This is a genomic window from Mycobacterium sp. NGS33 (assembly GCF_059812885.1).
This window is the reverse complement of record NZ_JCALDN010000016.1, coordinates 1-54,777: the sequence shown is the minus strand read 5'-3', so window position 1 is coordinate 54,777 and position 54,777 is coordinate 1. Positions and strand designations below refer to the sequence as shown.

Below are 54,777 nucleotides of genomic sequence, written 5' to 3'. Positions count from 1 at the left end.
GATCCGCCTGCGCCTGAGTGTTGTTCAGGGAGGTCTGGTGGTTGATGTAGTCCAGCGAGATGTACCAGAGGCTGCCCAGCTGGAAGCCGAGATAGGGCGCGTCGGTGACCGGGATGGTGATGACCATCGCCTGATCCGGTCGCAGGTCGAAGTGCCCGACCGACGAGTACTGCGTGGCCAGTCCGCCCGGAGTCAGCCGCGGCGGCACCATGGTGTTGACCGGCAGGTCGAGATAAAACCACTGCGGGAATTGCAGCCAGGTCTTCACTCGCTGGACGAGTTGCTTTCCCGCCGTGGCGTAACGCTTTTCGATGAGCTCACGGGTCAACGGCGGCGGTGCGGTGCCCGCCGTGTCGAGCCGCGAGATCGCCAGCGTGCCGCGCTGAGCCGACCAGTCCCCGTACACCTCGCGGATCACCAATTGGCCGGGGCTGGTGGGTCGCACCCGCCACTCGAAGCTGCCGTCGGGCGCGATCTCGAGCTCGCGATCGTCGAACGCGGCCTGGCTGACGGGCACGAAGTCGTCCGTGTACTCGCCGCCGAGTAGCTGGAAACTCAGGTCGGTGGTGGTTCCGCGCCTGCCGGTGACCACGTAGTCGTGGTTGGCGTGCACCCGGGTACCGAAATAGAGGGTGTCGGGGTTGTCCAGGCCCATCTTGGTGAACGGCCCGGTACCCGACTGCAGGAAGGGATGGTCGCGGTCGTAGTCCACGGCGAGATGGATGCAGGCCGAGATGCAGCCGGCCAGATACTGCAACCCTTCCAGCAGGTCGGCTTCGGTCTCGATGAACGGTGCGTCGGCGACCAGCTGCTCGGCCTCGGCGATCGCAGCGGTGAGGGAATCAGAGAACACGCCTAGACGCTAGAACGTGTTCTACTTTTTCGTCAATGGCGAACGTTCCCGCGCGTCGACCACAGCGTTCAAAGACGACGCCGACTCACTACGGAGGGCACGAGTGGGACAGGTCGATCAGGTGCTGCCGGACGTCGGGATGCCGGTTGAGGTAATCGATGACGTTGCCGTTCCCGCCCTCCGCCTGCGACCTTTGCTGCAGCTGCTGGTGAAGATCCGGGTGCTTTTGCAGGTACGAATCGATGGATTGCCCCACGTCCTGGTTGCATTGCGCGTTGGCCGTGCCGGCCAAGGGCACGGCGATCACCGTTGCGGCGGCAGCGGTCATCAATCCCCCGGCGAGCAGGCCGTACAGCCCGCGGCGACGGGCGCCGACTGTGTTGGATGTGCTCATACGGCCAGGTTACTCGCGGTAGCTTTGCGCCGCCTGTGCGTGCGTTCGGGCGAACCGGCAGGTCAACGCGGGGCCGCGGCGCCGCTTTCCTGCTCGCGCTTGATCTCCAGCGCGATGTCGATCAGCTGGTCCTCCTGGCCGCCGATCAGCTTGCGCTGGCCCGCGCGGTGCAGCAGCTGATGGGCGGGCACACCGTAGCGCTCGGACTGGCGGATGGCGTGCTTGAGGAAGCTCGAGTACACCCCGGAGTACCCCATGATCAGGGCGTTGCGGTCGAGCAGGCACTCGGCGGGCATGGCCGGGGCGACCACCTCTTCGGCGGCGTCGGCGATGTCGAAGAAGTCGATCCCGGTCTTCACGCCGATCTTGTCGAACACCCCGATCAGCGCCTCGACGGGGGCATTGCCGGCACCGGCGCCGAAGCGGCGGCACGAGCCGTCGATCTGCTTGGCGCCCGCCCGGACGGCCTCGACGCTGTTGGCCACCCCGAGGCCGAGGTTCTCGTGGCCGTGGAAGCCGACCTGGGCATCGTCGCCGAGCTCGGCGACCAGTGCCGCGACCCGGTCACGCACGCCCTCGAGGACCAGCGCCCCGGCCGAATCGACCACATAGACGCACTGGCAGCCCGCGTCGGCCATGATGCGCGCCTGGGCGGCCAGCTTCTCCGGCGTAATGGTGTGGCTCATCATCAGGAACCCGACGGTTTCCAGACCGAGTTCGCGGGCCAGGCCGAAGTGCTGGATCGACACGTCGGCCTCGGTGCAGTGCGTGGCGATGCGGCAGATCGAGCCGCCGTTGTTCTGGGCCTCCTTGATGTCTTCCTTGGTGCCCACGCCGGGCAGCATCAGGAAGGCGATCTTGGCTTCTTTGGCGGTCTCGGCGGCGAGCTTGATCAGCTCTTGCTCGGGGGTCTTGGAGAACCCGTAGTTGAAGCTCGAGCCCCCCAGTCCGTCGCCGTGGGTGACCTCGATGACGGGCACCCCGGCGGTGTCCAGCGCGGCCACGATGGCGCCGACTTCGTCCTTGGTGAACTGGTGACGCTTGTGGTGGGAACCGTCCCGCAGCGACGTATCCGTCATCCGCACGTCCCAGATCGGGTTGAAGAAAATCTCCCGGGTGCTCATGATTGCGCTCCTCCGGCCGTCGCGCTCAGGGATTCCTTGGCGATCTCCTCGCCGACCTTGGTCGCGGCGGCCGTCATGATGTCCAGATTTCCAGCGTAAGGCGGCAGGTAGTCGCCCGCACCCTCGACTTCGACGAACGTGGTGACCAGCGCCTGGCCGCCGGAGTTGATCGACGGGTCGTCGAACTGGGGCTCGTTGAGCAGCCGGTATCCCGGCACATAGGTTTGCACCTCGGCGACCACGTCGTGGATGGACTTGGCGATCGCGTCGCGGTCGGCGTCCTCGGGGATGGCGCAGAAGATGGTGTCGCGCATGATCATCGGCGGGTCGGCCGGGTTCAAGATGATGATCGCCTTGCCGCGCGTGGCGCCCCCGATGGTCTCCACCCCCCGGCTGGTCGTCTTGGTGAACTCGTCGATGTTGGCCCGGGTCCCGGGGCCGGCCGACAGCGAGGCGACCGAGGCGACGATCTCGGCATACGGCACGCCCCCGAGGTCGGCGACGGCGCGCGACACCGCGTAGACGATCGGGATGGTGGCCTGCCCGCCGCAGGTGATCATGTTGACGTTCGGCGCGTCCAGGTGCTGGCGCAGGTTGGCCGGCGGGATCACCGCGGGTCCCACCGCCGCCGGCGTCAGGTCGATGGCCCGTATGCCGGCCGCCTCGTACTTGGGGGCGGCGTCGCGGTGCACGTAGGCGCTGGTGGCCTCGAATACCAGGTCGGGCTTCTCCGGCTGCGCCAACAGCCAGTCCACACCCTCGTGGGTGGTCTCCAGACCCAGCTTGCGGGCGCGGGCCAGGCCCTCGCTCTCCGGGTCGATACCGACCATCCAGCGCGGTTCCAGCCAGTCCGATCGCAGCAGCTTGTAGAGCAGGTCAGTGCTGATATTCCCCGACCCGACAATGGCCACAGTCGCCTTAGTCGGCATGATGCCCCTTTTCGAAGCTTTTGAGATTTAAGTTAGACGATTTAAATCGAGCCTATTCGAACGATAGACGCACCGAACCGAGGCCCGCGAAGTCGGCGACGAAGTTGTCGCCCGGGTGCGCGTCGATCGCTTTCGTGCAGGATCCGGGCAACACCACGTCACCCTTGCGCAGGCGGACACCGAAGCCGTCCACCTTGCGGGCCAGCCAGGCCACCGCGGTGACCGGGTTGCCCAGCACCGCGTCGGTACGGCCTTCGGCGACCACCTCACCGTTGCAGCGCAATACGGCGTCGATCCCCTTGACGTCGAGGTCGCGGGGCGACACGCGGGCCTCGCCGAGCACGAAACCCGCCGACGAGGCGTTGTCGGCGATGGTGTCGCACAGTTCGATCTTCCAGTCGGTGATCCGGGTATCGATCAGCTCGATCGACGGGACCAACGACTCGGTGGCCGCCAGCACGTCGTCCTCGGTGCAGCCGGCTCCGGGCAGGTCGGCGTTCAGGATGAAGCCGACCTCGACCTCGACCCGGGGGTACAGGTAGCGGTTCGCCTTGACCGGGGTGTCCTCGAACAGCTGCATCTCGTCGAGCAGGTGTCCGTAGTCCGGCTCGTCGACGCCCATCATTTGCTGGATCGCTTTCGACGAGAGCCCCACCTTGTGGCCGAGCACCCGGGCCCCCTCCGCGACCCTCTGGCGGATGTTGATCAGCTGAATCTCGTACGCGTCGACGACGTCGATGTCCGGATAGGCAGCGGTCAACGGGGCGATCGGCTCGCCGCTCCGCTCGGCCTGCGCCAAGTCGGCAGCTAGCTCGTCGCGCGTGGCAACACTGAGCATTTTTCCAAGTCTCCTCGTACGGTCGACCGGGCCAGTAGCGGCCGCCCCGGGCAATTCTATAACGTGTTCTACATGTCAGCGCAGGAGTACGACGTCGTCGTGGTCGGGAGCGGCGGAGCCGGCATGGTGGCCGCCCTTACCGCCGCTCACCGGGGCCTTTCCACCATAGTCATCGAGAAGGCCCCGCACTTCGGCGGTTCGACCGCACGCTCGGGCGGCGGTGTTTGGATCCCAAATAACGAAGTGCTCAAGCGTGACGGGGTCCGCGATACCGCCGAGGCCGCCCGCACCTATCTGCACGGGATCGTGGGCAACGTCGTCGAGCCCGAGAAGATCGACACCTACCTCGAGCGCGGCCCCGAGATGCTGTCGTTTGTGCTCAAGCACGCACCGCTGAAGATGTGCTGGGTGCCGAAGTACTCCGACTACTACCCCGAGTCGCCGGGCGGGCGCGCGGAGGGTCGATCGATCGAGCCGAAGCCGTTCAACGCCCGCAAGCTCGGCGCCGACGAAGCCGGGCTGGAGCCGGCCTACGGCAAGGTGCCGCTGAACGTCGTGGTGATGCAACAAGATTACGTGCGGCTGAACCAGCTCAAGCGTCACCCGCGCGGCGTGCTGCGCAGTGTGAAGGTCGGGGCGCGGACCATGTGGGCCAAGGCGACCGGCAAGAACCTCGTCGGCATGGGCCGGGCGTTGATCGGACCGCTGCGAATCGGGTTGCAGCGCGCCGGGGTTCCGGTGGTGCTCAACACCGCGCTCACCGACCTCTACGTCGAAGACGGTGTGGTGCGCGGGGTCTACGTGCGCGGGTCCGGCGACGCCGAATCCGGTGAGCCCAGGCTGATCCGGGCCCGACGCGGGGTGATCCTGGCCTCGGGCGGGTTCGAGCACAACGAACAGATGCGGGTGAAATACCAGCGCGCACCGATCACCACCGAGTGGACCGTCGGCGCGGTGGCGAACACCGGTGACGGAATCCTGGCCGGCGAAAAGCTGGGCGCCGCATTGGATCTGATGGAAGACGCCTGGTGGGGGCCCACCGTCCCGCTGGTGGGGGCGCCCTGGTTCGCGTTGTCCGAGCGCAATTCGCCGGGGTCGATCATCGTCAACATGTCGGGCAAGCGGTTCATGAACGAATCGATGCCCTACGTAGAGGCCTGCCACCACATGTACGGCGGTGAATACGGCCAGGGGCCCGGCCCGGGTGAGAACATTCCCGCCTGGCTGGTGTTCGACCAGCAGTACCGGGACCGGTACATCTTCGCGGGATTGCAGCCCGGACAACGCATTCCGCGCAAGTGGCTGGAGTCCGGCGTCATCATCCAGGCCGACACGCTGGCGGAGCTGGCGGCCAAGGCCGGCCTTCCGGTGAACGAATTCACCGCGACCGTGGAACGTTTCAACGGGTTCGCGCGCTCGGGCGTCGACGAGGACTACCAGCGCGGCGAGAGCGCCTACGACAGGTACTACGGCGACCCGACCAACAAGCCGAACCCCAACCTCGGCGAGATCACCCACGCGCCGTACTACGCGGCCAAGATGGTGCCTGGCGACCTGGGCACCAAGGGCGGCATCCGCACCGACATCCACGGCCGGGCGCTGCGCGACGACGGCAGTATCATCGAAGGCCTTTACGCCGCCGGCAACGTCAGCGCCCCGGTGATGGGCCACACGTACCCCGGTCCGGGCGGCACCATCGGTCCGGCCATGACCTTCGGTTACCTGGCGGCGCTGCACATTGCGGAGGAGCGCTGATATGCCCATCGACGTAGACGTCGCGTTGAACGCCGAGCTCGATCCCATCGAATTCTCTTGGGCCAGCAGCGATGTGCAGCTCTATCACCTCGGGTTGGGCGCGGGCGCCGATCCGATGGACCCGCGCGAGCTGCGCTACCTGATCGACGACACCCCGCAGGTGCTGCCGACGTTCGGCAACGTCGCCGCCACCTTCCATGTCACGAAGCCGCCGACGGTCAAGTTCCCCGGCATCGACATCGAGCTAAGCAAGGTGCTGCACGCCAGCGAGCGGGTCGAGGCGCCGGCCCCGCTGCCGCCGTCGGGGTCGGCCAAGGCCGTCACCCGGTTCACCGACATATGGGACAAGGGCAAGGCCGCGGTGATCTGGAGCGAGACGACGGTGACCGCGCCCGACGGCACGGTGTTGTGGACGCAGCGACGGTCGATCTTCGCCCGCGGTGAGGGCGGATTCGGCGGCGAGCGCGGTCCTTCAGGGGGCGGGTCGTCGGACGGGGCGCCGGACCGCGCCCCCGATCTCGAGGTCGATGTGCCGATCCTGCCGCAGCAGGCGCTGCTGTACCGGCTGTGCGGCGACCGCAACCCGCTGCACTCGGATCCCGAATTCGCCGCCGCCGCAGGGTTTTCCCAGCCCATCCTGCACGGGCTGTGCACCTACGGCATGACCTGCAAGGCGATCACCGATGCGCTGCTCGACGGCGATGCCGGCGCGGTGGCGGCCTACGGCGCGCGTTTCGCCGGGGTGGCGTTCCCCGGCGAAACGCTCAAGGTCGGCATCTGGAAGGACAACGGCCGCTTCCTGGCCAGCGTCGTCGCGCCCTCGCGCGACAACGCCGTCGTGCTGTCGGGCGTCGAACTGGTCCCGGCCTAGGGGCTTTTCGCTCGTCTCCCCGCCGAGTGTGAAGTTAGTTTCACGCTCGGCTGCGAGCGTGAAGGTAGTTTCACGCTCGGCGGGCGCGAGCCACACGCACCCGGCGGATGATGTCGGCCGGCCTGTCGCCTGCGAGCACCCTTACGACGATCCAGTCGAGCCGCTCGATGGTCTCCAATCGACGGACGTCCCAGGTGTACTGCCGCCGATCGACGCGGTGCTGCTCGCCGTCGTACTCAACAGCCACTTTGACGTCCTCCCAGCCCATGTCCAGATAAGCGATCGCGCTGCCCAATTCGTCGAGCACGGGAATCTGTGTTTGCGGTCTCGGCAGGCCGGCCTCGATCAACACAATCCGCAGCCACGACTCTTTCGGAGATTGAGCGCCACTGTCGAATAGCGCTATCGCCTTGCGCGCCTGCACGATACCTCGGCGGCGCGAGTATCGTTCCGCGAGCAGCTCGACGTCGGCCGGCTTGATCCCCGTCGCGCGGGCCAACGCGTCGATGCCGGCGACCGCCGCCATGGTCGAATACCAGCAGCCGATATCGAGAGCTGTCCTAGCTGCCGTCGTCACCGGAGTTTCTCGTATGGAGATGATTTCGTCGTCCTCGATATGGCCGCCGTGCGCCCTGATTCCAGCCTGGAAGTGGCGGTTGTCGTGGATGAGGTCCACCACCGTCAAGCCGTCGACCCATTTGCTCCCGTGTAACGCTGCGGTGGCGAACCCGGCGACAACGCCCCTGCGCCCTGACCATAACCAGCCGCCCCTCGCTCGTAGCGCGGCAGTGACGTCTGCATCCCGGCTGACGTAAACGTCGCGGAAAAGTCGCACGTACTCTGTGCTCAGCCGGCCCCTAGTCAATACACCTCGGGCCACGGCCTCACTGCCCAGGAACGGCTCACCCACGACGGCAGCGTGGCACGTGTCATCGCCGGCGTCACTTCACTCGTCGACCGTGAAGTTAGTTTCACGGTCGGGCCCGAGCGTGAAACTAACTTCACGCTCGGCGGTCGAGGGAGAAACCGCTTAGCCCAGGATCAGGCCCGACGTGGGGACGCCGGTTCCGGCCGTGACGAGGACGTGCTCGACGTCGGGCACCGGGTTCACCGAGGTGCCCCGCAGTTGACGCACGCCCTCGGCGATGCCGTTCATGCCGTGGATGTAGGCCTCGCCGAGTTGGCCACCATGGGTGTTGATCGGCAGCCGCCCGCCGATCTCGATGGCGCCGTCGGCGATGAAGTCCTTCGCCTCGCCGCGACCGCAGAATCCCAACTCTTCCAACTGAATCAGCGTGAACGGGGTGAAGTGGTCATAAAGCACGGCGGTCTGGATGTCGGTCGGCTTCAACCCCGACTGGGCCCACAGCTGCTGGCCCACCACCCCCATCTCGGGCAGACCGAGCTCGGGCCGGTAGTAGCTGACCATCGTGTACTGGTCGGGGCTAGACCCCTGCGCCGCCGCCTCGATGATCGCCGGCCGCTGCTTGAGATCCTTCGCGCGCTCCGGCGAAGTCACCACGATCGCGACCGCACCGTCGGTCTCCTGGCAGCAGTCCAGCAGCCGCAGCGGCTCGGCGATCCACCGCGAATTCTGGTGGTCCTCAATGGTTATGGGCTTATCGTAGAAATACGCCTTCGGATTCTTGGCCGCATGCTTGCGGTCGGCCACCGAGATCACACCGAAATCCCGGCTGCTGGCGCCGGACAGATGCATATAGCGCTGGGCAATCATCGCGACCTGCGCGGCCGGTGTGGACAGCCCGTGCGGATAGGAGAACGAATTGTCCGCCGCTGTCGAATCGGCCTGCACGCCAGCGTTTCCCACCAACCGGGTCTGCACCTGACCGAACCGCATGCCGGATCGTTCGTTGAACGCCCGGTACGCGACCACGACGTCGGCCACGCCGGTGGCCACGGCGATCGCCGCCTGCTGGACGGTCGCGCACGCGGCGCCCCCGCCGTATCCGATCTGCGAGAAGAACTTCAGGTCACCGATGCCGACCGCACGCGCGACGGCGGTCTCGTTGTTGGTGTCCATCGTGAAGGTGGTCAGCCCGTCGACGTCGGACGGGCTCAACCCGGCGTCGTCCAACGCATCCAGAACCGCCTCGGCGGCCAACCGCAGCTCACTGCGGCCGGAGTCCTTGGAGAAGTCGGTCGCGCCGATGCCGACGATCGCGGCTCGGCCGCTCAACAAGCCCGCTGACATCTATGCGTCCCCGATCGTCAGCGTCACGTTCGCGATGACGTGATCGCCAAGGCTGTTGCGGCCGAACACCTTCAGCGTGATCAGGCCGTCGTCGATGGCGGTCACCTCACCGGAGAAGGTGACGGTGTCGTAGGCGTACCACGGCACACCGAGCCGCAGACCGATCGACTTGATCAGCGCCGTCGGGCCCGCCCAGTCGGTGACGTAGCGCTGCACCAGCCCGGTGTCGGTGAGGATGTTGACGAAGATGTCCTTGGAACCCTTGGCCTGCGCCAGGTCCCGATCGTGGTGCACGTCCTGAAAGTCCCTGGTGGCCAGGGCCGTCGAGATGATGAACGTTGGCGTGCCATGCAGCTTGAGTTCGGGCAGCCTGGTGCCCACTTCAACAACGGGTGCGCTCATGCTTCGTCTCCCACGGGCTCCCACGCGTAGAGGCTCCACTCCGGGCCGGATTCACCGGCCGGGAAGTCGATATACGTTGCGCGGACCGGCATTCCGATTTTGATCGCGGCGTGGTCGACGTTGCGCAGCTCGCCCAGCATGCGAACGCCCTCTTCCAGTTCGACCAGCGCGATCACGAACGGCAGCGTGCGACCGGGCACCTTCGGTGCGTGGTGCACCACGTAGCTGAACACCGTGCCGCGGCCGCTGGCGACCGCGAAGTCGATCGGCTCGCCTTTGTCCTGCCACACCGCCGGCACCGGCGGGTGCTGCAGGGTGCCATCGGCGAGGCGCTGGATACGCAGCTCGTGCGCCGCCACACCCTCCCAGAAGAAGGCGGTGTCGCGGGACACCGCCGGACGCATCATGGCGTCGGCGTCCAGGTCCTGAGGGACCGACGCGGACGCGCCGGAATCCTCGCGGGGCCTGAATTTCAGTATCCGCCAGGCCATCTCGGCGACATCCTCGTCACCGACCCGCCAGGTGATGTGCTGGTTGATGAACCAGCCCTCGCCGAGCCCGGTCTGCTTGGGGCCGACGACGTCGCGCATCTCCGACACGACGGTGACCTGCTCGCCGGGACGCAGATACCGGTGGTAGGTCTGCTCGCAGTTGGTAGCGACCACGCCGATGTAGCCGGCCTCGTCGAACAGCTGCATGATCGGGCCCATGGGGTCGTCGGTCGGGCGTTCGCCGCCCAGTCCGAACATCGTCCACACCTGAATCATGGCCGGTGGGGCGACAATCCCGGGATGACCGGCGGCCTTGGCGGCGGCCTCGTCGACGTAGATCGGGTTGCGGTCCCCCAGCGCCTCGACCCAATTGTTGATCGTCGGCTGGTTCACCGGATCCCGCGCCTCGCGCGGGGTCGCGACGACGGTGGCGGTGATCTCCGCAACCGCTTCCTTGATATCGGTCATCGAGGCACCCTCGGCACCTTGAGTCCGGCCGCGGCGATCATCTCGCGCATCACTTCGTTCACGCCGCCGCCGAAGGTGATGACGAGGTTGCGCTTGGTCTGGGAGTCCAGCCACTTCAGCAGGTCGGCGGTGTCCGAATCGGCGGGGTTGCCGTATTTGCCGACGATCTCCTCGGCGAGCCGGCCGATGTACTGAATCTTCTCGGTACCAAAGACTTTGGTCGACGCGGCGTCGGCCACGTTGATGTCCTCACCCGCGGCGGCCACCTGCCAGTTCAGCAGCTCGTTGATCCGCCACATCGCGTGGATCTCACCGAGCGCCCGCTTGACGTCCTGGTGATCGATCGGCGTGACGCCGTCGCTGCCCGGCTTGGACGCCCAGGCGTGCACCCGGTCGTAGATGCCGGCGGTGCGGCCCGCCGGGCCCAGCATCACCCGTTCATTGTTCAGCTGGGTGGTGATCAGCCGCCAGCCGCCGTTCTCCTCGCCGACCAGCATGTCGGCGGGCACCCGCACGTCGTTGTAGTAGGTGGCGTTGGTGTGGTGGGCACCGTCGGACAGGATGATCGGCGTCCACGAGTAACCCGGATCCTTGGTGTCGACGATCAGGATCGAAATCCCCTTGTGCTTCACGGCTTCCGGGTCCGTGCGGCAGGCCAGCCAGATGTAGTCCGCGTCGTGCGCACCGGTGGTGAAGATCTTCTGCCCGTTGACGATGTACTCGTCGCCCTGGCGCACCGCGGTGGTGCGCAGGGACGCCAGGTCGGTGCCGGCCTCGGGCTCGGTGTAGCCGATCGCGAAGTGCACCTCGCCGGCCAGGATCGCGGGCAGGAACTTCTTCTTCTGTTCCTCGCTGCCGAACTGCTGCAGCACCGGGCCGACCGTCTGCAGCGTCACCGCGGGCAGGGGCACGTCGGCGCGGTGTGCCTCGTTGACGAAGATCGACTGCTCGATGGGGCCGAAGCCCAAGCCGCCGAACTCCTTTGGCCAGCCGACGCCGAGCTTGCCGTCGCGGCCCATCCGCCGGATCACCGCGCGGTAGGCCTCGTTGTGCCGGTCCTGCTCCATCGCCTTCATCTCGTCGGAGGAGATCAGGTTGGAAAAGTATTCCCGCAGTTCCGCTTGCAGCTGACGCTGCTCGGGGGTCAGGTCTATGAACATTGCGCTCCCACCAGATCGAGACGATGAGAAGGACCGCCGAGCAGCCGGGACAGGTCCTTGATCGTGGAGTAGTACCGGTGCATGGGATAGGTGATGTCCATCCCCATCCCGCCGTGCAGGTGATGGCAGAGCTGCATCACCGGCGGGGCCTGCGAGGTGATCCAGTAGCCCAGGACGTCCAGGTCATCGTCGGCGTCGCGGCCCTCGGACAGCCGCCAGGCGACCGACTTCGCCGCCAAATCGATAGTGCGCGAGGCGATGTAGACCTCGGCGAGTTGCGCGGCGACGGTCTGGAACGTCGAGAGTGGCTTGCCGAACTGCTTGCGGTTGGCCACGTAGTCGGCGGTCAGCCGCAGCGCCCCGGCCACCAGCCCGTCGGCGTAGGCCCCGATGGCGGCCAGCACCAACTGGTTGACCCGCGAGGCCGTCGCGCCGGCCAACACGTCGGAGTCTTCGACCGCGACGTCGGCGAACGTGACCGTGTACTCCTCGGAGTCGTTGGAGGTCGGGGTTTGGACCACCTCGACGCCGTTGGCCTTCGGCGACACCACGACCACCGCGCTGTCGGCGGTCACCAGGATCCAATCCGCTTGTCCGGCATAGCCGACGCCGATTTTGGTGCCCGACAGCCGGCCGCCCGCGAACGTCGTCGACGGCCGATCCGGCAGCGCGGTACCCGGCTCGTTGAGCGCGGCGGTCAGCACCCCGCCCTTGGCGACTCCGGCCAGGAACCGGTCCTGCTGTGCGTCGGAGGCCAGGTCGAGCAGCGGCAGCACGCCGAAGCCCAGTGTGGCCAGGGCCGGCGTGACGGCGCCGTGGCGACCGATCTCGGTCAGCACGGTGGCGACCTCGGGCAGACCCACGCCGTCGCCGCCGAGGCGCTCGGGCACCGGGAGCGCCGTCACACCACCGTTGACCAAAGCGTCCCAGCTCAGCTCGCGCTCGAACACCGACGTGACGACATCGGCGACGGCCTGTTGCGTCGCGGTGAGGTCGAAGTCCATCAGGACGTCACCGCGTGCTTGCCGCTGTAGTCGACCTGCCAGTGCTTGATGCCGTTGAGCCAGCCCGACCGCAACCGCTCGGGCTCGCCGATCGGCTTGAGGTCCGGCATGTGATCGGCGACCGCGTTGAAGATCAGGTTGATCGTCATGCGGGCCAGGTTCGCGCCGATGCAGTAATGGGCGCCGGTGCCGCCGAACCCGACGTGTGGGTTCGGGTCGCGCAGGATGTTGAAGGTGTGCGGGTCTTCGAAGACCTCTTCGTCGAAATTGGCGGACCGGTAGGACATCACCACCCGCTGACCCTTCTTGATCTGCACGCCGGACAGCTCGGTGTCCTCGTTGGCGGTGCGCTGGAAGGCCGACACCGGGGTGGCCCACCGGATGATCTCGTCGGCCGCGGTCGCCGGGCGCTCCTTCTTGTACAGCTCCCACTGATCAGGGTTGTTCGCCATCGCGATCATGCCGTGGGTGATCGAGTTTCGGGTGGTCTCGTTGCCCGCCACGGCCAGCATGACCACGAAGAAACCGAACTCGTCGTCGGAGAGCTTCTCGCCGTCGATGTCGGCCTGGATGAGCGTGGTGACGATGTCGTCGGTGGGGTTCTTGCCCCGCTCCTCGGCCATGGCCATGGCGTAGGTGATCAGCTCCATCGACGACTGCGCGGGGTCGACGGTGGCGTACTCCGGATCGGTGCCACCGGTCATCTCGTTGGACCAGCGGAAGAGCTTGTCGCGATCCTCCTGGGGGACGCCGAGCAGACCCGCGATGGCCTGCAGGGGCAGCTCGCACGAGACCTGTTCGACGAAGTCGCCGGTGCCCTCCTTGGCGGCGGTCGCGGCGATGTTCTGGGCGCGCTGGGCCAGCTCGGCTTCCAGCCGCCCGATCGCCCGCGGGGTGAACCCGCGGGAGATGATCTTGCGCAGCCGGGTGTGGTGCGGCGCGTCCATGTTGAGCATCACGCTGCGCTGCAGCTCGACCTGCTCGCGCTTCATCTCCGGCGGCCAGGTGGGGATGGCGCCGTTCATCCAGCTCGAGAAGATGTCGCTGCGCTTCGACACCTCCTTGACGTCGGCGTGCTTGGTGACGAGCCAGTAGCCGTGGTCCTCGAAGCCGCCCGCGCCATTCGGGATGTCAACCCAGTGGATCGGCTCCGCCTTGCGGAGGTGGGCCAGTTCCTCGACGGGCAGCCCGGCGAGGTTGACGTCGGGGTCGAGAAAGTCGAAGTCGGCGGGAATGTTGGGGGGTGCCATGTGAAGTGTGCTCCTTTTACAACACTAATTGCAACGTGTTCTAGTGCCAGTAAAACACGGCTCCTGCGCAGATAAAAGGCAGGTCACCATCCTCGCTTGTCAGAGTAATGAAACGTGTTCTAGCCTGACGGAATGGGTAACCCTGTCATCGTTGAAGCCACCCGTAGCCCCATCGGCAAGCGGAACGGGTGGCTGTCCGGTTTACACGCCACCGAGTTGCTGGGCGCCACGCAGAAGGCTCTCGTGGAGAAGGTCGGCATCGACGCCGGCGACGTCGAACAGATCGTCGGCGGCTGCGTCACACAGTACGGCGAGCAGTCCAACAACATCACCCGGGTCAGCTGGCTGGTCGCCGGGCTGCCCGACCACGTCGGCGCCATGACCGTGGACTGTCAGTGCGGCAGCGGTCAGCAGGCCAACGGCCTGATCGCCGGCCTGATCGCGGCTGGCGCCATCGACATCGGCATCGCGTGCGGAATCGAAGCCATGAGCCGCGTCGGGCTCGGCGCGAACGCGGGTCCGGACCGGACCATCCTGCGTCCCTCGTCGTGGGACATCGATCTGCCCGACCAGTTCACCGCCGCCGAGCGGATCGCCAAGCGGCGCGGCATCACCCGGGAAGACATCGACGAGTTCGGGTTGGCCTCCCAGGTCAAGGCCAAGCAGGCCTGGGAGGAAGGCCGCTTCGATCGCGAGATTTCCCCTATCGAGGCCCCCGCGCTCGACGAGAACAAGCAACCGACGTCCGAGCGCGTCACCATCAGCCGCGACCAGGGCCTGCGCGACACCACGTTGTCGGGACTCAGTGCGCTGAAGCCGGTGATCGAGGGTGGAATCCACACGGCGGGAACGTCGTCGCAGATCTCCGACGGCGCGGCCGCGGTGCTGTGGATGGACGAGGACAAGGCCAAGGCGCTGGGCCTGCGGCCGCGGGCCCGCATCGTCAGCCAGGCGCTGGTCGGGGCCGAGCCCTACTACCACCTGGACGGCCCGGTGCAGTCGACGGCCAAGGTGCTGGAGAAGGCCGGCATGAAGATGGGTGACATCGACATCACCGAGATCAACGAGGCTTTCGCGTCGGTGGTGCTGTCCTGGGCGCGGGTGCACAACCCCGACATGGACAAGGTCAACGTCAACGGCGGCGCGATCGCGCTGGGCCACCCGGTCGGCAGCACCGGAAGCCGGCTGATCACCACCGCGCTGCACGAACTGGAGCGCACCGACCAGACCACCGCGCTGATCACCATGTGTGCGGGTGGTGCGCTGTCGACCGGCACCATCATCGAGCGCATCTAGCGCCCGATCTTTTGTGAGCATCCCCGACGAACGCCGCATCGCTGCGGCGCAGTCCTACATCGACGCGCTGGTCAACCACAACGGTGACGCCGTTCCGTTCGCGCCCGGGTGCACCCGTGTCGAGCAAGGCGTCAAGAACGGCTTCTCCGGAAATCACCTGCGGCGCAGCCTGAATCGCGGACTGCAGTACCGGTTGCTCGCGGAGACGACGCCACCGGATTACCGCATCGACGGCGACCGGGTGCACGCGTCCTACCAGGTGCTGACCAAGGCGGGGTTCGGCGGCCGGCGCCTGGCCGCACACGTCGACGAGACCTTCGTGATCCCGGTCGAAAGCCCAAGTGGGAAAGCCGAAATCCACCACATCAAGGTTCGCTTCAAACCCTTCGTTCACAGTCGTTAAGGACCGTCATGCCGAAATCGAAGCCGCGCGCACTGAACTCGCCCTGGGTCAGCTTCATCATCAAGTGGATGGCCAAGAGCAACGCGTGGATCTACCAGCGCAGCAACGGAAAATTCGGCAACACCTTCCAGAAGGCTCCGGTCGCGCTGCTCACCACCACGGGTCGCAAGAGCGGCGAACCCCGGGTGAGCCCGCTGCTCTACCTGCGCGAGGGAAACCGGGTGATTCTGGTCGCCTCGAAGGGCGGCAGCGACAAACACCCGCAGTGGTATCTCAACCTCAAGGCCAATCCGGCAGTCTCCGTGCAGATCAAGGACGAGGTGCTGCAGCTGCAGGCCCGCGATGCCACCGAGGCGGAACGCGCCGAGTACTGGCCGAAGCTGGACGCCATGTATCCCTCGTTCGACGACTACCGGGCGTGGACCGATCGCGTCATCCCGATCGTGATCTGCGATCCCTGACGTTTCCCCTGCATAAAGGCGGGGGACCATCCGGGGCAAGATGACCGACCGCCGCTGGATTCGTAACTCGCGCTCGATTGCGCTGCTGCTCAAGTATTTCGCGCGCGCCCATATCTGGGTGTACCAGCACACCGACGGCAAGATCGGCGCGAAGCTGTTGCGGTTTCCGGCGGCGCTGCTGACGACCACCGGACGCAAGTCCGACCAGCCGAGGACGACCGCGACGCTCTACCTGCGCGACGGTGACCGGGTGATCCTGCCCGCGACCTTCGGTGGGCGCGACGAAGACCCGTTGTGGTATCTCAACCTCAAAGAGAATCCCGACGTGCGGGTGCAGATCCGCGCGCAGCGGATGGACCTCGTCGCCCGCGACGCCACCGACGCTGAGCGGGAACGGTATTGGCCGCGCCTGACGCGGATGTACCCGCCCTACCGCAAGTACCGCGAGGCCGCCGACCGGGTGATCCCGCTCGTCGTGTGTGAACCGCGCTAGGCGCCGTAGACGGGGACGGGCCGGCGCGCCTTGGCGAGCAGGTCGGCGACGACGCGCCCCAGCTCCGCGGGATCCCACCGCGCGCCCTTGTCGATCTCCGGTCCGTGGGCCCAACCCTCGGCGACGCGGATCTTGCCGCCCTCGACCTCGAACACCTTGCCGCTGACATCGCGGGCCTCGGCGCTGCCCAACCAGACCACCAGCGGTGAAATGTTTTCCGGCGCCATGGCGTCGAAATCCTGGTCCTGCGTCGCCATCATCTCGGCGAACACGGTCTCGGTCATCCGGGTGCGCGCCGAGGGCGCGATGGCGTTGACGGTGACGCCGTAGCGCCCCATCTCGGCGGCGCCCACCAACGTCAACGCCGCGATGCCGGCCTTGGCCGCGCTGTAGTTGGCCTGTCCGACGCTGCCCTGCAGGCCCGCACCCGAACTCGTGTTGATGATCCGGGCGTCAACGGTTTTGCCCTCTTTGGACAGCCCGCGCCAGTACGACCCGGCGTGCCGCATGGTGGCGAAGTGCCCCTTGAGGTGCACGGCGATGACGGCGTCGAACTCCTCTTCGCTGGTGTTGGCCAGCATCCGGTCGCGCACGATGCCGGCGTTGTTCACCAAAACGTCCAGGCCGCCGAAGGTTTCGACCGCGGTCTTGATCAGGCCGGCAGCCTGGTCCCAATCGGCGATGTTGGATCCATCGGCGACGGCTTCACCACCTGCCGCGGTGATCTCGTCCACGACGCTCTGGGCGGCGCTGCCGCCGCCCGCCGGCGAACCGTCCAGGCCCACCCCGATGTCGTTGACCACCACACGCGCGCCTTCTTCGGCGAAGGCCAGCGCGTGTGCGCGACCGATGCCGCCGCCCGCTCCGGTGACGATGACGACGCGGCCGTCAACCACTCCCATAGTTCCTTCTCTCCTCTACTTGATCGCGCTGGCGTTCGTGGTGGCCAGATAGTGCGGCGGCTCGCCGCCGCCGTGCACCTCCAACGAGGCACCACTGATGTAGGACGCCGCATCGGACGCCAGAAACGCCGCGGCCCAACCGATGTCGGCGGGCTTGGCCAACCGGCCGAGCGGCACATTCTTCGAGATCGCCGCGATGGACTCGGCGTCGCCGTAGAACAGTTCGGATTGCTCGGTCTCCACCATGCCGACCACGCAGGAGTTCAACCGGACCTTCGGCCCCCACTCCACCGCCAGCGTTTGCGTGAGGCTTTCCAGGCCCGCCTTGGCCGCGCCGTAAGCGCCGGTGCCCGGGGACGGCCGGCGGCCGGACAGGCTGCAGATGTTGACGATCGACCCGCCGCGCGGCTGGCCCTGCATATGAGCGTTGGCGTGCTGCGAAACCGACAGTGCACCAATGAGATTCAGCTCGATGATCTTGCGGTTGAACTTGGCGCTGGACTCCGCGGTCAGCACGTACGGCGATCCCCCGGCATTGTTGACGACGACGTCGAGCCGACCGTGCCGGTCCACGATGGTGTCGATCAATCCCTTCACGGCGTCGTCGTCGCGGACGTCGCACGAGTGGAACTCATAGGGCAGCCCCTCGACCGCGCGCCGCGCGCAGGTGACGACGGTGGCGCCCTGCTCGGCGAACACGGAACTGATGCCGGCCCCCACCCCGCGCACACCACCGGTGACGAGAACCACCCGCTCGGCCAGCCCCAAGTTGATGGCTTCAAACGGGGGGCATGCTTCGGCGCGAGTCACTGTGCTAGCGTACCAAGCAAGTGCTTGCTTAGGTAGTTACCCCACAAGGAAGTGGCACCTTGCCCATCACATCCACAACCACCGAACCGGGCATCGTCGCGGTTACCGTCGACTTTCCGCCCGTCAACGCCATCCCGTCGCGGGGCTGGTTCGAGCTCGCCGACTCGATCACCGCGGCCGGCCAGAACCCCGAGACCCATGTGGTGATCCTGCGCGCCGAGGGCCGCGGCTTCAACGCCGGGGTCGACATCAAGGAGATGCAGCGAACCGAGGGATTCACCGCGCTCATCGACGCCAATCGCGGCTGCTTCGCCGCGTTCCGCGCGGTGTACGAGTGCGCGGTGCCGGTCGTCGCGGCCGTGAACGGATTCTGTGTCGGCGGCGGCATCGGGCTGGTCGGCAACTCCGACGTCATCGTGGCCTCCGACGACGCCACCTTCGGGCTGCCGGAGGTCGAACGCGGCGCGCTCGGCGCGGCGACGCACCTGTCGCGACTGGTCCCGCAGCACATGATGCGGCGGCTGTTCTTCACCGCGGCGACCGTCGACGCCGCCACCCTGCACCACTTCGGTTCGGTGCACGAGGTGGTGCCGCGCGACGAGCTCGACGAGGCGGCCTTGCGGGTCGCGCGCGACATCGCCGCCAAGGACACCCGCGTCATCCGGGCCGCCAAAGAGGCGCTGAACCTCATCGACGTGCAACGGGTCAACTCGAGTTACCGCATGGAGCAAGGCTTTACGTTCGAGCTCAACCTCGCCGGGGTGGCCGACGAGCATCGTGACGCGTTCGCCGGTACGACGAAGGGCGAGGGCAAGTGACCGACAAGAGAACCACTGTGGACGACGCTGTGGCGCAGTTGCGCAGCGGCATGACGATCGGCATCGGCGGCTGGGGGTCGCGGCGCAAGCCCATGGCGTTCGTCCGGGCCCTGCTGCGCACCGACATCACCGACCTGACCGTGGTGACCTACGGCGGGCCGGACCTGGGCCTGCTCTGCTCGGCCGGCAAGGTCAAGCGGGTCTACTACGGATTCGTCTCGCTGGACTCCCCACCCTTCTACGATCCTTGGTTCGCCAAAGCCCGCAGCAGCGGAGCGATCGAGGCCCGGGAGATGGACGAAGGCATGCTGCGGTGCGGTCTGCAGGCCGCCGCGCAACGCCTGCCGTTCCTGCCGATTCGGGCGGGGCTGGGCAGCTCGGTCCCGGACTTCTGGGAGGGCGAGCTGGCGACGGTGACCAGCCCGTATCCGGCACCCGGCGGCGGGCACGAGACCCTGATCGCGATGCCGGCGCTGCGCCTGGACGCCGCGTTCGCGCACCTCAATCTTGGTGACGCACGAGGCAATGCGGCCTACACCGGGATCGACCCGTACTTCGACGACCTGTTCCTGATGGCCGCCGAGAAACGCTTCCTGTCGGTGGAGCGCGTGGTGTCCACCCAGGAGCTGGTCAAGGCGGTCCCGCCGCAAGCGCTGCTGGTGAACCGCATGATGGTCGACGGCGTGGTCGAGGCGCCCGGCGGAGCCCACTTCACCACCGCCGCACCGGATTACGGGCGTGACGAGAAATTCCAGCGGCATTACGCCGAGGCGGCCTCGACCGACGAGGGTTGGCAGCGGTTCGTGCAGACCTTCCTGTCGGGCAGCGAAGAGGACTATCAGGCCGCGGTGCGCGCGTTCAAAGAGGAGGCCTCGTCATGAGCGGCGAAGCGATCAGCCGACCCGAGATCTGCGCGGTCGCCTGCGCCGAATTGTTCCGGGACGCCGGCGAAATCATGGTCAGCCCGATGACGAACATGGCCTCGGTCGGTGCCCGACTGGCCCGGCTGACCTTTTCGCCGGACATCCTGCTGACCGACGGCGAGGCGCAGCTGCTGGCCGAGACCCCGGCCCTGGGCGCGTCGGCACCCGTCGAGGGTTGGATGCCGTTCGGCCGGGTCTTCGAAACCCTCGCCTGGGGCCGGCGCCACGTCGTGATGGGCGCCAATCAGGTTGACCGCTTTGGCAATCAGAACATCTCGGCGTTCGGTCCGCTGCAGCAGCCCAAGCGCCAGATGTTCGGTGTGCGCGGCGCGCCCGGCAACGCCATCAACCACGCGACCAGCTACTGGGTGGGCAACCATTCCAAGCGGGTGTTCTGCGAGAAGGTCGACATCGTCTGCGGAATCGGTTGGGACAACGTGGACGACGACAATCCGGCGTTCCGCTTCGCCAACACCTACCGGGTGGTATCCAACCTCGGCGTGTTCGACTTCGGCGGGCCCTCGCGCACCATGCGGGCGGTGTCGCTGCACCCCGGCGTTTCGCCCGACGAGGTCGCCGATAACACGTCGTTCGAGGTGCACGGCCTGGATGACGCCGCGGAGACCCGGCTGCCGACCGACGAGGAGCTGCGGCTGATCCGCGAGGTCATCGACCCGAAGTCGCTGCGCGACAGAGAGATACGTTGATGATTATTCCGCCTCCTCCTCATCGCTTCGTCCCCCGCAAGCGGGAGGCGCCCCCGCTGCATCGTCGGCGGTGGGTATGAAGCTGCGCACGCCGCTGACCGAGCTGGTCGGTGTCGAGCACCCGGTGGTCCAAACCGGGATGGGCTGGGTGGCCGGGGCCCGGCTGGTGTCAGCCACCGCCAACGCCGGCGGGCTGGGCATCCTGGCGTCGGCCACCATGACGCTGGACGAACTGGCGACCGCCATCGCCAAGGTCAAGGCCGCCACGGACAAGCCGTTCGGCGTCAACATCCGCGCCGATGCCGCCGACGCGGGCGATCGCGTCGACCTGATGATCCGCGAGGGTGTCAAGGTGGCGTCCTTCGCTTTGGCTCCCAAGCAGGAGCTCATCGCCCGGCTGAAAGACGCCGGGGCCGTGGTGATTCCATCGATCGGCGCGGCCAAGCACGCCCGCAAGGTCGCCGGCTGGGGCGCCGACGCGATGATCGTGCAGGGCGGCGAGGGCGGCGGGCACACCGGACCCGTCGCCACCACGCTGCTCCTGCCCTCGGTACTGGACGCCGTGCAGGGCACCGGAATCCCCGTGATCGCGGCGGGCGGATTCTTCGACGGGCGCGGCCTGGCGGCCGCGTTGAGCTACGGCGCCGCCGGCGTGGCGATGGGCACGCGGTTTCTGCTCACCTCGGATTCGACGGTGCCCGACGCGGTCAAGCGCCGCTACCTCGAGTCGGCGCTGGACGGCACGGTGGTCACCACCCGCGTCGACGGGATGCCGCACCGGGTGCTGCGCACGGGTCTGGTCGAGAAGCTGGAAGGCGGTTCGCCGGTTCGGGGCCTCACCGCGGCCGTGCGCAATGCCGCCAAGTTCAAGCACATGTCGCAGATGACCTGGCGGTCGATGATCAGCGACGGCCTGGCGATGCGGCACGGCAAGGAGATGACCTGGTCCCAGGTGGTGATGGCGGCCAACACCCCAATGCTGTTGAAAGCCGGCCTGGTCGACGGCAACACCGAGGCGGGCGTGCTGGCTTCCGGGCAGGTGGCCGGCATTCTCGAGGACCTGCCGTCGTGCGCCGAACTGATCGAGTCGATCGTGCGCGACGCCATCAAGCACCTGCAGGAGGCGTCCGCCTTCATCGACGGGTCGTAACGCCCTCGGCTAAAGCATATAGCTGAATCCGAGCATCATTAAGCTATAATCTTCAAATGGCTGGGATGAAGCAGGAGTCTTCATCGCGGGCGACGCTGATCGGCGACGTCGTCGGCTCCCGGCGCGCTACCGACCGCGCGAAGCTGCATCGGAACCTGGCGAAAGCCCTGCGGCACATCGCCGACGACGCCAGCACCCCGCCCGCGTTCACCGTCGGTGACGAGTTTCAGGGCAGTTACCCGACCGTCGGCGCTGCGATCGACGCCGCCCTGTCGCTGCGGTTGGCCGTCGGCCCCGACATCGACGTCCGGTTCGGGATCGGCTGGGGCTCGGTCACCGTCCTCGACGCCGCCGCGGGAATCCAGGACGGGCCCGGCTGGTGGACCGCCCGCGAGGCCATCCAGCACACGGCGCAGGCCCAGCGGCAGCCCGGCTTGACGCTGGTACGGACCACGTTTCGGGCCGAGGCCGGCGCCCGCGACGACGTCGCCGCCGTCAACGCCGCCCTGATCTGTCGGGACCATCTGCTTGGATCGCTCGATGAACGGTCATTGCGGATTGTGAGGGGTTTGATGACGGGCCGGACCAAAAAGGAGCTCGCCGCCGCCGAGGGCATCAGCCCGTCGGCGGTGTCCCAGCGCGCGAGCCGCGACGGCCTGGACCTGATCGTGCTTGCCAGTCAATACCTTCGGAGCCTGCCGTGAGCGCGGTCGCGGTGTTTCTCATCGCCCTCGGGGTCGCAGACCTGTGTCGGCGCGCGGTCCGCGCGCCATGGCCGCCGATGCTTCTCGGGCCCATCGCGGTGCTGGCGTGCGCGGTGTCGGGCGCCCTGTGGCATGCCGGCGACATCCCGCTGCTCGTGGTGGCCGCCGTGGCGGTGGTGGCGTGGGAATGGCTTTGCGCGCGAAGCGAACTCAGCGGTAAAAACCAGGTCGCTCCGCTTGCGGTGTTCGGTGGGGCCCTGGCGGTGCTCGCCGCGTTATCCGGCTGGTCCTCGCCGGGCGGCGGCGTCGTCGCGCGGTGGTCGGCCTGGGTTCACCTGCCGCTCAGCCATGTGACGCCCACGCGGTTGCTGATGCTCGTCGGCGTGATGCTGGTCCAGTTCGCCACCGCAAATCAGTTGGTGCGCCTGGTGCTTGGCTCTGTCGGCGCGGTGCGCCCACCCGGTGAGCCGCAGCCGTCGGATCGGCTCAAGGGCGGCAGGCTGCTGGGACCGCTGGAACGCCTGCTGATCCTGAGCCTGGGGGTCGGCGGCCAGGTGGCGGCGGCCAGCGCCGTCGTCGCCGCCAAGGGCATCATCCGGTTCCCGGAGTTGAGCGCCCAAACCAACCGCAACAACGGCGTCGGCATCGACGAGGTGACCGAGTACTTTCTGGTCGGCAGCTTCACGAGTTGGCTTCTCGCCCTGGGCGGCATCGGTCTGGTGGTTGCAACCCGCTAAGAGCTTGGCCGAGTGTGAAATTCACGACGCGACACGCCGGTGGATTCACGCTCGGCGAAGGAAGGGAGGGCGCTTACAACCGCTCGATGATCGTGATGTTGGCCGTGCCGCCGCCTTCGCACATCGTCTGCAGCCCGTAGCGGCCGCCGATGCGCTCCAGCTCGTTGAGCATGGTGGTGAACAGCTTGGCGCCGGTGGCACCCAGCGGATGACCGAGCGCGATGGCACCACCGTTGGGGTTGACCTTCTCCGGGTCGGCCTTGATCTCCTTGAGCCAGGCCAACACCACCGGCGCGAACGCCTCGTTGATCTCGACGGTGTCGATGTCGTCGATGGACAACCCGGTCTTGTCCAGCGCGTAGCGGGTCGCCGGGATGGGTCCGGTCAGCATGAAGACCGGGTCGGCGGCGCGGGCGCTGATGTGGTGGATGCGGGCCCGCGGCGTCAGGTTGTGCTCCTTGACCGCCTTTTCCGACGCCAGCAGCACGGCGCTGGCGCCGTCGGAAATCTGACTGGCCATGGCCGCCGTCAACCGGCCGCCCTCGACCAGCGTCTTGAGTCCGGCCATCTTCTCCAGCGACGATTCACGCGGCCCCTCGTCAACCCGGAACGGCCCGGATTCCGTTTCCACGGTGATGATTTCGTTGTCGAAGTGGCCGCCGCGGATGGCCGCGAAGGCGCGCTCGTGGCTGGTCAGCGCGTAGCGCTCCATCTCCTCGCGGGACAGGTTCCACTTCTCGGCGATCATCTCCGAGCCGCGGAACTGCGAGATCTCCTGGTCGCCGTAGCGGTGCAGCCACTGCTTGGATTCGTTTGTCGGTGAAGTGAATCCGAACTGCTCGCCCACGGTCATGGCCGACGAGATCGGGATCTGGCTCATGTTCTGCACGCCGCCCGCGACGATCAGGTCGGCCGTGCCGGACATAACCGCCTGCGCGCCAAAGGAAATCGCCTGCTGGCTGGACCCGCACTGCCGGTCGACGGTGACGCCGGGAACCTCTTCGGGATAACCGGCGGCCAGCCACGAGAGGCGGGCGATGTTGCCGGCCTGCGCGCCGATGGCATCGACGCAGCCCGCGATCACGTCGTCGACGGCGGCGGGATCGACGTCGACCCGGTCGAGCAACCCGCGCCAGCCCAGGGCGCCCAGATCCACCGGATGAACCCCGGCCAGCGATCCGCCGCGCTTGCCGACCGCGGTACGTACAGCGTCGATGACGTACGCCTCAGGCATCTTTCAGACTCCTTCTTTGGTGATCCCGCCAAGCACGATGGCGAGATATTGCTGGCCCACCTCTTGCGCGGTGAGCGGTCCGCCGGGTTGATACCAGCGCACCGACACCCAGGTGGTGTCACGGATGAAGCGGTAGATCAGGTCGACGTCGAGGTCGGGCCGAAAGTAGCCCTGTTCGACGCCCTGATTGAGCAACTCGAGCCACATCTTGCGCTGTTGACGGTTCATGTCCTCGATGTAGGAGAACCGGGGCTGGGACAACAACCGCTGGGCTTCGTCCTGGTAGATGACGACCTGCGCGTGCCGGTGCTCGATCGCCTCGAACGACGCCATGAACAGGCCCTTGAGCCGCTCCAGCGGGTTGGCCTCGCTGTCAACGATCTCGCGGTAGCGCGCGAACAGCCAGTCCAGGAAACTACGCAACAGCTCGTCGACCATTTCCTCCTTGGAGGAGAAGTGGTGATACAGGCTGCCGGACAGGATGCCGGCGCTGTCGGCGATGTCCCGGACGGTGGTGGCGCGCAATCCACGCTCGGCGAACATGGTCGCGGCAAGCTCCAATAGCTCGTCTCGCCGGCTGTTCGCCTGACCGGGCACTCGGTCCACCCGATCAGAGTATCAACCAAGCGCTTGCTTGGCCACCGACGGGTGGTTTCCCGTCCGCGCCAGTCGTCAGCGGCGTCAGCGCAGCGAGACCACCGGCGGGTTCTGTGACTCGTCGGCGGTGCCGGACACGAACGCGTTGACGACGCTCGTCTTGGTGCCGCCGGAGCGGGTCTGGGCCGTCAGCGGGAAGTTGACCGACCCGGAGAAGGACGCCTCGAGCCGGAAGGGGTCGAACAGATTGATCTTCAGGCCACTGATGTCCGGCTTGCCCCAGACGGCGGTCCCGTCCACCAGGTCGTAGTCGAAGGCGTGCTGGGGACAGTCGACCGGTCGCAGTTGGGTCGAGTTCGCGCAATTGGCCAGCGCCGCCGAGATCGCGGAGCTGGTCGCGGCCAACCCCTTGTCGCTGAGTTTGAATTCCAGGTCGTTGAAATACGCACCCGATGTCGTCAGATTGTCAAGCAGGAAAGGCTTTTTCGGGTTGACGGCCAGATTCGGGTTGCTGCTCGAGACGTCCAGCCAACCGGGAAAGACATAGACGGGTGCGGTACCGACGGGCTTGCCGAAGAACGTCGCGGTTTTGACGGCGGCCTGCTCGATGCCCGCGTTCAGCGTGTCCACCTTGATCGCGGCGTGGTCGAGCTTCCAGTCGCTGCCGGCCTTCTTGATCGACATGGTCACGTCGGAGGTGTTGTCGCCGAATTTCGCCGACACATGCACCTGCCCGAAACCGAAACCGCGAGCGGAATTGTCGTCGAGGATCTTGATGTCGGTGATCGGCCACCGCGCGATCTGCCGCTTGAGGATGTCGTCTGTCAGGAACTCCTTCGACGCCGGCTGGTCGGTGCTGTAGGAGAGCGCGGCTTGCGCGTCCCCGCGGGCCAGCGCCTCGAGGTAACCCTTGGCGGCATCACCGGCGCTGCCGGATCCGCCGCCGCTGCTGACGGCGATCACGGTGATGACCACCACGACGAGCACCACCGCGGCCACGCTCAGGCCGATGATCCACGGCTTGCGATTGCGCTGACCGGGGCCGCCGTGCGGCCCGTGGAACTGGGCGACGGTGACCGGCGGCGACGATGGCCACGCCCCGTAGGCCGGTTGCCCGTACGGGGTTGGCTGACCCCCTTGACCCCACTGCTGCGGCCAACCCGCGTCGGATTGCCACGGGGCGCCGGGAGGTTGGCCGGGTGTGCTTGCGGGAGGCGGGTTCTCACCCCACGGTCGGTGACCCGGTCCGTCGCTCACTGCACCCTCCCACCTGCGTCAACCGCGTTGGTCGACAATTGTAAACACGTCGCGGGCCGGCGCTAGTCAGCGATGCCGCAGCTCACGGGTGCTGGCTGGAAACCGAGATGACCTCGCCGGTCAGGTAGCTGGAGTAGTCGCTGGCGAGGAAGGCGATGGTGGCCGCCACCTCCCACGGCTCGGCGGCCCGGCCGAAGGCCTCACCGGCCGACAGCCGGTCGAGCAGATCGGCCGACGACGTCTTCTCCAGGAACTTATGCCGCGCGATACTCGGCGACACCGCATTGATCCGCACGTCGTACTCCGCGGCTTCGATTGCGCTGCAACGGGTCAGCGCCATCACGCCCGCTTTGGCGGCGGCGTAGTGCGCCTGCGAGTGCTGGGCGCGCCAGCCCAGGACGCTGGCGTTGTTGACGATCACCCCGCCGTGCGGCGCCTCGCGGAAGTAGCGCAACGCCGCGCGGGTGGCGCGGAACACCGACGTGAGGGTGACGTCCAGGACGCGGTCCCATTCCTCGTCGGTCATGTCGACCACCGGGGTCTGTCCGCCCAGTCCGGCGTTGTTGACCAGGACGTCGACGCGGCCCATCCGCGCGGTGGCCGACGCGAACAGCGCATCGATCTGCGCGGTCGACGTCACGTCGCACAGCACGCTTTCGACCCGGCCCTGCCCCAGCGCGGCGAGCTCGTCGGCGGTCTCCCCCAGCCGGCGTTCGTGGTGGTCGGAGATCAGCACGTCGGCACCCTCGGCCAGCGCCCGCCGCGCGGTCGCCGCGCCGATCCCGGTGCCGGCGGCGGCGGTCACCACCAGCACCTTGCCTTGCAGAAGTCCGTGTCCGGCAATCTCTTTGGGGGCTTCGGACAGACTCATCCCTTAACCTCTCGGGGTAGGCCGAGCACCCGCTCGGCGATGATGTTGCGCTGGATCTCGTTGGACCCGCCGTAGATGGTGTCGGCGCGGGTGAACAGGAACAGCCGCTGCCATTCGTCGAACTCGCCGTCGGTCAGGGTCAGCCCCGGCTTACCGACGACGTCCATGGCCAGCTCACCGAGGTCGCGATGCCAGTTGGCCCACAACAGCTTTGACACATTGTCCTGGCCGGGCTGCTCGACGTCCATGGTGGCCAGCGCGTAACTGCGCATGGCCCGCAGCCCAGTCCACGCCCGCGTCAGCCGCTCGCGAATGAACGGGTCGTCCGCGGCGCCGGTACGCTGAGCGAGCTCGGCCAGGTTGGAAAGCTCACGGGCATAACGGATTTGCTGTCCGAGCGTCGACACGCCGCGCTCGAAGGTCAGCGTGCCCATGGCGACCCGCCAGCCGTCCCCGGGCTCGCCGACCACCAGGGAAGCCTCGGTGCGGGCGTCGTCGAAGAACACCTCGTTGAATTCCGAGTCGCCGGTCAGCTGGACGATCGGCCGGACCTGCACGCCCGGCTGATCGAGCGGCACCAGCAGATACGACAACCCGGCGTGGCGCTTGGAGCCCTTCTCGGTGCGCGCCACCACGAAGCACCACTGCGCCCAGTGCGCCAGCGACGTCCACACCTTCTGGCCGTTGATCACCCACTCGTCGCCGTCGAGTTCGGCGGTGGTCGCCACGTTGGCCAGGTCGCTGCCGGCCCCGGGCTCCGAATATCCCTGGCACCACAGCTCGGTGACATCGAGGATCTTCGGCAGGAAGCGCTGCTGCTGCTCGGGCGTCCCGAACGCGATCAGCGTCGGGCCGAGCAGCTCCTCGCCGAAGTGGTTGACCTTGTCCGGGGCGTCGGCCTTCGCGTACTCCTCGTAGAAGGCCACCCGGTGCGCGGTGGACAGCCCACGGCCGCCGTGCTCGACCGGCCAGCCCAGGCAGGTCAGCCCGGCCTTGGCCAGGTGCTGATTCCATGCGCGGCGCTCCTCGAACGCCTCGTGCTCGCGGCCGGGGCCGCCGAGACCCTTGAGCGCTGCGAATTCGCCGACCAGATTGTCGGCGAGCCAAGAGCGGACCTCCGCCCGGAACTCCTCGACGTCCTGCATGCCCTGTAGGCTAACCTACCAAGCACTTGCTTTGTAGCTCGGTGACGATGCGCGCCGCGGGGCGGCGTGAGGAGAAACCGGGCAATCACATCGGGCCAGCGCCGCTACAGGAGCATTCCATGACCAACGATCCGCGCACGGTGCCCGCGGCGCTGGATCGTTTCGCGAGCCAGCTCCCCGAGCACGACGCGCTGATCACCGACGAGCGGTCCTTCACCGCCGCCGGCCTGCGCGCCGAAGTCCACCGCGCGGCCGCCGCGCTCATCGATCTGGGAGTGCGGGCGGGTGACCGGGTGGCCATCTGGTCGCCGAACACCTGGCACTGGGTGGTGGCCTGCCTGGCCATCCACCACGCCGGGGCCGCGATGGTGCCGCTGAACACCCGCTACACCGCCGCCGAGGCCACCGACATCCTGGCCCGCACCGAGGCGCCGGTGCTGTTCGGGATGGGCCAATTCCTCGGCCATAACCGCCTCGCCGACCTGGACCGCGCCGCACTGCCCGCGCTGCGCAATGTCGTGCGGATACCGATCGAGGCGGACGACGGCACCTGGGACGACTTCGTCGCGCAGGGCACCGACCTCGACGCGGTCGTCGCTCGCGCGTCGGCCGTCGCCCCCGGCGACGTCAGCGACATCCTTTTCACGTCCGGTACCACCGGCCGCAGCAAAGGCGTGCTGTGCGCGCACCGGCAGTCGCTGTCGGCCTCGGCGGCCTGGGCGGCCAACGGCAAGATCACCAGCGACGACCGCTACCTGTGCATCAACCCCTTCTTCCACAACTTCGGCTACAAGGCCGGCATCCTGGCCTGCCTGCAGACCGGTGCCACGCTGATCCCCCACCTGACCTTCGACCCGCTGCGCGCGCTGCAGGCCATCGAGCGACACCGCATCACCGTGCTGCCCGGGCCGCCCACCATCTACCAGACCCTGCTCGACCACCCGGCGCGCGACGACTACGACCTGAGCTCATTGCGGTTCGCGGTGACCGGGGCGGCCACAGTGCCGGTGGTGCTGGTGGAGCGCATGCAATCCGAACTCGACATCGACATCGTGCTGACCGCCTACGGGCTGACCGAGGCCAACGGCATGGGCACCATGTGCCGCGCCGACGACGACGCGGTCACCGTGGCGACCACCTGCGGGCGCCCGTTCGCCGACTTCGAATTGCGCATCGACGCCGATTCACCCGGGGAATCGGGAGAGGTGTTGCTGCGCGGGCCGAACGTGATGCTGGGCTACCTCGACGACCCCGAGGCCACCGCGGCGGCCATCGACGCCGACGGGTGGCTGCACACCGGTGACATCGGCGCCGTCGACCCCGCGGGCAACCTGCGCATCACCGATCGACTCAAAGACATGTACATCTGCGGTGGATTCAACGTCTACCCCGCCGAGGTCGAGCAGGTGCTGGCCCGGATGGACGGCGTGGCCGACGCCGCGGTGATCGGAGTCCCCGACGAGCGGCTCGGCGAGGTGGGCCGGGCGTACCTGGTGACCCGGCCCGGCGCAGAACTCGACGAGCAATCCGTGATCGCTTACACCCGTGAACATTTGGCGAACTTCAAGGCACCACGGTCGGTGCGGTTCGTCGACGCGTTGCCGCGCAATGCCGGCGGCAAGGTGGTCAAACCACAACTGCGAGAGCTGGACTGATGGATCTGGATCTGGACGAAGACACCCTGGCCTTCCAGGCCGAGGTCCGGGAATTCTTGTCGGCCAACGCCGATTCGATCCCGACCAAGTCATACGACAACGCCGATGGCTTTGCCCAACACCGGAAATGGGACCGCGTGCTGTTCGACGCCGGCCTCTCGGTGATCACCTGGCCGAAGAAGTACGGCGGCCGCGACGCGCCGCTGCTGCACTGGGTGGTGTTCGAGGAGGAATACTTCCGGGCCGGTGCACCGGGCCGGGCCAGCGCCAACGGCACCTCGATGCTGGCGCCGACGCTGTTCGCGCACGGCACCGAAGAACAGCGCGACCGGATCCTGCCGAAAATGGCCAGCGGAGAGGAGATCTGGGCGCAGGCGTGGTCGGAGCCCGAGTCCGGCAGCGACCTGGCCTCGCTGCGGTCCACCGCCACCCAGACCGACGGCGGCTGGCTGCTCAACGGGCAGAAGATCTGGAGTTCGCGAGCCCCGTTCGCCGAGCGGGGTTTCGGGCTCTTCCGTTCCGACCCGGGGGCCGAGCGACACAACGGGCTGACGTACTTCATGTTCGACCTCAAGGCCAAGGGCGTCACGGTGCGGCCCATCGTCCAGCTGGGCGGTGACACCGGCTTCGGTGAGATCTTCCTCGACGACGTCTTCGTGCCCGACGAGGACGTGATCGGCACCCCGCACGACGGCTGGCGGGCGGCCATGAGCACATCGAGCAACGAGCGCGGCATGTCCCTGCGCAGCCCGGCCCGCTTCCTGGCCACCGCCGAGCGGCTGGTGCGGCTCTGGCAGGACAGCGGCTCACCCGACGCGTTCGCCGACCGCGTGGCCGACGGCTGGATCAAGGCGCAGGCCTACCGGCTGCAAACGTTCGGCACGGTGACCCGGCTGGGCCTCGGCGGCGAGCTGGGCGCCGAGTCGTCGGTGACCAAAGTGTTCTGGTCCGACCTCGACGTCGAATTGCACCAGACCGCGCTCGATCTGCTGGCCGCCGACGGGGAACTGACCAGCCGGTGGACCGAAGGTCTGCTGTTCGCGCTGGGCGGCCCGATCTACGCCGGGACCAACGAGATTCAGCGCAACATCATCTCCGAGCGGTTGCTGGGCCTGCCGCGCGAAAAGTCCGGGGGCAAGAAGTGAAATTTGCGCTAGACGAACAGCAGCGCGACTTCGCGGCCAGCATCGACGCCGCGCTCGGCGCGGCGGATCTGCCCGCCGCAGTGCGCGCGTGGTCGGCGGGCGACACCGCACCCGGCCGCAAGGTGTGGGCGCAGTTGGCCAACCTGGGTGTCACCGCGTTGGCCGTGCCGGAGGAATTCGACGGTATCGGGGCCGACCCGGTCGACCTCGTCGTCGCCATCGAGCGCCTGGGACGCTGGTGCGTGCCGGGCCCGGTGGCCGAATCCATCGCCGTGGCACCGGTTTTGCTCGCCTCGGGCGATCAAGCCGGGCGGTGCGCCGAATTGGCGTCCGGTGAGCTGATCGCCACCGTCGCGCTGCCCCCGCAGACGCCGCGTGCCGTGGACGCCGACGCGGCCGGCCTGGTGCTGCTGGCCGGCGAGGACGGCGTCACCGAGGCGACACCGGGTGAGGTCCACGAGTCCGTCGACCCCAGCCGGCGGCTGTATGACGTGACCGCGACCGGGTCGTCGTGGCAGGCGGATATCAAGCGCGCCTACGAGTTCGGCGCGCTGGCCACGGCGGCCCAGCTGATCGGTGCGGCCGAGGCGCTGCGCGACGGGGCGGTCGACTACGCCAAGCAGCGCAGCCAGTTCGGCCGGGTGATCGGCTCGTACCAGGCGATCAAGCACAAGCTCGCCGACGTGCACATCGCCATCGAGCTGGCCCGTCCGCTGGTGTACGGCGCGGCGCTCACGCTGGACCCGCGCGATGTCAGCGCGGCCAAGGCGGCGGCGTCCGAGGCGGGCCTGGTGGCGGCGCGGTCGGCGCTGCAAACCCACGGCGCCATCGGCTTCACGCAGGAGCACGACCTGTCGCTCCTGCTGCTGCGCGTGCAGGCCCTGCGGTCCGCGTGGGGCACGCCGGAGCAGCATCGGCGGCGAGTGCTGGAGGCGCTATGACAGCGATGAACGAAGAACGGCGCATGCTGGCCGAGACCGTCGCCGCCCTGGTCGCCAAGCACGCGGGCCCGGCCGCCGTGCGCGCGGCCATGGAATCAGACAAGGGCTACGACGAGTCGCTGTGGCAGCTGCTGTGCGAGCAGGTCGGCGCCGCGGCCCTGGTCATTCCCGAGGAACTCGGCGGCGCCGGTGGCGAATTGGCCGATGCCGCAACGGTTTTACAGGAGCTGGGCCGCGCCCTGGTGCCTTCCCCGCTGCTCGGCACCACCCTGGCGGAGCTGGCGCTGCTGAGCGCGGACGAGCCGGACGCCACGACGTTGGAAGGCCTCGCCGAGGGCGCCGCGATCGGCGCGCTGGTCCTCGACGCAGACTATGTGGTCAACGGCGACATCGCCGACGTCGTCGTCGGGGTCGAGGACGGCCGGCTGAGCAGGTGGACCCGATTCGGCGCCGAGCCGCTGACCACCATGGACCCGACCCGGCGCCTGGCGCGGCTCAAGGCCGAGCAGACCGAGCCGATCGGCACCGACCCGGGCCTGGCGGATGCGGCGGCCATCCTGCTGGCCGCCGAGCAGATCGGCGCCGCCGAACGCTGTTTGGAGCTGACCGTCGAATACGCCAAGGACCGAGTGCAATTCGGCCGTCCGATCGGCAGCTTCCAGGCGCTCAAGCATCGGATGGCGGATCTGTATGTCACCGTCGCCGCCGCCAGGGCCGTGGTCGCCGACGCCTGCGAGGCCCCCAGCCCCACCAACGCCGCCGCCGCCCGCCTGGCCGCCACCGAGGCGTTGAACATCGTGGCCGCCGAGGGCATCCAGCTGCACGGCGGCATCGCGATCACCTGGGAACACGACATGCACCTGTACTTCAAGCGCGCCCACGGCAGCGCGCATCTGCTGGATTCGCCGCAACAACTGCTTAAGCGGCTGGAATCCGAGGTACTCCAGACGCCGTGACCGACCGTGTCTCGCTGCGCGCCGGCATCCCACCGTTCTATGTGATGGATGTGTGGCTGGCCGCCGCGGAACGCCAGCGCAGCCACGGCGACTTGGTCAACCTGTCGGCGGGCCAGCCCAGCGTGGGCGCACCCGAGCCGGTGCGGGCCGCCGCGGCGGCGGCGGTGCATTCCAACGAGCTGGGTTACTCCGTGTCGTTGGGCACCCCCGAACTGCGTGCCGCGATCGCCGCGGACTACCGGCGCCAGCACGGCCTGGACGTCGAACCGGACGCGGTCGTGATCACCACCGGCTCCTCGGGCGGTTTCCTGCTCACGTTCCTGGCCTGCTTCGACGTCGGCGACCGGGTGGCGCTGGCCAGCCCCGGCTACCCGTGCTACCGAAACATCTTGTCCGCCTTGGGCTGCGAGGTGGTCGAGATCCCCTGCGGACCGCAGACCCGTTTCCAGCCGACCGCGCAGATGCTCGCCGAACTCGACCCGCCGGTGCAGGGCGTCATCGTGGCCAGCCCCGCCAATCCGACCGGAACCGTCATCGAGCCGGCGGAGCTGGCCGCCATCGCTTCCTGGTGTGACGCGTCTGGAGCGCGACTGATCAGCGATGAGGTGTACCACGGCCTGGTCTACGAGGGCGCACCGCAGACCAGTTGCGCGTGGCAGACATCGCGAAACGCCGTGGTGGTCAACAGCTTTTCGAAGTATTACGCCATGACGGGCTGGCGGCTGGGCTGGCTGCTGGTGCCGCCGGAGCTGCGCCGCGCGGTGGATTGCCTGACCGGAAACTTCACCATCTGCCCGCCCGTGCTGTCGCAACTCGCCGCGGTGGCCGCCTTCACCCCGGAGGCGACGGCCGAAGCCGACGGTCACCTGCACCACTACGCGACCAACCGCAAACTGGTGCTCGACGGGCTGCGCAGCATCGGCGTCAAGCGGTTGGCCCCCACCGATGGTGCCTTCTACGTGCACGCCGACGTCTCGGAGTTCACCGACGACTCGATGGAATTCTGTTCGAAGCTGTTGGCGCAGACCGGCGTTGCGATCGCGCCGGGCATCGACTTCGACACCGCGCGTGGGAATTCGTTCGTGCGGCTGTCCTTCGCGGGGCCGACCAACGACATCGAGGAAGCGGTCCGGCGCCTCGGGCCCTGGCTCGCGGCGCGCTAGCCCAAGCGCGCGAGGAGGCTAGGCGTCGAGCACCTGCGCGATGCGCGCCTCGACCGCGCCCCGCTCGCCGATGCCCGCCACGTCGATGCCGAACCGCTCACCGAGCACGTCGATGACCGCCGCCGCGTCATCGAGGCGGATCTTCTCGCTGCCGTCGGCGCGGTGGATCGTCAGATTCCGGCCGGCCAGGTTGTAGCGGGCGTCGTCGGTGGTCAGCGCGACCATCAGGCCCGTCACGAATGTCGACTGCGGGTGCGTCGAGACGTACCAACTGCCCACCCGCAGGTCGATCTGGGGCACGGTCTGGGTGCCGAAGACGTACAACGGTTGCCACGCGTCTCGGACCAGGGCTTGCAGGACCAGACCGTCGCCGCGGTCGTTCAGCCGGTACGGCTCGTGCGTGGTCTGCTGGGCGTTGCCGGTCTGCAAGCGGATGGGAGAGGTCAGCGTCTGGCCACCGAAGCCGACGTCGACCAGGAACGAACCCTGCGAACCCGGGAACGTCACCGCCAGCGTCGTGTGCGTCTGGGCACCCAGCGGGGTGTCGGCGGGCTGCATCCACACCACCCGGCCCGCCAACCGCCGCACCCGGAAACCTATTTCCACCAGCGCGTAGCCCAGCAGGCCGTTCTGCTCGTAGCAGTAGCCGCCGCGGCGCCGGCGGACCAGCTTGTCGGTGACGGCTTGCGGGCTCAGGTCGTCGACCGGCACGCCCATCAGGGGATCGAGGTTCTCGAACGGGATCGAGCCGACGTGTGCGGTCATGAGCGCCTGCAGCACCTCGAGGTTCGGCTCGGCCGGGCCGTCGTAGTGGATGCGGTCGAAGTACCCGGTGAGGTCCAGCGTCATGACACCATTCTCCGGCCCTGCGGTCGCGCGACGGCAGCGGGTGTGGCCTTGGGGTTGTTTCATTCCTGTCGAATACGGCAACCCGCCAACGGGGCCTTAGCGCTTCGGTATATCGACAACGGAGTCCATCATGCACACCAGCAACACCGTCTGGATCATCATCGCCGCAGTTGTGGCGGTCCTCGTGATCGTCGGCCTCGCCATCGCCGCCCGCAGAGCTACCCGGCGCCGCCGCGAGCGGGAGGCCGAGGGGATTCGCGAACAAGCCAAGTTGGAGACCGCCAAGGTCGAGCGCCGCGAGGCGCTGGCCGCCGAGACGGCCGCGAAAGCCCGTGCCGCGCAGGCCGAAGCCGAGGCCAAGGCGGCCGAAGCCGCCCGGCTGCACGATCGGGCGTCCACGCATCAAGCAGAAGCCGCGTCCTCGCGTGAACAGCTGGGCGAGCAGTTCAAGCGTGCCGACAGCCTCGACCCGAAGGTCAAGGCCGAGAAGGACGCCGCCGCCGGCGAGGACACCGCCGGACGCGAGGACACCGCCGGACGCGACCCCGCGTGGAGCCAGGAGCAGCCGATCGCGGACAACTCCCCCACGGTCGACATGTCGGCCGACCGCCGCGACAAGTAGGGCGCCGCTACAGCCAGGTGTCCTGGGTGGTGGTGGTCAGGAACGCTTCCAGGTCGTCGCGCCACTGCGCCGGTGTCGTCTTGTCCGGTTCGATGCCGGTGTATTCACCGCGATAGAACAGCAGCGGCCTCGGCTTGATCTTGGGAGCCTCCGAAAGCGACTGCACCGCGCCGAATACCACGAAGTGATCGCCCCCGTCGTGCGCGGAGGCCACCGTGCAGTCGATGTAGGCCAGTGAACCGTCGATGATCGGCGACCCGAGTTCGGAAGGGTGCCAGTCGATCCCGGCGAACTTGTCGGGCTCCTTGGAGCCGAAGCGGGCCGAGACGTGCTTTTGCTGCTCGGTCAGCATGTTGACGCAGAACCGGCCGCTGGCCTCGATGGCCTTCCACGACCGCGACACCTTGGTGGGACAGAACAACACCAGCGGCGGATCCAGCGACAGCGCCGCGAACGACTGGCAGGCGAAGCCGACCGGGGCGTCGTCGTGCACCGTGGTGATGATGGTGATCCCGGTGCAGAACTGGCCCAGCACGCTGCGGAACGTGCGCGGGTCGATCGGCGCGGCAGTCATGGCGTGAAAAACTAACCCTTGAATCCGACGCTGAAGTCGTGACCCCACAGGCTGATCGCGGTGCTTTCGCGTGCGATCCAATCGTCGTCTTTGACTTGCCTTCCCTCGCAGCCGAATTCGACGTCGAACCCGCTGGGTGTCTTCATGTAGAAGGACAGCATCAGGTCGTTGACGTGGCGGCCCAGGGTCGCCGACATGGGCACCTTCTTGCGCAGCGCCCGATCCAGGCACAGGCCGACATCGTCGGCATTCTCGACCTCGACCATCAGGTGGACGATGCCGCTGGGCGTCTGTCCGGGCATGAAGGCCAGGCTGTGGTGGCGCGGGTTGCAGCCCAGGAACCGCAGCCAGGCCGGCGGACCGTCGGCGGGCCGGCCGACCACCTGTGGCGGCAGCCGCATCGAGTCGCGCAGTTTGAAGTCCAGGACGTCGCGGTAGAAGTGCAACGTCTCTTCGTCGTCACGCGTGGTCAGCACCACGTGGCCCAGGCCCTGTTCCTCGGTGACGAACCTGTGGCCGTAGGGACTGACCACCCGGCGGTGTTCGAGCGCCGCGCCGTGGAAGACCTCCAGGCAGTTGCCTGACGGGTCGGAGAACCGGATCATCTCGTCGACCCGGCGGTCGGCCAGTTCGGCGGCGGTGGCCTCTTTGTAGGGCGTGCCCTCGATGTCCAGCCGGTTCCGAATCTCTTGCAGCCCAGCTGCATTCGCACATTCCCAGCCGGCTTCGATGAGCCGGTCCTGCTCGCCGGGCACGATCACCAGCCGGGCCGGGAAGTCGTCCATCCGCAGATACAGCGCACCTTCGGTGCTGCCCTTGCCCTCGATCATGCCGAGGACTTTCAACCCGTATTCACGCCAGGCCGCCATGTCGGTGGCCTCGATACGCAGATAGCCCAGCGAACGGATGCTCATCGCGCACCTCCCAGGAAGTCGATCGTGAGCTTGTTGAACTCGTCGAATTTCTCCACCTGTGCCCAATGCCCACACTGCCCGAAAACGTGAAGCTGTGCACGCGGAATGGTTTTCAGAGCGACCAGCGCGCCGTCGAGCGGGTTGACCCGGTCCTCGCGGCCCCAGATCAGCAACACCGGCTGACGCAGGCGATGCACCTCGCGCCACATCATGCCGAGCTCGAAATCGGCTCCGGCGAAAGACATTCCCATGGCCCGCGTCGCCGTCAGCGATTCGGGCGTGCGGGCCAGCTCGAAGCGCTGGTCGATCAATTCGTCGGTGATCAGTTTCTGGTCGTAGACCATCACCCGCAAAAACGCCTCGAGGTTTTCCCGGGTCGGCTCGGCGGAGAACTTGCCCAGCCGTTTGACGCCCTCGGTCGGGTCGGGGGCGAACAGGTTCACGCTGACCCCGCCCGGGCCCATCAGCACCAGCTTGCCTGCGCGATCCGGGTAGTCCAACGCGAACCGCACGGCCGTGCCACCACCCAGCGAATTCCCAACCAGCGGAACGCGTCCCAGGCCCAGCTGGTCGAACAGGCCCGCCAGGGCGCGGGCCGCGTAGTGGTTGAACTGCCCGTGCTCGGCGCGCTTGTCGGAGAGGCCGTAGCCGGGCTGGTCGACGGCCAGCACGTGAAAACGCTCGGCCAGCACCGGGATGTTGCGCGAGAAGTTCGTCCAGCTCGCCGCGCCCGGACCGCCGCCGTGCAGCAGCACCACGGTCTGCTCGTTGCCGACACCCGCCTCGTGGTAGTGCAGCTTCAGCGGGCCGTCCACGTCCACCTCTGCGAAGCGCGAGGTGGACTCGAAGGTCAGTTCCTCGGTCGCCGTCATGGTTAGACCATGGTGTCGCCGGGCGGCAACCCGAACTCGTTGTTCCCGAAGATCTGGTAGGCCCGCTCGGGGTCGTTGGCCGCGTGCACCCGGCCGGCGTGTGCGTCGCGCCAGAACCGTTGCACCGGTTGGTCATTGCCCAACGCCGTCGCGCCGGAGGCCTCGAACAACCGGTCGATCGAGGCGATCGCCCGCCCGGTGGCACGCACCTGGTCGCGGCGGGCGCGGGCACGAAGTTCGAACGGGATCTCCTTGCCGGCGGACAGCAGGGCGTACTCGTCGGCGACGTTGCCGCTCAACTGGCGCCACGCCGCGTCGATGTCGCTGGCCGCCTCGGCGATGCGGACCTTGGCGAACGGGTCGTCCTTGGCCTTCTCGCCGGCGAACGCCGCGCGCACCCGCTTGCCCTGGTGCTCGACGTGCGCGTCGTACGCGCCGTAGGCCATGCCGACGATGGGGGCCGAGATGGTGGTGGGATGCATTGTGCCCCAAGGCATCTTGTAGACCGGGGCGGTGTTGGTCTGGTATCCGCCCGCGGTGCCGTCGTTCATCGCCTTGTAGGACAGGAACCGGTGTCGAGGCACGAAGACGTCCTTGACGACGACGGTGTTGCTGCCGGTGCCCCGCAGGCCGACGACGTGCCACACGTCGTCGATGCGGTACTCGCTGCGCGGGATCAGGAAGCTGCCGAAGTCCACCGGACGGCCGTCCTTGATCACCGGACCACCGAGGAAGGCCCACGTGGCGTGGTCACAACCTGAGGACCAGTTCCATGAGCCGTTGACCAGGTAACCGCCGTCGGTCACCACGCCCGCGCCCATCGGGGCGTACGACGACGACACCCGGGTCTTGGGGTCCTCGCCCCAGACCTCCTCCTGCGCCTGCTGGTCGAACAGCGCCAGGTGCCAGTTGTGCACGCCGATGATCGAGCTCACCCAGCCGGTGGAACCACAGGCGCTGGCCAGGCGCCGCACCGCCTCGTAGAACAGCGTCGGATCGCACTGCAAACCGCCCCACTGCTCGGGCTGCAACAGGGTGAAGAAGCCCACATCCTGGAGATCCTGAACGGTCTCGTCGGGCAGCCGCCGCAGGTCCTCCGTCGCCTGAGCGCGTTCGCGAATCTGCGGGAGCAGATCATCGATGCCAGCCAAAACCGACTGCGCATCACGCTGTTGAATGGACGTCACTTACGTTTGCCTCCTGCGCCAGACTTACTCAGCGGACTTACACCAGAGACTAGAACACGTTCCGATTTGTGTCGAGCAGGGTATTCCTGCGGCTGGTAGCGATACGAATCCGCTTTTCTGTAACATGTTCTAGTTGCAACGAAAGGGAGGGACGGGCCTTGACCGAGGCGATTCCCGACGAGCCACTCGGTGACCACGTCCTTGAACTGCAGGTCGCCGAGGTCGTCGCCGAGACCGACGACGCGCGGTCGCTGGTGTTCGCGGTACCGGACGACGAGGGTGACCCCGAGATCCCGCCCGAGCGGCTACGGTACGCGCCGGGCCAGTTCTTGACGCTGCGCGTTCCCAGCGAGCGCACCGGCTCGGTCGCCCGCTGCTATTCGCTGTGCAGCTCGCCGTTCACCGACGACGCGCTCACGGTCACGGTCAAGCGCACCGCCGACGGGTACGCGTCCAACTGGCTGTGCGACCACGCCCACAAGGGGATGCGGATCCACGTGCTGGCCCCGTCGGGCAACTTCGTGCCCAAGACGCTGGGCGACGACTTCCTGCTGATGGCCGCGGGCAGCGGCATCACCCCGATCATGTCGATCTGCAAGTCCGCGCTCGCCGAGGGCAGCGGGCAGGTGACGCTGGTGTACGCCAACCGTGACGAGAAGTCGGTGATCTTCTCCGACGCGCTGCGCGAGCTGTCGGCCAAGTACCCCGACCGGCTCACGGTGCTGCACTGGCTGGAATCGCTGCAGGGCCTGCCCAGCGTGGCCGCGCTGGCCAAGCTGGCCGCCCCCTACACGGATCGGCCCGTGTACATCTGCGGCCCGGGCGCCTTCATGGATTCGGCGAGACAGGCCCTGGAAACGCTGAAAGTGCCTGCGGCACAGATACATATCGAGGTGTTCAAGTCGCTGGACTCCGACCCGTTCGCGGCGGTGAAGATCGAGGACACCGCCGAAGGTGACGAGCCGCCGGCGACCGCGGTGGTGGAGCTGGACGGCGAGACGCACACCGTGTCGTGGCCGCGCAACGCCAAGCTGCTCGACGTCCTGCTGGCCAAGGGCCTCGACGCGCCCTTCTCCTGCCGCGAGGGTCACTGCGGTGCGTGCGCGTGCACCTTGAAAGGCGGCAACGTGAGCATGGAGGTCAACGACGTGCTCGAGCAGCAGGATCTGGACGAGGGCCTGATTCTGGCCTGTCAATCTCACCCGGAATCTGATTCGGTAGAAGTCACCTACGACGAGTAGTCGCGGGGTTAAGTTCAGCCTTGGGGTCAGCAAACCGGGAAAGGGAGCATCGATGATGCGGCTGGTATCGGGATTCGCAGTCGTCGCAGTGCTGCCGATGCTCGCGCCCGCCGGGGTGTGCGCGGCGGCGAGCAACACCGCCACTACCCTGTTCCCGCTGGACGGGCCCAACCAGCTGGAGACGCGGGCCGTCCTCAATTGCTTCAAGGCCGACGGTCACTGCGACTTCACCGCCGGGGCGGACATGCTGACGCCCGACGGGGTGACCGGCTTCCCGCCCGGCCTGTGGGCCCGGCAGACCACCGAGATCCGGTCCTCGAACCGGTTGGCTTACCTCGACGCGCACGCCAACGGCCAGTACGAGCGGGTGATGAAGTCGATGGGTTCCGACGAGATCACCACCATCTACATGGGCGAGGGCCCCCCGGAGAAGTACCAGACGAACGGGCGCATCGACTCGACCGATTGGCAGACGGGTCAGCCCAAGACCGACAACAACGTCATCGCGTGCACCCACATTCAGGTGGTCTACTCCGGGGTCAACATCACCTCCCCGAGCACCTGCGCGCAGACCACCTTCTCCTGACCCGGGCCGCGCCGAGCCTGCAAATGCGCAGAGAAACTGCGAGTGACGGCCTGCGAAATTACAGGTTGGGCGACGCGTCCCGACTGGCGGTCACCCCGCCCGCCGGACTGCCTTCCCGTGCGGGCGCCAACCTCTGGCCAGCAGCGCCCGCCTGGCACGCTCGATGACATCGCCCGGGTCGTCCTCAGCGATCACGCGAATGATGACCCAGCCCAATTCGGCGAGCTTTCGGAGTCGCCACTGGTCCTTGACGTGCTGACGCCGATCGGTGCGGTGTTGGTCGCCGTCATACTCCGCAGCCACGCCGAGCTCCGGCCAGCCCATATCGAGCATCGCCAGATACCGATAGCCGTCGACCACCGGTATCTGCGTGGCCGGGACGGGCAGCCCCGCATTGATGAACAGCAACCGCAGCCACGTCTCTTTCGGTGATGCGGCACCGCCGTCCACCAGGGGCAAGACCGACAGCAGGCGTCGTATCCCGCGGGCGCCCGGGTATCGCTTCGCAATCAGCAGCACATCCTCCGCCGAAAACGGGGTCGCCCGCATCAACGCGTCGAGGCGCGCGACCGCCCGCCCGCGCGGCAGATACCGGCCCAGGTCGTAGGCCGTCCGGGCGGGACTGGTGACCGGCAACCCCGCGATGCGGGTGACTTCGTCGTCGGCGAGTAGCTGCTCACGCGCGACGATCCCGCGCGGTGGCCGCGTGTTCGACCAAACCAGCTCGACGGGGATATCGGCGTCAACCCACTGTGCACCATGCAACGCCGACGCCGCGGCTCCCGCCACGATCGCCCGACGCCGCGACCACAACCAGGCACCTTCAGTCCGGTCCCGCAGCGAAAGTTGTTGTCGCTTCTGGGCATACACCCCCGGAAAGACAGGCCGATACCAGCGCTGTAGTTCATGCCGCGTCACGACTCCCCGCGCGATCGCTTCGCTGCCGAGAAACATCCCTGACATGGACCGCATCGTGGCACCAGGCACCGACATCGCGCCGAGCCTGGAAATCCGCAGCGAAAATGCGGGTGCCGGGCTGCTCAATGACAGGCTCGGCGAACGGGACCGGCTCAGCGAAGCGGTTGACCGCTAGCGGGGCAGCCCCAGGAGTCGCTCCGCGGCGACGGTGAGCAGGATCTGCTCGGTGCCGCCGGCGATGGTCAGGCAGCGGGTGTTGAGGAAGTCGAACACCGCCTGGTTGTGCACCAGGCCACCGCCCGCGGACACGTCCATGGTGAACTCGGCCAGGGCCTGGCGGTAGCGGACACCGATGAGCTTGCGCACGCTGGACTGCGCACCGGGGTCCTGGCCACCCACGGCCAGCTGGGCGATCCGCTGGTCCAGCAGCGCGCCGGTCTGCGCGGCGATGATCAACCGCCCCAACCGGTCTTGCTGCGCGGCGTCGAGGTCGAGCCCACCCAGCAGCTCGAGCAGTTCCTCCATCGGGTTGCCCAGCGCCGTTCCGTTGGCCATCGCGACGCGCTCGTTGGCCAGCGTGGTGCGGGCCAGCCGCCAACCGTCGTTCACCTCGCCGACCACCAGCTCGTCGGGGACGAACACGTTGTCCAGGAACACCTCGTTGAACAAGGAATCGCCGGTGATCTCGCGCAGCGGGCGGATCTCGATGCCCGGCGAGCTCATCTCCACCAGGAAGTAGGTGATGCCTTTGTGTTTCGGCGCGTCGGGGTCGGTGCGGGCCAGGCACACGCCCCACTTGGCCTTGTGTGCCGCCGACGTCCACACCTTCTGCCCGGTCAGGTTCCAGCCGCCCTCGGTCCGGACCGCCTTGGTGCGCAGCGAGGCCAGGTCCGACCCGGCGCCGGGCTCGGAAAACAGCTGGCACCAAAGGAATTCGCCGCGCGTGGTGCCCGGCACGAAGCGCTCGATCTGGTCCGGGGTGCCGTGCTCGAGGATGGTCGGCGCCGCCCACCAGCCGATCACGAGGTCGGGCCGGACCACACCGGCGGCGGCCAGCTCCTGATCGATCAACAGCTGCTCGGCCGGGCCCGCGCCGCGCCCATACGGCGGCGGCCAGTGCGGCGCCTGCAGACCCGCCTCGGCCAGCGCCGCCTGCCGCTTCTCCTCGGGCAGTTCGGCGATCTGGGCGACGGCGGCGGCGATCTCCGCCCGCTGGTCCTCGACGTCGGTGAGGTCGATCCCCAGGCGGCGCCGCACGCCCGACTGCGTCAGCGCGGTGATGCGCCGCAGCCAGGCCTCGGCCCCGCCCAGGAAGCGCCCGATGGCGTGCGCCCGGCGCAGGTACAGATGCGCGTCGTGCTCCCAGGTGCAGCCGATGCCGCCGAGGACCTGGATGCAGTCCTTGACGCTGGCCTTCACGGCCGCGATGCCGGTGCTGGCCGCCAGGGCCGCGGCGAGGGAGAACTGGGATGCGTCGCCCTCGGCGGCCGCGCGCGCGGCATCGGCGGCGGCCACCTCGGCCTGCTCGGCGCGGCACAGCATCTCGGCGCAGATGTGCTTGATGGCCTGGAAGCTGCCGATCGGCTTGCCGAACTGCTCGCGGACCTTGGCGTAGTCGACGGCGGTCTCCAGGGACCACCGGGTGATGCCGGCCGCCTCGGCCGCCAGCACCGTCGCGGCCAGGTCCTCGACGCGCTCACGCTGGTCCGCCACCACCGTGGCAGGCGCCGAGTCCAGCGTTACGCGCGCCAACGGTTGGGAGAAGTCGGTGGCCCGCAGGCCTTCGAGCTGCACGCCCTCGCTGCCGGTGTCGATCAGCAGCCACTTGCCGTCGGCCGGCGCCAACAGCACGGCGCCGTCGGCGACGCCCAGCGCGAACGGCAGCGTGCCCGAGACCTTCGACGTCGCGGCGTCGAACTCGATGTCGCCTTCCAGCGCCAGCCCGGCGAAGCGCTCACCCGAGGCGAGGGCCCCCAACAACTCGGGATCAGAGACGACCAGCGTGGCCAGCGCGGTCGTGGCGACCGGCCCGGGAATCAGCGCCTTCGCCGCTTCCTCGATGATCGCGCACAGGTCTTCGATGCTGCCGTCCGCCCCGCCGAATTCCTCCGGGATCGCGATGCCGAAGATGCCCAGCTCGGCCAGCCGGGTGAACACGGGCCGCCAGGCGTCGGACTTGCCCTGCTCCACGTCGCGGATCGCCGCGGTGCCGCCCGGCCCCGACGTCGAATTGCGGGCCCAGTCGCGCACCAGGGCCCGCGCGGCGAACTGCTCGTCGGTGACGGTCACTACCACGTGAGAGACCTCCGCGTCCTCGGCTCGACGTGACAAGGGGCGGAACCCCTGTCCTGATTGTGCGATCTGCCCGCCAAGCGGGTATGTCTGAAGCACGTGTTGGCACGCAACCGCTCTCTTCGAGACTAGAACGTGTTCTAATAGTGCCAGTGATCGACCGTCAAGTCGACGCCATTGCAGCAGCACATGCGCTTGTCCGCGGCGGTACGGAGGTGGGAAATTCACACGCAGAATGCGTATCGTTTGCAAACGAACCGCCGGGAACAGGAGCAAACCGTCACATGCCAGCCGACGCAAATCCGAGCCGCGTGTCTGACGCGCAGCCGCGCGAGGTCATGAACGTGGCGGTACTGGCGGAGTCCGAACTGGGGTCGGAGGCGCAGCGCGAACGCCGCAAGCGCATCCTCGATGCCACCATGGCCATCGCCTCCAAGGGCGGCTACGAGGCGGTTCAGATGCGCGCGGTGGCCGATCGCGCCGACGTCGCGGTGGGGACGCTGTACCGGTATTTCCCGTCGAAGGTGCACCTGCTGGTGTCGGCGCTGGGCCGCGAGTTCAGCCGCATCGACGCCAAGACGGACCGCTCGGCGATCACCGGCGGCACACCCTTCCAGCGGCTCAACTTCATGGTGGCCAAGCTCAACCGCGCGATGCAGCGCAACCCCCTGCTCACCGAGGCGATGGCCCGCGCCTACGTGTTCGCCGACGCCTCGGCGGCCAGCGAGGTCGACCAGGTCGAGAAGCTCATCGATTCGATGTTCGCGCGCGCGATGGCCGATGGCGAACCGACCGAGGACCAGTACCACATCGCCCGGGTGATCTCGGACGTGTGGCTGTCGAACCTGCTGGCGTGGCTCACCCGGCGCGCCTCGGCGACCGACGTCAGCAAGCGGCTGGACCTGGCCGTGCGGTTGCTGATCGGCGACCAGGACTCCAAGTAGGCCGGCTCACGCCGGCGGGCCCGCGGTGCGGCCCCGGATGAGTTCGGTGTCCAACAATTCGACGACGGGCAGGCCCGGCGTGCCCGTGCGTGGCGGCTGCAACAACAGCTCCCCGGCCCTGCGGCCCTTCTGCAGGCTGGACTGCGACACCGTGGTCAGCCCGCGGTTGATCGCCTCGGGCACCCCATCGAATCCGGTGACGGTCATCTGCCCCGGCACGTAAATGCCGTGTGCGCGCAGGTAATCCATGGCCGACAGGGCCAGGATGTCCGCGGTGCACATCAGCGCGGTGATCCGCGGATTGGCCTCCAGCGCCGCCTGGGCGGCCGCGCCGCCCGATTCGGGCAGGTGCTCGTAGCTCTCCACCACGGTCAATGAATCGGGCTCCACGCCGGCGGCCGTCATCGCCTCCCACACGCCCATGATCCGCTCCCGCTGCACGTCGAACGCGGGTGAGCGCAGCCGGTCGGGATCCACCAGGCCCTGGCGCCGGTCCCGGCCCAACCGCATGGTCAGCAGCCCGATCTCGCGATGCCCCAGGCCCAGCACGTAGTCGGCGAGCCCGCGCATCGCCGCGCGGTCGTCGATACCCACCCGCGAGACCCCGGCCAGCCCCTTGGGCTGGTCGACCACCACGATCGGCAGCCGGCGCTGCAACACCACCTGCAGGTAGGGATCTTCGTCGCACACCGAATAGACCACGAAGCCGTCCACGCCGGCCGAAAGCACCGCGGCCGTGCCGTCTTTGAGGCTGCGGCTGGGTCCGACGGCCACCAGCAGCAGGCCCTGGCCCAGCGCTTCGCAGGACTGCGCCACCCCGGTGACGAAGTCGCGTGCGGCCGGGTCGCTGAAGAAATACGGCAGCGGTTCGGCCATCACCAGACCGACCGCGCCGGCCTTGCGGGTCCGCAACGATCGCGCCACCGGATCGGGGCCGGCGTAGCCCAGCCGCTTGGCCGTCGCCAGCACGCGCTCACGCAGGTCCGGGGAGAGCTGATCGGGCCGGTTGAAGGCGTTCGAGATCGTCGTGCGCGAAACGTTGAGCTCGTCGGCCAACGACGCCAGAGTCGCACGCCGGCGTGGTGTGGGACTCACGTTCGGTGAGGCTACAGCGGATCGGGGCCCGCGCGTACGCGCTTCAGCTTGCGGCTTTGTAATGGAAACGGTTTTCATTAGTATTGTGGATCGGCTGACTGGCCGGCGGGAGGAAATCGGACGTGCGCATGGCACCGACGCGGCAACGAACGGCTACGGCCAGAACCGCCGACGCGACGCGATGGCTGGCGGCCGCCCTGGCGTTGGCCGGCGGCGCGGTGCTCGCCGGCTGCGGTACAGCGGCGCATTCGCGCCCGATGTCCGTCGTCGCCTCCACCGACGTGTGGGGCAGCGTGGTGCGCGCCGTCACCGGCCGCCGTGTCGCCGTCAAATCCATTCTCAGCGGGGCGGACATCGACCCGCACTCCTATGAGGTCAGTCCCGCCGACGCCGCCGCGATCGCCGACGCGCCGCTGGTGGTCTTCAACGGCGGCGGTTACGACGGCTGGGTCGACAACGTGCTGGCGCGGCACCCCGACGCCAAGCCGGTCAATGCCTACTCGTTTCTGAGCGACGACGCAGGACCGCGCAACGAGCACGTCTTCTACGACCTGGGCGTCGCCAAATCGGTGGCGAGCACCATCGCCGAGCGCCTCGCGGCGATCGACGCGGGCAACGCCGGCGAATACCGGGCCAACGCCGCCGCGTTCGGCCGCGACGCCGACTCGATCGCCGGCGCCGAACACGCGATCGCGACCACCTACCCCAACACCTCGGTGGTCGCGACCGAACCGGTCGCGTTCTATCTGATGAAGGCGACGGGTCTGGTGAACCGGACCCCGCCCGCGTTCGAGGCGGCCATCGAGAACGAGACCGATCCAGCGCCGGCCGACATGGCGGTGGTCCTCGACCTGGTCAACCGCCGTCAGGTGTCGGTGGTGCTGGTCAACCCGCAGACCTCCACCACCGCGATCAACGGGCTGCGCGACGCCGCACGGCGGGCCGGCGTCCCGGTCACCGACGTGTCCGAAACACTGACCGACGGCACGGAATACCTTGCCTGGCAACGTAATACGGTCAATCAGCTGCAGGCCGCGCTGCGGTCGAGCCGGCCCGTACCGTCGTGAGCCTCGAGCCCGTCGCGGCCATCGAGAACCCCGCGGAAACCGTCACGCTGCGCGGAGCGCGGCTGTCCTTCGGCGACCGCGTGCTGTGGGACCACCTGGACCTGTCGGTGTCGCGCGGCGAGTTCATCGCGGTGCTGGGCCCGAACGGCAGCGGCAAGACCTCGCTGCTCAAGGTGCTGCTCGGGCGGCTGGCACTGAGCGCCGGCGTCGGGCTGGTGGACGGCAAGCCGGTCACCTCGGGCAGCGGACGCATCGGCTATGTGCCCCAACACCATCCGATGGACGCCGACGTGATGCTGCGCGGACGCGATTTGGTTCGGCTGGGCATCGACGGGCGCCGCTGGGGCGCCCTCCCGCTGCGGTCCGCGGACCGGGCCCGCCGGCGCGCGGCCGTGCGGCAGGCGCTGCGCCAGGTCAACGGCGAACACCTGGCGGACGTCCGGGTCGGGATGATGTCGGGCGGCGAGTTGCAGCGGGTGCGCATCGCGCAGGCGTTGGTCAGCGACCCGCTGCTGTTGTTGTGCGACGAACCGCTGCTGACGCTGGACCCGGCGAACGCCAGGCTGGTATCGGCGCTGATCGAGCGGCGCCGCCAGGACGCCGCGACCACGGTCATCGTCGTCACCCACGAGATCAACCCGATCCTGCCGTACGTGGACCGGCTGCTGTATCTGGTCGACGGGCGGTTCGAGATCGGCACCGTCGAGCAGGTGATGACCAGCCAAACCCTCTCGGCGCTGTACCAATCCGACATCCAGGTGGTGAAGGTCAAGGACGGCTACGTGGTGGCCGGCGCTCGCGACGACGGGCACGGCTGATGGAGCATCGGCTCGCCGGCCTTCTGGACCACCTGTTCTCGTTCGACGTCACCGCACACCTCCTCGCCCACGACTTCGTGCAGCAGGCGCTGGTGGCGGCCGCCCTGCTGGGACTGGTGGCCGGGCTGATCGGCCCGTTCATCGTGATGCGGCAGATGTCGTTCGCCGTGCACGGTTCCAGCGAATTGTCGCTGACCGGAGCCGCTTTCGCGCTGCTGGTCGGGTTCGGCGTGGGCATCGGCGCGCTGATCGGCAGCGCCCTGGCCGCGGCGCTGTTCGGCGTGCTCGGGCGGCGCGACCGGGAACGCGATTCGGTGATCGGCGTGGTGCTGGCGTTCGGGCTGGGGCTGGCGGTGTTGTTCATTCACCTCTACCCGGGCCGCACGTCGACCAGTTTCGCCCTGCTGACCGGCCAGATCGTCGGGGTGGGCTACACGGGCCTGACGATGCTGGCGCTGGTCTGCGTGCTCGTCATCGCCGTGCTGGCGACGTGTTACCGCCCGCTGCTGTTCGCCACGGTCGATCCCGACGTCGCCGCCGCCCGCGGGGTGCCGGTCTACGGGCTGGGCATCGTGTTCGCCGCCCTGGTCGGGGTGGTCGCGGCCCAGGCGGTGCAGATCGTCGGTGCGCTGCTGGTGATGTCGTTGTTGATCACACCGGCGGCCGCGGCGGCCCGGGTGGTCGCCTCGCCGGCGGCGGCGATGGTGACCTCGGTGGTGTTCGCCGAGGTGTCCGCGGTCGGGGGTCTGGTGCTGTCGCTGGCGCCCGGCGTGCCGGTGTCGGTCTTCGTTGCGAGCATCTCGTTCCTGATCTATCTGGCGTGCTGGCTGATCGGGCGCCGGCGATCCGCCGCCTAAGCTGGGCCCACACATAGGCCCCACGTCCGGGAGGCAGTGGTGCGCGGGCGAATCGCGTTTCTGGTGCAGGCGGCGGCGTCCGTCCTGGTGACCGGCTGCACCACCGTCGTCGGCGGCAGCGCGTCGCCCGCGGACACCTCCGGTCCCCTGCCCCAGACCCCGGTGGCCGCCGCGGCCCTGGACGGGCTGCTGCTCGACGTGGACCAGATCAACTCCTTGCTCACCTCCGGGATGCGACTGCGCTACGGCGTGCAGGCGATGTGGGACTGGAGCTCGACTTTCAGCGACAAGAGCTGCCTGGCGATGGACGGCCCGGCCCAGGAAGCCGTCTACGCGGACACCGGCTGGATCGCGGTGCGTGGCCAGCGCCTCGACGACAGCTTCGATGACCCGGCGGTCCGCAACGACTCCGCCATCCAGGCCGTGATCGCCTACCCGTCGGCGCGCAAGGCCAACGCCTTCTACGACGCCTCGGTGCGTCGGTGGTCCGCCTGCGCCAACCGCAAGTTCTCCGAACATCCCAGCGGCAAGCCCGAAATCGGGTGGACGGTTGGCGAGGTCCACAAGATCGCGGGCATGCTGAGCACCTCCGAAGTTCAGGACAGCAGCGACGGCTGGACGTGCCAGCGGGCGCTGACCGCACGCAACAACGTCGTCATCGACGTCGCCACCTGCGGCTCCTTCCTGCCCGGTGGGTCCGCCGTCGACCTCGCCGAGCAGATCGCGGCCAAGGTCACCAGGCAGTAGCCGGGCGCCGCGCCTCCTCGCCTGCGCCGGCGCGGGTCGCCCCCATAAGCTGAGCGGGTGGCCGCTATCGACCTCAACGCCGACCTGGGCGAGGGCTTCGGTGTCTGGCGCCTGGGGGACGACGACGCCATGCTCGGCGTCGTCACCAGCGCCAACGTCGCGTGCGGCTTCCATGCCGGTGACCCGGCGGGCCTGCTGCGGGTGTGCCGGTCGGCCGCGCGGCGTGGGGTTCGCATCGGGGCGCAGGTGAGCTATCGCGACCTGGCCGGGTTCGGCAGGCGGTTCATCGACGTCGCCCCCGAGGACCTGACCGCCGACGTGGTGTATCAGATCGGCGCGCTGCGGGCGATCGCGCACGCGGCCGGCTCCACGGTGTCTTACGTCAAACCGCATGGCGCGCTGTACAACACGATCGTGACCCACGTCGAACAGGCCGCGGCCGTAGCCGAGGCGGTGCGCCTGGTGGACGCGGGGTTGCCGGTGTTGGGCATGACGGGATCGGCGTTCTTCGACGAAGCCGCCCGGGGCGGATTACGCACCGTCGCAGAGGCTTTCGCCGACCGGGCCTACCGGCCCGACGGCCGGCTGGTGTCGCGCCGGGAGCAGGGCGCGGTGCTGGCGGACCCGGCGGTGATCGCCGACCGGGTAGCGACCATGGTCGATACGGGTCAGGTCACCGCGATCGACGGCACCCAACTCACGCTGAACGTGGAATCGGTGTGCGTGCACGGCGATTCGCCGGGAGCGGTGCAGATCGCCGCCGCCGTCCGCGATCGCCTCGCCACGGCAGGCGTCGAGATCCGGGCGTTCTGCTGATGCGGTTGAAACTCGGGCGTCCCGACATCGCGCGGTACGCGGACCGGTTCGACGCCCCCGCCGCCGAACCCGACGGGCTCTCGGTGACCTGGATCGGCGTGGCGACTCTGCTGATCGACGACGGTTCGTCGGCCTTGATGACCGACGGCTACTTCTCCCGGCCCGGGCTGGCCGCGATCGCGGCCGGCAAGGTGGCTCCCTCGCCCGCGCGCGTCGACGGATGCCTTGCGCGGGCCAAGGTCTCGCGCCTGGCGGCGGTCATCCCGGTGCACACCCACTTCGACCACGTGCTGGATTCCGCACTCGTCGCCGACCGCACCGGCGCGCAGCTGGTGGGCGGGCAGTCCGCGGCGAACGTCGGGCGGGGATACGGCCTGCCGGAGAACCGGATCGTCGTCGCGGTGGGCGGCGAACCGATCCGGCTCGGCGCCTACGACGTCACCCTGATCGAATCGCACCACTGCCCGCCCGACCGGTTTCCCGGCGTCATCGACGAACCGGTGACCCCGCCGGCGCGGGCGTCGGCGTACCGCTGCGGGGAGTCGTGGTCGACGCTGGTGCACCATCGGCCGACGGACCGGCGGCTGCTGATCCAGGGCAGCGCCGGCTTCGTCACGGGCGCCCTGGCCGGCCACCGCGCCGACGCGGTGTACCTGTCCGTCGGGCAGCTCGGCCTGCGGCCGCGGTCCTACCTGGTCGACTACTGGACCGAGACCGTGCGCGCGGTGGGGGCGCGCCGGGTGATCCTGATCCACTGGGACGACTTCTTCCGCCCGCTGACAAAGCCGTTGCGGGCCTTGCCCTATGCCGGCGACGACCTGGACGTCTCCGTGCGCATCCTCGACGAGCTGGCGGCGCAGGATGGGGTCTCGGTGCACCTGCCCACGGTGTGGCGGCGCGAAAACCCGTGGAAGTAGAGCGGTTCAGACATTGGCCCTGACGCTTGCGCTGTTGCTGCTTGCCGTTGTCCTCGCGTTCGCCGTCGCGCGCCCCGGGGGTTGGCCCGAGGCGCTGGCCGCCGTCCCGGCCGCCCTGATCCTGATCGCCGTCGGCGCGATCTCGGTGCACCAGGCGGCCAAACAGATCGCCGATCTGTCCGGGGTGGTCGCGTTCCTGGGCGCGGTGCTGGTGTTGGCCAAGCTGTGCGACGACGAGGGCCTGTTCGAGGCCGCGGGCGCGGCGATCACCCGGGGCCGGGTCGGGTCGGGCGGGCTGCTGCGGCGGGTGTTCGTCATCGCCTCGCTCATCACCGCGGTGCTGAGCCTGGACGCCGCCGTGGTGCTGCTGACGCCGGTGGTGCTGGCCGCCGTCCGCCGGCAGCGCACCCGGGTGCGGCCCTATGCCTACGCCACCGCCCACCTGGCCAACGGCGCATCGCTGTTGCTGCCGGTGTCGAACCTGACCAACCTGCTGGCCTTCCATACCGCGAACATCTCGTTCACGAAGTTCACCCTCGCGATGGCCGCGCCGTGGGCGGGGGCCATCGCCGTCCTCTACGTGATCTTCCGGTGGTTTTTCGCCAAGGACCTGCGGGTGCAGCCCGACCCGGAGCAGCTGGGCGCGCCGACGCGCCCGCCGGTGTTCGTGCTGGTGGTCGTGGCGCTGACGCTCGCCGGCTTCGCGGTCGCGCAGTCCGTGGGCCTGGCCCCGGCCTGGGTGGCGTTGTGCGGCGCCGCGGTGCTGGCGGTGCGCAGCCTGCGCCATCGGCACACGTCGGTATCCGACATCGTGCGCTCGGTCAACGTCTCGTTCCTGGTGTTCGTGCTGGCGCTGGGCGTCGTGGTGCAGGCGGTCATGCTCAACGGGATGGACCGGGCGATGTCGGCGGTGCTGCCGTCGGGTTCGAGCCTGCCCGCGCTGCTGGCCGTCGCCGCGATAGCCGCCGTGCTGGCCAACGTCGTCAACAACCTGCCCGCCACGCTCGTGCTGCTGCCGCTGGTCGCGCCGAGCGGGCCGGTGGCCGTGCTGGCGGTGCTCATCGGGGTCAACATCGGGCCCAACCTGACCTACGTCGGGTCGCTGTCAAACCTGTTGTGGCGGCGCGTGTTACGCCAGCACGACGTCGATGCCGGCGTCGCCGAATACACCCGCCTGGGCGTGTGCACGGTGCCCGCGTCGCTGGCGGTGGCGGTGCTCGCGCTGTGGGCCTCGGCGCGGCTGCTGGGCCTCTAGGGCTTGGGCGGGCCGCACGGGCACTAGCCCCGCCGGTAGGCCGGCGGCAACGGTATCGACAGTTCGGCGAGCACACCGCGCAACGACGTCGGGTAGTCGGTGATGATGCCGTCGACGCCGTAACCGATCTGCCGGCGCATCTCCACGGCATCGTCGACCGTCCACGGAATCACCTTGAGCCCCAACGCATGCGCACGGTCGACGAACGACCGGCCGGTGACCAGCCGATAGTCGGGCGCAACGATGTCCGCGCCCACCATCCGCGCGCCGATCAACGGGTCGCCGACGAACGCGGGGTTCACCCCGCCCAGCCACGGCGAGGCCGGCGCCCAGGTGTGCTCGTCGTACAAGGCCACCAACGGAATTGACGGCTCGGCGCGCCGCACCAGCGGCAGGGTGCGCCAGTCGAAGCTCTGAATCTCCACCCGGTCGGCCTTGCCCGCCGACCTGACGGCGGCCAGTACCGCGTCGACGGCCTGCTGCGGATCGGCGGACGCGCCGGGGCGGTCGGCCTCCACCTTGGTTTCGATGTTGTAGCGCACCGCGCCGGCGCCGTACGAGTCGGCGAGCGCAAAAACCTGCGGCAGCGTCGCTATCTTGTTGCCCCGCACCACTTCGGCCCGGGGATAGTCAGCGAGCGGGCGGCCGCAATCCAGGGTGTCGACCTGGGCCAGCGTGAGTTCGTGCACGAGCTTGCCGACGTACGGATACTGCGGGTCCCCGGCGAACGCGGGCGCGGTGTCGGCGCACTTCTCGGCCAGGATCGTCGGGTCGTGCCACACCAGCGGTTGCCCGTCCTCGGTGAGCACGATGTCGAGTTCCAATGTGCTGACGCCCAATTCGAGCGCCTTGGCGAACGCGCGCAGGGATTCCTCGGTGGTCTCGCCGCGGCCGCCACGATGGGCCTGAAGATCGAATTCCGGTGCGGCGGCGCGGGCGACGCCGAACGGCAACGCGACGACGACCAGCAGCACCGCCAGCGCCGCACGGAGCCGCGCGGGCCGGTCGGGCACCGATGTCAACCCCTGCGCTGGCGGGTGATTTCGGCGAGCACCACCCCGGCGGCCACCGACGCGTTCAGCGATTCGGTGTCCCCCGCCATCGGGATGGACACGACCTCGTCGCAGTTCTGCCGCACCAACCGCGAAAGGCCCTTGCCTTCCGATCCCACGACGACCACCAGCGGATCGGTGCCGTCGATGTCGTCGAGCGTGGTGTCACCGCCGGCGTCCAGCCCGATCACCCGCAGCCCGCGACCGGCCCAATCCGTCAGTGTTCTGGTCAGATTGGTGGCCCGCGCCACCGGGATGCGGGCCGCGGCCCCGGCGCTGGTACGCCATGCCACCGCCGTCACCGAGGCCGATCGGCGCTGCGGGATCAGCACCCCGTGGCCGCCGAACGCGGCCACCGAACGGACGATGGCACCCAGGTTGCGGGGGTCGGAGATGTTGTCCAGCGCGACCAGCAGCGCCGGCGGCGAGGCGAGCGCGGCGCCGACCAGATCGTCGGGGTGTGCGTAGTTGTACGGCGGCACCTGCAACGCGATGCCCTGGTGCAGGTGGTTGCTGGTCATCCGGTCCAGATCGGTGCGCGGCACCTCCAGGATGGAGATGCCCAAATCCGCTGCGCGCGTGACGGATTCGGTGAGCCGCTCGTCGGCGTCGGTGCCCAGCGCGACGTAGAGCGCGGTGGCCGGCACCCCGGCCCGCAGGCACTCCAGCACCGGGTTGCGGCCCAGCACCGTCTCGGATTCGTCGGTCTTACCGCGCGCGGGCCGGCGGCTCTGGGCCTTGGCGCGCTTGGCGGCCGGATGATTGGGCCGCAGGTGCGCGGGCGGGGTGGGGCCACGACCTTCCAGGCCGCGGCGGCGCTGGCCCCCCGAGCCCACGGTCGGTCCCTTCTTGGTGCCCTCTTTGCGTATCGCCCCACGGCGGCGCGAGTTGCCGGCCATCTAGTCCGCCCCTACTGCTCGGGACTGGCCTGCAGCGACCACTGCGGCCCGTCGGCGGTGTCGGTGACCTCGATGCCGGCGTCCTTGAGCCGGTCGCGGATCTCGTCGGCCAGCGCCCAGTTGCGTTCCTCGCGCG

Annotated in this window: 59 protein-coding genes (1 of these 59 only partly in view); 29 read left to right on the top strand and 30 right to left on the bottom strand. The window is 68.3% G+C overall.

Annotation, left to right across the window (positions count from 1 at the left end):
- The 5 genes from AC5Y5B_RS20375 to AC5Y5B_RS20355 form a co-directional block, all read right to left on the bottom strand.
- A protein-coding gene (locus AC5Y5B_RS20375) for a hypothetical protein (RefSeq protein WP_112632184.1) crosses the window boundary here: on the bottom strand, positions 1–853 show its 5' portion. 275 nt of this gene lie to the left of the window's left edge; 853 of the gene's 1,128 nt are visible here — the first part of the coding sequence; the start codon lies at positions 851–853; its stop codon lies beyond the left edge, outside the window.
- An 88-nt stretch (positions 854–941) separates the two neighbouring features.
- On the bottom strand, positions 942–1,247 hold the full coding sequence (locus tag AC5Y5B_RS20370; RefSeq protein WP_112632183.1) for a hypothetical protein: 306 nt from the start codon (positions 1,245–1,247) through the stop codon (positions 942–944).
- Positions 1,248–1,309: 62 nt separating this feature from the next.
- Positions 1,310–2,371, bottom strand: a complete 1,062-nt coding sequence (gene dmpG, locus AC5Y5B_RS20365) for a 4-hydroxy-2-oxovalerate aldolase (RefSeq protein WP_112632182.1) — start codon at positions 2,369–2,371, stop codon at positions 1,310–1,312.
- Positions 2,368–3,300 carry an acetaldehyde dehydrogenase (acetylating) gene (locus tag AC5Y5B_RS20360; RefSeq protein WP_112632181.1) on the bottom strand — a complete coding sequence of 311 codons (933 nt, stop codon included), beginning with the start codon at positions 3,298–3,300 and terminating at the stop codon, positions 2,368–2,370. The genes dmpG and AC5Y5B_RS20360 overlap by 4 nt, the downstream gene beginning before the upstream one ends.
- Positions 3,301–3,352: 52 nt before the next feature.
- The gene (locus tag AC5Y5B_RS20355) at positions 3,353–4,138 is read right to left on the bottom strand and encodes a 2-keto-4-pentenoate hydratase (protein WP_500006207.1); all 786 of its coding nucleotides are present in this window, start codon (positions 4,136–4,138) and stop codon (positions 3,353–3,355) included.
- Between the two features lie 72 nt (positions 4,139–4,210).
- Here AC5Y5B_RS20355 and kstD point away from each other — a divergent pair, with 72 nt between their 5' ends.
- Together kstD and chsH3 are read left to right on the top strand one after the other, a co-directional pair.
- Positions 4,211–5,893: a 3-oxosteroid 1-dehydrogenase gene (gene kstD / locus AC5Y5B_RS20350; protein ID WP_500006206.1), complete on the top strand. Its 1,683-nt coding sequence runs from the start codon at positions 4,211–4,213 to the stop codon at positions 5,891–5,893.
- A 1-nt stretch (position 5,894) separates the two neighbouring features.
- Positions 5,895–6,764, top strand: coding sequence for an enoyl-CoA hydratase ChsH3 (gene chsH3 / locus AC5Y5B_RS20345; RefSeq protein ID WP_500006205.1), 870 nt, complete (start codon positions 5,895–5,897; stop codon positions 6,762–6,764).
- Positions 6,765–6,834: 70 nt separating this feature from the next.
- Here chsH3 and AC5Y5B_RS20340 read toward each other — a convergent pair whose 3' ends face one another.
- The 7 genes from AC5Y5B_RS20340 to AC5Y5B_RS20310 form a co-directional block, all read right to left on the bottom strand.
- Positions 6,835–7,674, bottom strand: a complete 840-nt coding sequence (locus tag AC5Y5B_RS20340; protein ID WP_500006204.1) for a putative endonuclease domain-containing protein — start codon at positions 7,672–7,674, stop codon at positions 6,835–6,837.
- Positions 7,675–7,794: 120 nt separating this feature from the next.
- Positions 7,795–8,964 (bottom strand): 17-hydroxy-3-oxo-4-pregnene-20-carboxyl-CoA lyase, encoded by a 1,170-nt coding sequence (gene ltp2, locus AC5Y5B_RS20335; protein WP_500006222.1) that lies wholly within the window; start codon positions 8,962–8,964, stop codon positions 7,795–7,797.
- Between the two features lie 12 nt (positions 8,965–8,976).
- Positions 8,977–9,378: a MaoC family dehydratase gene (locus AC5Y5B_RS20330; protein WP_500006203.1), complete on the bottom strand. Its 402-nt coding sequence runs from the start codon at positions 9,376–9,378 to the stop codon at positions 8,977–8,979.
- Positions 9,375–10,337, bottom strand: a complete 963-nt coding sequence (locus AC5Y5B_RS20325) for a bifunctional MaoC family dehydratase N-terminal/OB-fold nucleic acid binding domain-containing protein (RefSeq protein WP_112632176.1) — start codon at positions 10,335–10,337, stop codon at positions 9,375–9,377. The genes AC5Y5B_RS20330 and AC5Y5B_RS20325 overlap by 4 nt, the downstream gene beginning before the upstream one ends.
- Complete coding sequence (gene fadE29, locus AC5Y5B_RS20320) at positions 10,334–11,497, bottom strand: acyl-CoA dehydrogenase FadE29 (protein ID WP_066877047.1); 1,164 nt, start codon at positions 11,495–11,497, stop codon at positions 10,334–10,336. Before fadE29 ends, AC5Y5B_RS20325 begins: the two co-directional genes overlap by 4 nt.
- Positions 11,488–12,501 carry an acyl-CoA dehydrogenase family protein gene (locus tag AC5Y5B_RS20315; RefSeq protein ID WP_112632175.1) on the bottom strand — a complete coding sequence of 338 codons (1,014 nt, stop codon included), beginning with the start codon at positions 12,499–12,501 and terminating at the stop codon, positions 11,488–11,490. Before AC5Y5B_RS20315 ends, fadE29 begins: the two co-directional genes overlap by 10 nt.
- Positions 12,501–13,751, bottom strand: coding sequence for a cytochrome P450 (locus AC5Y5B_RS20310; RefSeq protein WP_112632174.1), 1,251 nt, complete (start codon positions 13,749–13,751; stop codon positions 12,501–12,503). Before AC5Y5B_RS20310 ends, AC5Y5B_RS20315 begins: the two co-directional genes overlap by 1 nt.
- Before the next feature lie 132 nt (positions 13,752–13,883).
- On the opposite strand from AC5Y5B_RS20310, the gene AC5Y5B_RS20305 reads away from it, so the two are divergent.
- The 4 genes from AC5Y5B_RS20305 to AC5Y5B_RS20290 are packed head-to-tail and all read left to right on the top strand — an operon-like array spanning position 13,884 to position 16,404.
- A complete protein-coding gene (locus tag AC5Y5B_RS20305) occupies positions 13,884–15,047 on the top strand; it encodes a steroid 3-ketoacyl-CoA thiolase (RefSeq protein WP_500006202.1) in 1,164 nt (387 codons plus the stop codon).
- Positions 15,048–15,060: 13 nt separating this feature from the next.
- The gene (locus AC5Y5B_RS20300; RefSeq protein ID WP_112632172.1) at positions 15,061–15,450 is read left to right on the top strand and encodes a DUF8021 domain-containing protein; all 390 of its coding nucleotides are present in this window, start codon (positions 15,061–15,063) and stop codon (positions 15,448–15,450) included.
- 8 nt (positions 15,451–15,458) lie between these two features.
- On the top strand, positions 15,459–15,911 hold the full coding sequence (locus AC5Y5B_RS20295) for a nitroreductase family deazaflavin-dependent oxidoreductase (RefSeq protein WP_112632171.1): 453 nt from the start codon (positions 15,459–15,461) through the stop codon (positions 15,909–15,911).
- A 40-nt stretch (positions 15,912–15,951) separates the two neighbouring features.
- The gene (locus AC5Y5B_RS20290; RefSeq protein WP_112632170.1) at positions 15,952–16,404 is read left to right on the top strand and encodes a nitroreductase family deazaflavin-dependent oxidoreductase; all 453 of its coding nucleotides are present in this window, start codon (positions 15,952–15,954) and stop codon (positions 16,402–16,404) included.
- On the opposite strand, the gene AC5Y5B_RS20285 is transcribed toward AC5Y5B_RS20290, so the two are convergent.
- Entirely contained in the window at positions 16,401–17,306 is a 906-nt protein-coding gene (locus AC5Y5B_RS20285) for an SDR family oxidoreductase (protein ID WP_112632169.1), read from the bottom strand. The genes AC5Y5B_RS20290 and AC5Y5B_RS20285 overlap by 4 nt on opposite strands.
- Positions 17,307–17,321: 15 nt before the next feature.
- Positions 17,322–18,116, bottom strand: coding sequence for an SDR family oxidoreductase (locus tag AC5Y5B_RS20280; protein ID WP_165821758.1), 795 nt, complete (start codon positions 18,114–18,116; stop codon positions 17,322–17,324).
- A gap of 59 nt (positions 18,117–18,175) precedes the next feature.
- On the opposite strand from AC5Y5B_RS20280, the gene echA20 reads away from it, so the two are divergent.
- From echA20 to AC5Y5B_RS20250, 6 genes are all read left to right on the top strand, one after another.
- The gene (gene echA20, locus AC5Y5B_RS20275; RefSeq protein ID WP_112632168.1) at positions 18,176–18,934 is read left to right on the top strand and encodes a (7aS)-7a-methyl-1,5-dioxo-2,3,5,6,7,7a-hexahydro-1H-indene-carboxyl-CoA hydrolase; all 759 of its coding nucleotides are present in this window, start codon (positions 18,176–18,178) and stop codon (positions 18,932–18,934) included.
- On the top strand, positions 18,931–19,815 hold the full coding sequence (gene ipdA, locus AC5Y5B_RS20270; protein ID WP_112632167.1) for a cholesterol ring-cleaving hydrolase subunit IpdA: 885 nt from the start codon (positions 18,931–18,933) through the stop codon (positions 19,813–19,815). The genes echA20 and ipdA overlap by 4 nt, the downstream gene beginning before the upstream one ends.
- Positions 19,812–20,564, top strand: a complete 753-nt coding sequence (gene ipdB, locus AC5Y5B_RS20265) for a cholesterol ring-cleaving hydrolase subunit IpdB (protein ID WP_112632166.1) — start codon at positions 19,812–19,814, stop codon at positions 20,562–20,564. The genes ipdA and ipdB overlap by 4 nt, the downstream gene beginning before the upstream one ends.
- Before the next feature lie 76 nt (positions 20,565–20,640).
- Positions 20,641–21,714, top strand: coding sequence for a (3aS,4S,5R,7aS)-5-hydroxy-7a-methyl-1-oxo-octahydro-1H-indene-4-carboxyl-CoA dehydrogenase (gene ipdC, locus AC5Y5B_RS20260; protein ID WP_112632165.1), 1,074 nt, complete (start codon positions 20,641–20,643; stop codon positions 21,712–21,714).
- Positions 21,715–21,779: 65 nt separating this feature from the next.
- Positions 21,780–22,418: a SatD family protein gene (locus AC5Y5B_RS20255; RefSeq protein WP_500006221.1), complete on the top strand. Its 639-nt coding sequence runs from the start codon at positions 21,780–21,782 to the stop codon at positions 22,416–22,418.
- Complete coding sequence (locus AC5Y5B_RS20250; protein WP_112632163.1) at positions 22,415–23,155, top strand: hypothetical protein; 741 nt, start codon at positions 22,415–22,417, stop codon at positions 23,153–23,155. The genes AC5Y5B_RS20255 and AC5Y5B_RS20250 overlap by 4 nt, the downstream gene beginning before the upstream one ends.
- A 73-nt stretch (positions 23,156–23,228) precedes the next feature.
- On the opposite strand, the gene fadA6 is transcribed toward AC5Y5B_RS20250, so the two are convergent.
- The 5 genes from fadA6 to ipdE1 form a co-directional block, all read right to left on the bottom strand.
- A complete protein-coding gene (gene fadA6, locus AC5Y5B_RS20245) occupies positions 23,229–24,389 on the bottom strand; it encodes a steroid 3-ketoacyl-CoA thiolase FadA6 (protein WP_500006201.1) in 1,161 nt (386 codons plus the stop codon).
- 3 nt (positions 24,390–24,392) lie between these two features.
- Positions 24,393–24,995, bottom strand: a complete 603-nt coding sequence (gene kstR2 / locus AC5Y5B_RS20240; RefSeq protein WP_112632161.1) for a TetR family transcriptional regulator KstR2 — start codon at positions 24,993–24,995, stop codon at positions 24,393–24,395.
- 75 nt (positions 24,996–25,070) lie between these two features.
- Positions 25,071–26,243, bottom strand: coding sequence for a DUF4878 domain-containing protein (locus AC5Y5B_RS20235; RefSeq protein ID WP_112632160.1), 1,173 nt, complete (start codon positions 26,241–26,243; stop codon positions 25,071–25,073).
- 82 nt (positions 26,244–26,325) lie between these two features.
- A complete protein-coding gene (gene ipdF / locus AC5Y5B_RS20230) occupies positions 26,326–27,114 on the bottom strand; it encodes a (5R,7aS)-5-hydroxy-7a-methyl-1-oxo-2,3,5,6,7,7a-hexahydro-1H-indene-carboxyl-CoA reductase (RefSeq protein WP_500006200.1) in 789 nt (262 codons plus the stop codon).
- Positions 27,111–28,259: an acyl-CoA dehydrogenase IpdE1 gene (gene ipdE1, locus AC5Y5B_RS20225; protein WP_112632158.1), complete on the bottom strand. Its 1,149-nt coding sequence runs from the start codon at positions 28,257–28,259 to the stop codon at positions 27,111–27,113. Before ipdE1 ends, ipdF begins: the two co-directional genes overlap by 4 nt.
- A 119-nt stretch (positions 28,260–28,378) precedes the next feature.
- Here ipdE1 and fadD3 point away from each other — a divergent pair, with 119 nt between their 5' ends.
- Genes fadD3 through AC5Y5B_RS20200 form a run of 5 tightly spaced genes read left to right on the top strand, consistent with a single transcriptional unit; the run spans position 28,379 to position 34,119 of the window.
- Positions 28,379–29,914: a 3-((3aS,4S,7aS)-7a-methyl-1,5-dioxo-octahydro-1H-inden-4-yl)propanoate--CoA ligase FadD3 gene (gene fadD3 / locus AC5Y5B_RS20220; protein ID WP_500006199.1), complete on the top strand. Its 1,536-nt coding sequence runs from the start codon at positions 28,379–28,381 to the stop codon at positions 29,912–29,914.
- Positions 29,914–31,059: an acyl-CoA dehydrogenase family protein gene (locus AC5Y5B_RS20215; protein ID WP_500006198.1), complete on the top strand. Its 1,146-nt coding sequence runs from the start codon at positions 29,914–29,916 to the stop codon at positions 31,057–31,059. Before fadD3 ends, AC5Y5B_RS20215 begins: the two co-directional genes overlap by 1 nt.
- Positions 31,056–32,000 carry an acyl-CoA dehydrogenase family protein gene (locus AC5Y5B_RS20210; RefSeq protein ID WP_500006197.1) on the top strand — a complete coding sequence of 315 codons (945 nt, stop codon included), beginning with the start codon at positions 31,056–31,058 and terminating at the stop codon, positions 31,998–32,000. Before AC5Y5B_RS20215 ends, AC5Y5B_RS20210 begins: the two co-directional genes overlap by 4 nt.
- 5 nt (positions 32,001–32,005) lie before the next feature.
- Positions 32,006–32,956, top strand: a complete 951-nt coding sequence (gene ipdE2 / locus AC5Y5B_RS20205; RefSeq protein ID WP_500006220.1) for an acyl-CoA dehydrogenase IpdE2 — start codon at positions 32,006–32,008, stop codon at positions 32,954–32,956.
- Positions 32,953–34,119 carry a pyridoxal phosphate-dependent aminotransferase gene (locus AC5Y5B_RS20200; RefSeq protein ID WP_500006196.1) on the top strand — a complete coding sequence of 389 codons (1,167 nt, stop codon included), beginning with the start codon at positions 32,953–32,955 and terminating at the stop codon, positions 34,117–34,119. The genes ipdE2 and AC5Y5B_RS20200 overlap by 4 nt, the downstream gene beginning before the upstream one ends.
- Positions 34,120–34,137: 18 nt before the next feature.
- Here the strand turns inward: AC5Y5B_RS20200 and AC5Y5B_RS20195 are convergent, their stop codons facing one another.
- Entirely contained in the window at positions 34,138–34,968 is an 831-nt protein-coding gene (locus AC5Y5B_RS20195; protein WP_112632153.1) for an arylamine N-acetyltransferase family protein, read from the bottom strand.
- Positions 34,969–35,098: 130 nt separating this feature from the next.
- Here AC5Y5B_RS20195 and AC5Y5B_RS20190 point away from each other — a divergent pair, with 130 nt between their 5' ends.
- Positions 35,099–35,590, top strand: a complete 492-nt coding sequence (locus tag AC5Y5B_RS20190; protein WP_112632152.1) for a hypothetical protein — start codon at positions 35,099–35,101, stop codon at positions 35,588–35,590.
- A 7-nt stretch (positions 35,591–35,597) separates the two neighbouring features.
- On the opposite strand, the gene hsaB is transcribed toward AC5Y5B_RS20190, so the two are convergent.
- From hsaB to hsaA, 4 genes are read right to left on the bottom strand one after another with little or no spacing between them, the layout of a single operon-like run.
- Complete coding sequence (hsaB, locus tag AC5Y5B_RS20185; RefSeq protein ID WP_044487525.1) at positions 35,598–36,164, bottom strand: 3-hydroxy-9,10-secoandrosta-1,3,5(10)-triene-9,17-dione monooxygenase reductase subunit; 567 nt, start codon at positions 36,162–36,164, stop codon at positions 35,598–35,600.
- An 11-nt stretch (positions 36,165–36,175) separates the two neighbouring features.
- The gene (hsaC, locus tag AC5Y5B_RS20180) at positions 36,176–37,078 is read right to left on the bottom strand and encodes an iron-dependent extradiol dioxygenase HsaC (RefSeq protein ID WP_112632151.1); all 903 of its coding nucleotides are present in this window, start codon (positions 37,076–37,078) and stop codon (positions 36,176–36,178) included.
- Positions 37,075–37,950 carry a 4,5:9,10-diseco-3-hydroxy-5,9,17-trioxoandrosta-1(10),2-diene-4-oate hydrolase gene (hsaD, locus tag AC5Y5B_RS20175; RefSeq protein ID WP_112632150.1) on the bottom strand — a complete coding sequence of 292 codons (876 nt, stop codon included), beginning with the start codon at positions 37,948–37,950 and terminating at the stop codon, positions 37,075–37,077. The genes hsaC and hsaD overlap by 4 nt, the downstream gene beginning before the upstream one ends.
- Positions 37,951–37,952: 2 nt before the next feature.
- Positions 37,953–39,137, bottom strand: a complete 1,185-nt coding sequence (gene hsaA / locus AC5Y5B_RS20170) for a 3-hydroxy-9,10-secoandrosta-1,3,5(10)-triene-9,17-dione monooxygenase oxygenase subunit (protein WP_112632149.1) — start codon at positions 39,135–39,137, stop codon at positions 37,953–37,955.
- A 158-nt stretch (positions 39,138–39,295) separates the two neighbouring features.
- Between hsaA and AC5Y5B_RS20165 the strand changes: the two genes are divergently transcribed.
- Both AC5Y5B_RS20165 and AC5Y5B_RS20160 read left to right on the top strand, forming a co-directional pair.
- Positions 39,296–40,378 (top strand): ferredoxin--NADP reductase, encoded by a 1,083-nt coding sequence (locus AC5Y5B_RS20165; protein WP_112632148.1) that lies wholly within the window; start codon positions 39,296–39,298, stop codon positions 40,376–40,378.
- A gap of 52 nt (positions 40,379–40,430) precedes the next feature.
- Positions 40,431–40,964 carry a hypothetical protein gene (locus AC5Y5B_RS20160; RefSeq protein WP_112632147.1) on the top strand — a complete coding sequence of 178 codons (534 nt, stop codon included), beginning with the start codon at positions 40,431–40,433 and terminating at the stop codon, positions 40,962–40,964.
- Between the two features lie 90 nt (positions 40,965–41,054).
- Here AC5Y5B_RS20160 and AC5Y5B_RS20155 read toward each other — a convergent pair whose 3' ends face one another.
- Complete coding sequence (locus AC5Y5B_RS20155; protein ID WP_165821757.1) at positions 41,055–41,927, bottom strand: type IV toxin-antitoxin system AbiEi family antitoxin; 873 nt, start codon at positions 41,925–41,927, stop codon at positions 41,055–41,057.
- Between AC5Y5B_RS20155 and AC5Y5B_RS20150 the strand changes: the two genes are divergently transcribed.
- A complete protein-coding gene (locus AC5Y5B_RS20150) occupies positions 41,926–42,057 on the top strand; it encodes a hypothetical protein (protein ID WP_276310813.1) in 132 nt (43 codons plus the stop codon). The two genes, AC5Y5B_RS20155 and AC5Y5B_RS20150, sit on opposite strands and share 2 nt — an antisense overlap.
- On the opposite strand, the gene AC5Y5B_RS20145 is transcribed toward AC5Y5B_RS20150, so the two are convergent.
- Positions 42,054–44,177, bottom strand: coding sequence for an acyl-CoA dehydrogenase family protein (locus AC5Y5B_RS20145; protein WP_112632146.1), 2,124 nt, complete (start codon positions 44,175–44,177; stop codon positions 42,054–42,056). The two genes, AC5Y5B_RS20150 and AC5Y5B_RS20145, sit on opposite strands and share 4 nt — an antisense overlap.
- Before the next feature lie 341 nt (positions 44,178–44,518).
- Here AC5Y5B_RS20145 and kstR point away from each other — a divergent pair, with 341 nt between their 5' ends.
- Positions 44,519–45,118 (top strand): cholesterol catabolism transcriptional regulator KstR, encoded by a 600-nt coding sequence (gene kstR, locus AC5Y5B_RS20140; RefSeq protein ID WP_112632241.1) that lies wholly within the window; start codon positions 44,519–44,521, stop codon positions 45,116–45,118.
- A gap of 6 nt (positions 45,119–45,124) precedes the next feature.
- Here kstR and AC5Y5B_RS20135 read toward each other — a convergent pair whose 3' ends face one another.
- On the bottom strand, positions 45,125–46,213 hold the full coding sequence (locus AC5Y5B_RS20135; protein WP_112632145.1) for an Rv3575c family transcriptional regulator: 1,089 nt from the start codon (positions 46,211–46,213) through the stop codon (positions 45,125–45,127).
- Positions 46,214–46,341: 128 nt separating this feature from the next.
- On the opposite strand from AC5Y5B_RS20135, the gene AC5Y5B_RS20130 reads away from it, so the two are divergent.
- From AC5Y5B_RS20130 to AC5Y5B_RS20100, 7 genes are read left to right on the top strand one after another with little or no spacing between them, the layout of a single operon-like run.
- Positions 46,342–47,280: a metal ABC transporter solute-binding protein, Zn/Mn family gene (locus tag AC5Y5B_RS20130; protein WP_112632144.1), complete on the top strand. Its 939-nt coding sequence runs from the start codon at positions 46,342–46,344 to the stop codon at positions 47,278–47,280.
- Complete coding sequence (locus tag AC5Y5B_RS20125; protein WP_500006195.1) at positions 47,277–48,098, top strand: metal ABC transporter ATP-binding protein; 822 nt, start codon at positions 47,277–47,279, stop codon at positions 48,096–48,098. The genes AC5Y5B_RS20130 and AC5Y5B_RS20125 overlap by 4 nt, the downstream gene beginning before the upstream one ends.
- Complete coding sequence (locus tag AC5Y5B_RS20120) at positions 48,098–48,955, top strand: metal ABC transporter permease (RefSeq protein WP_112632142.1); 858 nt, start codon at positions 48,098–48,100, stop codon at positions 48,953–48,955. The genes AC5Y5B_RS20125 and AC5Y5B_RS20120 overlap by 1 nt, the downstream gene beginning before the upstream one ends.
- Before the next feature lie 36 nt (positions 48,956–48,991).
- A complete protein-coding gene (locus AC5Y5B_RS20115) occupies positions 48,992–49,702 on the top strand; it encodes a sensor domain-containing protein (protein WP_112632141.1) in 711 nt (236 codons plus the stop codon).
- A gap of 57 nt (positions 49,703–49,759) precedes the next feature.
- Positions 49,760–50,518 (top strand): LamB/YcsF family protein, encoded by a 759-nt coding sequence (locus AC5Y5B_RS20110; RefSeq protein WP_112632140.1) that lies wholly within the window; start codon positions 49,760–49,762, stop codon positions 50,516–50,518.
- Positions 50,518–51,435, top strand: coding sequence for an MBL fold metallo-hydrolase (locus AC5Y5B_RS20105; protein ID WP_112632139.1), 918 nt, complete (start codon positions 50,518–50,520; stop codon positions 51,433–51,435). Before AC5Y5B_RS20110 ends, AC5Y5B_RS20105 begins: the two co-directional genes overlap by 1 nt.
- A gap of 13 nt (positions 51,436–51,448) precedes the next feature.
- Entirely contained in the window at positions 51,449–52,690 is a 1,242-nt protein-coding gene (locus tag AC5Y5B_RS20100; protein WP_112632138.1) for an SLC13 family permease, read from the top strand.
- A gap of 23 nt (positions 52,691–52,713) precedes the next feature.
- On the opposite strand, the gene AC5Y5B_RS20095 is transcribed toward AC5Y5B_RS20100, so the two are convergent.
- The 3 genes from AC5Y5B_RS20095 to AC5Y5B_RS20085 form a co-directional block, all read right to left on the bottom strand.
- Positions 52,714–53,703, bottom strand: coding sequence for a glycerophosphodiester phosphodiesterase (locus AC5Y5B_RS20095; RefSeq protein ID WP_430918149.1), 990 nt, complete (start codon positions 53,701–53,703; stop codon positions 52,714–52,716).
- 5 nt (positions 53,704–53,708) lie between these two features.
- Complete coding sequence (gene rlmB, locus AC5Y5B_RS20090) at positions 53,709–54,641, bottom strand: 23S rRNA (guanosine(2251)-2'-O)-methyltransferase RlmB (protein ID WP_112632136.1); 933 nt, start codon at positions 54,639–54,641, stop codon at positions 53,709–53,711.
- Between the two features lie 11 nt (positions 54,642–54,652).
- Positions 54,653–54,777: hypothetical protein (locus AC5Y5B_RS20085; RefSeq protein ID WP_500006219.1), on the bottom strand; the 125-nt coding region annotated here is incomplete at its 5' end.

Bases quoted from the DNA above. Each gene is read 5' to 3' on its own strand.
- AC5Y5B_RS20370 (WP_112632183.1), bottom strand. From the start codon at position 1,247: ATGAGCACATCCAACACAGTCGGCGCCCGTCGCCGCGGGCTGTACGGC.
- AC5Y5B_RS20105 (WP_112632139.1), top strand. From the start codon at position 50,518: ATGCGGTTGAAACTCGGGCGTCCCGACATCGCGCGGTACGCGGACCGG.
- ipdC (WP_112632165.1), top strand. From the start codon at position 20,641: ATGAAGCTGCGCACGCCGCTGACCGAGCTGGTCGGTGTCGAGCACCCG.
- AC5Y5B_RS20150 (WP_276310813.1), top strand. From the start codon at position 41,926: ATGGACCGCATCGTGGCACCAGGCACCGACATCGCGCCGAGCCTGGAA.
- AC5Y5B_RS20360 (WP_112632181.1), bottom strand. From the start codon at position 3,300: ATGCCGACTAAGGCGACTGTGGCCATTGTCGGGTCGGGGAATATCAGC.
- AC5Y5B_RS20290 (WP_112632170.1), top strand. From the start codon at position 15,952: ATGACCGACCGCCGCTGGATTCGTAACTCGCGCTCGATTGCGCTGCTG.
- AC5Y5B_RS20285 (WP_112632169.1), bottom strand. From the start codon at position 17,306: ATGGGAGTGGTTGACGGCCGCGTCGTCATCGTCACCGGAGCGGGCGGC.
- AC5Y5B_RS20190 (WP_112632152.1), top strand. From the start codon at position 35,099: ATGCACACCAGCAACACCGTCTGGATCATCATCGCCGCAGTTGTGGCG.
- AC5Y5B_RS20315 (WP_112632175.1), bottom strand. From the start codon at position 12,501: ATGGACTTCGACCTCACCGCGACGCAACAGGCCGTCGCCGATGTCGTC.
- hsaB (WP_044487525.1), bottom strand. From the start codon at position 36,164: ATGACTGCCGCGCCGATCGACCCGCGCACGTTCCGCAGCGTGCTGGGC.
- AC5Y5B_RS20120 (WP_112632142.1), top strand. From the start codon at position 48,098: ATGGAGCATCGGCTCGCCGGCCTTCTGGACCACCTGTTCTCGTTCGAC.
- dmpG (WP_112632182.1), bottom strand. From the start codon at position 2,371: ATGAGCACCCGGGAGATTTTCTTCAACCCGATCTGGGACGTGCGGATG.
- fadE29 (WP_066877047.1), bottom strand. From the start codon at position 11,497: ATGTTCATAGACCTGACCCCCGAGCAGCGTCAGCTGCAAGCGGAACTG.
- hsaD (WP_112632150.1), bottom strand. From the start codon at position 37,950: ATGACGGCGACCGAGGAACTGACCTTCGAGTCCACCTCGCGCTTCGCA.
- AC5Y5B_RS20325 (WP_112632176.1), bottom strand. From the start codon at position 10,337: ATGACCGATATCAAGGAAGCGGTTGCGGAGATCACCGCCACCGTCGTC.
- fadD3 (WP_500006199.1), top strand. From the start codon at position 28,379: ATGACCAACGATCCGCGCACGGTGCCCGCGGCGCTGGATCGTTTCGCG.
- AC5Y5B_RS20355 (WP_500006207.1), bottom strand. From the start codon at position 4,138: ATGCTCAGTGTTGCCACGCGCGACGAGCTAGCTGCCGACTTGGCGCAG.
- AC5Y5B_RS20305 (WP_500006202.1), top strand. From the start codon at position 13,884: ATGGGTAACCCTGTCATCGTTGAAGCCACCCGTAGCCCCATCGGCAAG.
- chsH3 (WP_500006205.1), top strand. From the start codon at position 5,895: ATGCCCATCGACGTAGACGTCGCGTTGAACGCCGAGCTCGATCCCATC.
- rlmB (WP_112632136.1), bottom strand. From the start codon at position 54,641: ATGGCCGGCAACTCGCGCCGCCGTGGGGCGATACGCAAAGAGGGCACC.
- fadA6 (WP_500006201.1), bottom strand. From the start codon at position 24,389: ATGCCTGAGGCGTACGTCATCGACGCTGTACGTACCGCGGTCGGCAAG.
- AC5Y5B_RS20255 (WP_500006221.1), top strand. From the start codon at position 21,780: ATGAAGCAGGAGTCTTCATCGCGGGCGACGCTGATCGGCGACGTCGTC.
- AC5Y5B_RS20310 (WP_112632174.1), bottom strand. From the start codon at position 13,751: ATGGCACCCCCCAACATTCCCGCCGACTTCGACTTTCTCGACCCCGAC.
- AC5Y5B_RS20330 (WP_500006203.1), bottom strand. From the start codon at position 9,378: ATGAGCGCACCCGTTGTTGAAGTGGGCACCAGGCTGCCCGAACTCAAG.
- ipdB (WP_112632166.1), top strand. From the start codon at position 19,812: ATGAGCGGCGAAGCGATCAGCCGACCCGAGATCTGCGCGGTCGCCTGC.
- ipdF (WP_500006200.1), bottom strand. From the start codon at position 27,114: ATGAGTCTGTCCGAAGCCCCCAAAGAGATTGCCGGACACGGACTTCTG.
- AC5Y5B_RS20155 (WP_165821757.1), bottom strand. From the start codon at position 41,927: ATGTCAGGGATGTTTCTCGGCAGCGAAGCGATCGCGCGGGGAGTCGTG.
- AC5Y5B_RS20295 (WP_112632171.1), top strand. From the start codon at position 15,459: ATGCCGAAATCGAAGCCGCGCGCACTGAACTCGCCCTGGGTCAGCTTC.
- kstD (WP_500006206.1), top strand. From the start codon at position 4,211: ATGTCAGCGCAGGAGTACGACGTCGTCGTGGTCGGGAGCGGCGGAGCC.
- AC5Y5B_RS20215 (WP_500006198.1), top strand. From the start codon at position 29,914: ATGGATCTGGATCTGGACGAAGACACCCTGGCCTTCCAGGCCGAGGTC.
- AC5Y5B_RS20130 (WP_112632144.1), top strand. From the start codon at position 46,342: ATGGCACCGACGCGGCAACGAACGGCTACGGCCAGAACCGCCGACGCG.
- ipdE2 (WP_500006220.1), top strand. From the start codon at position 32,006: ATGAACGAAGAACGGCGCATGCTGGCCGAGACCGTCGCCGCCCTGGTC.
- AC5Y5B_RS20195 (WP_112632153.1), bottom strand. From the start codon at position 34,968: ATGACGCTGGACCTCACCGGGTACTTCGACCGCATCCACTACGACGGC.
- AC5Y5B_RS20160 (WP_112632147.1), top strand. From the start codon at position 40,431: ATGATGCGGCTGGTATCGGGATTCGCAGTCGTCGCAGTGCTGCCGATG.
- ipdE1 (WP_112632158.1), bottom strand. From the start codon at position 28,259: ATGCAGGACGTCGAGGAGTTCCGGGCGGAGGTCCGCTCTTGGCTCGCC.
- hsaC (WP_112632151.1), bottom strand. From the start codon at position 37,078: ATGAGCATCCGTTCGCTGGGCTATCTGCGTATCGAGGCCACCGACATG.